Below are 57,671 nucleotides of genomic sequence, written 5' to 3' on the forward strand. Positions count from 1 at the left end.
CCCGGCGCCACCTTGAACGACACGCCCGACAGCGCGTGCCGGTCCACATCCGGGTAGCTGAAGGAGACCTCGTCGAACTCGATGCCGCCGCGCGCTCGTCCGAACGGCCGTGGCGTGCGGGTCTCCACCACCTGGGGGTGCTGGTGGAGCAGTTCGATGATCCGGTCGGCGGCTGCGGAGGCCGAGTAGAACGTGTTGCCGAGGCCGGACATGCCGCGGATCGGGCCGTAGAGCCTGCTCAGCAGCGCCAGGAAGACCATCAGTCCGCCCAGCGAGAGTCGGCCGTTGGCCAGCTCCCAGGCGCCCAGGCCCATCACCACCAGGCCGCCGATCAGTTCGACGAAGTCGACGGCCGGTCCGTACAGCGCTCCGATCCGGGTGGAGGCCATCACCGCGTGGTACCGGCCGAGGCTCTCGCGCTGGAAGCGGGCGTGCTCCCAGTCCTGGCGGTTGTACGCCTGGACCAGCGCGATGTTGCCGAGCGTCTCCTCGGTGACCGCGCTGATCGAACCGCTGCGCCGGCGGCGCTCCCGCGCCGCCGCCCTGATCAGCCGGGCGAAGCGCCGGGCGGTGAACCAGAACATCGGCGCGATGACCAGCGCGGCCAGCGTGAGGTCCCAGCGCAGCACGACGAGCAGGCCGATGTAGATGCCCAGCCGTGCGACCTGCCCGATCGCGCCGACGATCCCGGAGAGCATGAAGGTCTCGACGGCATCGACGTCGCCGGTGACCCGGGACAGCACGTCACCGAGCCGTCGCCGTTCGAAGAAGCCCAGCGACAGGTCCTCGAGGTGCCGGAAGACGTCCGAGCGCAGGGACAGCAGGAAGCGCTCGCTCACCCACGTGGACGTCACCCGGTTGACGAAGGAGAGCACTCCGGAGAACAGGGTCAGCACGGCGTAGGCCACGGCGATCGGTAGGAACAGGCTCAGGTCGCGCGGGACGAGCATGTCGTCGATCACGATCTTGAACAGCCAGATCTCCGCGGCGCCGACGGCCGGACCGAGCACCACCAGGACCAGCAGCACCGCCATCCAGCGGCGACCACCGCGGGTGTAGGGCCAAAACCGCCGGAAGACCTGCCGCAGCGGAACCGGCGGCGCGGCGGCGACCAGCCCACCCGGACCCTCGGCAACGCTGAGGAGCCGGTTCAGAGCCGAGCGTACGGTGCGTTCTCTCGTCATCTCACGGTCTCGTCCCTGAACGCTGATCACCCCCGATGGAACGAAGCGGGCCGGGTACGAGGCCCGGGCCCGCTCTCACAACATGGACGCGTTCAGGTCTGTCGATCGCCTTGGTCACCACCATTCGCCGCGGTCGCGGAAGTCGTCGCGGTCGCGGAAGTCGTCGCGGTCGCGGAAGTCGTCGAAGTCGCGGAAGTCGTCGCGGTCGCGGAAGTCGCCGAAGTCGCCGAAGTCGTCGCGGTCCCCGTGGCCGCCGTGATCACCGAAGGAAAGCCAACGCCCGAGGAATGCCATGATCAAACCTACTTCCGAGTTCCCTTGTACGCTCCGCCGCATCCTGGACAGCGGTCGGCGCGGAGGTCGCCACAGCCGTCAACGCAGGGCGCGCGGCGACGGTCATCGCAACCGACCGTCGACACCATCGTTTGACTGCCGGCGTCGACAGCACCCGGCGTCCGAGGCCACGGCTCGCTAATAGGGATACGTATGCGCGCGCCTGTCGGATTCCTCGGCGCGGATTCCTTTGGGCGCAGATCTGATGCGGGTGCTGTCGCCGATCTGCGTGAAGCGAGACCCATGGGCCCGCTCCAACTGCTGACGATGCCGTGCTCGGCCCGGCGTGCGGCCTTCCACGCACCGGGGCTACCGTGAGTTTGCCGTCGGCTGGACACTCCCCCGGCGTCAGCCGTCCGCGACGGCCTTCGCCCAGCCGACCGCAACCGTCTCCTTCGCCTTCTCGGTCTGCGCATCCGTCGGGAACGCGGGCGTTCCCTCAACCGTCGGCAGTCTTGCGAAGGCCGCCTCGTCAAGGGTGCCGTCCTTCTTCATGGTGTCGAGCAGCACCGGGCGGGCGTAGCCGTGGAGCCGGAGGTTCTGACCCTCGGCGCTGAAGAGGTACTCCTGCCACAGGCGGGCGGCCGCCGGGTGCGAGGCGTGCTTGTTGATCGCCAGCGCGTAGTACTGGGCGAAGCTGCTGTCGAAGGGGATCGAGACCTGCCAGTTGACGCCTTTGCTGCGGAGTTCGTCGGTGTAGTTGAGGTTGACGAAGTCCCAGTTGATGCTGATGGGCGTCTGGCCGCTCGCGACCGTGGCCGAGGTGGCAGCGACCGGGTTGAGGTTGCCCGCCTGCTTGAGCTTGGCGAAGAAGTCGAGGCCGGGCTGGATGTTGTCGAACGATCCGCCGTTCGCCAGGGCCGCCGCGTACACGCTGGCGAATCCGGTCCCGGATCGGGTGGGGTCGCCCTCAAGCGCGACCTTGGCCCGGTAAGCGGGTTTCAGCAGATCGGCGAAGGTCTGGGGACAGACCTCGACGCGGTTCGCGTCGCAGCCGATGGAGATGTAGCCCCCGTAGTTGTTGGACCAACGGGCCTGCGGGTCCTTCTGGTTGCCCGGGATCGAGCCGTACGCGGCGACCTTGTACGGCGCGAGCAGGTTCTGTCTGCCTGCTGCCCGGGCGAACGTGTCCCCTACGTCGATGACGTCGGGGGCACTCTGCTGTGTCCCGTTCCTCTTGATGGCGTCGATCTCGTCCTGGCTGTGGCCCAGAGGATTGTCGACCGTGACCGTGATCCCGTACTTCCTCTCGAAGCCGTCGATCAGGCCGCCGTAGTCGGCCCAGTCACGGGGGATCGCGATCGCTCTGAGCGTGCCCTCCTTCTTCGCCGCGGCGGTCAGTGCGTCCATGCCGCCCACGTCCTTCGCGGAGGTGGCCACCGACGGGTCCTTGGGTGTGGCAGGCGGTGTGTGGCCGCACGCGCCCAGACCCATGGCCAGGAGGACCAGGCAGCCGGAGACGGTTGCCGTTCGGGCACGAGATGCGGTCACGATGACTCCAGACGTCCTTCGGTGGCCACGAGCGGGATCCCGCCGGGACCTTCCGCTGCTGGGGTGGCACTCTCGTGGAGGCGCTGTTCGGCCCAGATGACTTTGCCGTTGGGGGTGTAGCGGGTGCCCCAGCGCTCGGAGAGCTGGGCGACCAGGAACAGCCCACGCCCGCCCTCGTCGGTGCTGACCGCGTACTGCAGGTGCGGGGAGGTGCTGCTGCCGTCGGAGACCTCGCAGATGAGTGCGCGGTCACGGATCAGCCGGAGCCGGATCGGACCGGTGGCGTACCGGATGGCATTGGTGACCAGCTCGCTGACGATCAGTTCGGTGGCGAAGGCCATCTCGTCCAGGCCCCACTCGGTGAGCCGTTCCGCGACGCCGGCCCGGACCCGGGCGACGGCGGCCGGGTCGGCCGGGACGTGCCAGACGGCGACCCGGTCGGCGGGCAGCGCCCTGGTCCGGGCGACCAGCAGGGCGATGTCGTCGGTCGGGTTGGCCGGCAGCAGGGCGTTCAGCACCGCCTCGCAGGTGTCGTCGGGGCTGCGGTCGCCCTGGCCGAGGGTGGTGCGCAGCAGTTCGAGGCCGACGTCGATGTCCCGGGAGCGGTCCTCGACCAGGCCGTCGGTGTAGAGCACCAGCCGGGTACCCTCCCGCAGCTGTAGTTCGGCGTTCTCGAACGGCAGGCCGACCAGGCCGAGCGGCGGCCCCGCGGGCAACTCGGGGAACTCCACCGAGCCGTCCGGGTGGACGAGGGCCGGCAGCAGGTGCCCGGCCCGGGCCATGGCGCAGCGCAGGGTGACCGGGTCGTAGACGGCGTACAGGCAGGTCGCGCCGGTGATGGCGTCGGCGTCCTTGGCCGCCCGGTCCTGGTCGATCTGGTTGACCAGGTCGTCCAGGTGGCTGAGCAGTTCGTCCGGGGGCAGGTCGAGGGAGGAGAAGTTGTGCACGGCGGTGCGCAGCTGGCCCATGGTGGCGGCGGCGTGCAGGCCGTGGCCGACCACGTCGCCCACCACCAGGGCGACCCGGGCGCCGGGCAGCGGGATCACGTCGAACCAGTCGCCGCCCACGCCGGCCTCGGCGGGCAGGTAACGGTAGGCGACGTCCAGGGCGCTCTGCTCGGGCAGTCCGCCGGGTAGCAGGCTGTGCTGGAGGGTGACGGCCATCCGGTGCTCGCGGGTGTAGCGGCGGGCGTTGTCGATGCAGACGGCGGCCCGGGCGACCAGCTCCTCGGCCAGCGAGAGGTCGTCCTCGTCGAAGGGCTTCGGTGAGGTCGCACGCCAGAAGACGGCCACGCCGAGCACCTGGCCCCGGGCGAGCAGCGGCACGCTCAGCAGCGAGTGGATGCCGTGCTCGACCGCGCGCCGGGCCCGGTCCGGGACGTCGTCGTGCCAGACGGCGGCGCTGGTCAGATCCGCCTCGAGCACGGACTGGCCGTGCTGCAGGCTGCGGCCGAGCAGGGCGGTGGGAACGATCGGAATGGTCGCACCGACGGGATGGAACGGCGTGTCCGGGTGGACGCCGCTCAGCCCGGCCCGCCGCAGGTGGAGGATCTGCGCGCCGGTGGGTTCGTCGCCGTGCAGGACGGGCTCCGCGAGGTCGACGGTGGCGTAGTCGGCGAAGCTCGGGACGGCCGCCTCGGCGAGTTCCTGGGCGGAGCGCACCACGTCGAGTGTGGTGCCGATCGTCTTGCCGGCTTCGTACAGCACCCTGAGGCGCTCGTGGGCCGCCTCGGCCTTGTCGGACAGGGCGCGCAGCTCGGTGGAGTCGCGCAGGGTCGCGACCCGCCCGGGCGGTCCCCCGTTGCGGTCGGTGGCCCGGGTGTTCACCGAGAGTAGGCGGTCGCCGGAGCCGACCACGGCGTCGGTGACCACTCGCCCCGAGGCCAGCAGCTCGGCGACCGGGTGGCCCAGGCCCAGCTCGGTGATCGGACGGCCTTCGCAGTCGGCGGGCAGACCGAGCAACCGCGAGGCCTCGTCGTTGGCCAGCAGCACGCGGCCGTCCTCGCCGAGGATCAGCACGCCCTCCCGGACGGCGTGCAGCACGGCGTCGTGGTGCTCGTACATCCCGGTCATCTCGGCCGGACCCAGGCCATGGGTCTGCCGCTGCAGCCGGCGGCTCACCAGGCTCGTCCCGCACGCGCCGATGGCAAGAGCCACCGTGGCACCGCCGAACAGGACCGGCAGCTGCTGGTTCACCTTGTGCCGCACCTTCTCGACCGTGACCGGGGAGGAGACGATGGCGACGACGGAGCCGTCGGCGGCCTTGACGGGTACCGCCGAGATCACGGAGAGGCCCAGCGATCCGTGGAAGGTCATGGTGAAGGGCTTGCCGGTCGCCGCCTGCGCGTAGGGACCGATGACGTGCTTCCCGATCTGGTTCGGGTCGCTGTGGGTGAGCGTGACCCCGTCCAACCGGTAGACGATGATGGCATCCACGCCGGCGGCCTTCCGGGCCGCCTCGGCGGACGGCTGCAGGGCTGCGGTCGGGTCGGGGCCGCTCAGTGCCGTCAGGATCCCCGGAGAGTGCGCGAACGCCTGCGCCGCGGCGAGCGTCCGGCTCTGGGCAGCCGCCGTGGCGTCGCGCCGGGCCCCGACCACGAGAGCCACCAGCGCGGCGACGACGATCAGCAGCATCACCGCCAGCTGCAGCAGGAACACCGGGCCGGCGAGGCTGCGCGGGCTCAGCAGGCTTTTGAACAGCCGCCTCGGCCTTCCCGCATGCGGCCGACCGTGTTCTTGGCGTCCTCGCCCTCTGCGCCTCGGACGAGGAAGCCGCCCGGGCACATCAGGACTTGTCTGCAAGTCGACCAAGCCAGGCCCAGCCTTGCTCCGGAACAATAGGGACAAATCCCATTGTCAGCGCCAAACGGACCGATCTCGACCGTTGGTCTGCGTTCCAAGCGGATCAGCGGCGGGTCGGCGCTGGCGAGAGGGGCGGATTGTGAAGGTGAGAGGCGGAGTGCCGACCCACGGGGCGCCCCATGGCCCCACGCGCTCCCGCACCGGCACCCGTCCGAGCCGACCACCGACGGAACGCACGGACGTCGGGCGACCGAACGGGGGTTGTCCTGGTCGTCGTGTGCCGGCTCCGGTCGTCAGGCGACACCCGAACCCGATGGACGAGGATCCTCGCGGTCCGGGTGTTCGCGCAGGCGTACGGCGAGGACCGCGATGTCGTCGTCGAGTCCCCCGTTGCTGTGGTCGCTGAGGTCCTGGTGAAGCCTGTCGAGAAGCTCGCGGAGCGTGGCCGGGGCCTGCCGCCGCATCCAGTCCGGCAGCGGGAAGAACTCTCCGGTGCGGTTGCGGGTCTCGATCACACCGTCTGTGTAGAGAAGCAGCAGGTCACCAGGGGTGAAACGGACGGATTCGACGCTGTAGTTCTCGCCGATCAGCTCCGCGAGGTTGAGAAGCGGCGAGGGAGCCGCGGGCTGCAGGATGCCCAGCTGCCCGGCGTGCAGGAGCAGCGGCGGGGGATGCCCGCAGTTGAGAAGTCTGATGTGGCCGCCGCTGTTCGGGATCTCGGCGAGAATGGCGGTGGCGAAGCTCTCCGACGAGTCCTGGGTGGCGAACGCAAGGCTGTGTCGGGTACTGCTGGTCTCCAGGCGCCGGGCGACGTCGCGCAGGTCCGGCTCGTCGTAGGCAGCCTCCCTGAAGGAGTTGACCACCGCCGCCGCCGCCCCCACCGCCGCCAGGCCCTTGCCTCGCACATCGCCGATGAGCAGTCGAACCCCGTACGGTGTGTCGACGGCTTCGTAGAAGTCGCCGCCGATACGGGCCTGCGCCGCCGCCGCGAGATACAGCGACTCGATCTCGATGCACCCGACGAAGCGCGGCAAGGGGCGCATGACCACTTCCTGCGCCGCGTCGGCGACGAGTCTGACGTGGCTGAGGGTCTTCTCCCGCTGGAGCCGGATATGGCTCGCGTACGCGGCCGCAACGGTGACAGCAAAGATCGCCGCCACCGTGTACCACGTCCCCAGGTCCGGATAGACGAGGCTGAGGCCGATCATGATCAGGAGGCAGAGCATCCCCAGCAGGACGGTGGGGAGCACGGGCCACATGGACGCGGCTAGGGCCGGCGCGGCGGTCAGGATGCGGCTGAGGGCGACCTCCCTGGGCGTGGCGAACGCCAAGCCACCGACGACGATGGTCAGGATCAGCGGCGCCAGCAGAGCTGGCTCCCACCGGCCCTTGGGAGGACGGCGACGCCGCAGCCGATCACTGATGATCACAATTCATATTTTATCGAGACCAATCACCACAACCAGTCGCCGACACTGCCGGAGCGGAGCGGAGCGGAGCAGACCTTCGGTCTTCGGGCCCGCCGGCAGCCCGGGTGGCCATCCGGCCGGCGTGGCCCACGGACCGTCGCCCACGGCCGCCGTACACACCGCACATCGCCGACCACCGCAGCGGCCTGCGGATCGCGCTCACCGAGCCCCCACGAGCCCTGGCGCCCGCCGCAAGGCTCGGGTGGGGCCTTCAGATCGGCTGCTCCGCCCAGATGATCTTGGAAGTGGGGGTGTAGCGGGTACCCCAGCGCTCGGCGAACTGGGCGACGAGGAACAGCCCACGCCCGCCTTCGTCCGTGGCCGCGGCATAGTGCAGATGCGGGGAGGTGCTGCTGGTGTCCGAAACCTCGCAGATCAGCGTGCGATCCCGGAGAAGGCGGACGCCGATCGGTTCACCGCCGTAGCGGATCGCGTTGGTGATGAGCTCGCTGAGGATCAGCTCCGTGGTGAACACCATCTCCGCCAGCCCCCACTCGGCCAGCTGCCGGCTGGCCGAGGCCCGGATGCCGGCCACGGCGGCCGGATCCATCGGGACGTCCCACTGGGCGATTCGACCGGCCGACAACGCACGGATGCGCGCCACGAGTAGGACGACGTCGTCCGTCGTGCTCACGGGCAGCAACGCCTCGAGCACCGCATCGCAGGTCTCCTCCGGCGTCCGGTCGGCGTCGGCCAAGGTGCTGCGCAGGAGTTCGAGTCCATGGTCGATGTCCTGGCGGCGGTCCTCGACGAGGCCGTTGGTGTACAGGACCAGCCGGCCGCCCTCGGGCACCTGCAGTTGCACGGTCTCGAAGGGCAGGCCGCCCACACCGAGCGGCGGTCCGGCCGGCAGGGCGAGGTATTCCACCGTGCCGTCGGGCGCTATGAGCGCGGGCGGGAGATGGCCGGCCCGGGCCAGCTCGCAGCACCTCGACACCGGGTCGTAGATCGCGTACAGGCAGGTGGCTCCGGTGATCCCGGGATGGCCACGCATGGTGGTCTCGTCCTTGTCGATCCGGTTGACCAGTTCGTCGAGGTGCGCAAGGAGATCGTCGGGGGGCAGGTCCAGCATGGAGAAGTTGTGCACGGCCGTCCTGAGACGGCCCATGGTGGCGGCCGCGTGCACACCGTGCCCGACGATGTCTCCGACGACCAGCGCGACACGCATGCCGGACAAGGGGATGACATCGAACCAGTCTCCGCCTACACCCGACTTCGCAGGCAGGTAGCGGTAGGCGACATCGAGAGCCTCCTGCTCGGGCAGCCCGCGGGGCAGCAAGCTGTGCTGCAGGGTCACGGCCGTGCTGTCGTCGCCCGTGACGGCCGAGATGATCTGCTCGTGAGTGGCGAACCTCGTGTCAAAGGAGCCACCGTTACGGCCGAGGCGCAGCACCACCACCCGGTCGGCGACCGCCCGCACGTTCTCCAGGTCGTGGCTGACTATCAGCACGCCGAGCCGGTGCGCCCGCAGGCGCTCCACCAGTTCCATCACCAGCGCAGTCTGTCCGACCCCGAGGGCCGCGGTGGGCTCGTCCAGGATCACGATCCGGGGCTCGCCGATCATCGCGCGCGCGATCGCGACGGTCTGACGCTGACCGCCGGAGAGCGAGCCGACCGGGACGCGCAGACTGGGGATCCGGATGGACAGGGTGCTCAGCAGCTCGCGGCAGCGTCTCTCCATCTCGACCTCGTCGAGGATGCCGAATCTGCGCAGCTCGCGACCGAGGAAGAGATTGGCGACCGTATCGAGGTTGTCGCACAGCGACAGGTCCTGGTGGACGGTGGCGATGCCGAGGCTCTGGGCGTCGATCGGCCTGCGGAGGTCGACTCGTCGGCCCTCCCACTCGATCACTCCGCTGTCCGGCGGGGACACCCCGGAGACGATCTTGACCAGCGTGGACTTGCCGGCACCGTTGTCCCCGACCAGCGCGACGACCTCCCCCTCGTCGATGTCGAGGCCGACATCGCTCAGCGCCTGTACGGCGCCGAACCGCTTGGAAATGCCGCGTACGGCCAACAGGGGGGTGCGTGCCACGGAAACGATCTCCTTCCCGTCGCAGTTCACCGGGGAACGGACCCGACCAGCAGCAGTGCGACGTCGTCGGTGTGGCGCTCCGCATGCCCGGCCTGACCGATGAGCGCATCGGTCGGCCGGTCGAGTGGTTGGTACTCGGCGGTGGGGTCGACGCTCAGCACCATGCCGATGACCATCCGGGCGGTGACTGTCATGGCCAGTTCGAGCAGTTGCCGGTCCTCCGACAACAGGCAGCGGCCGCCGAAATGCGCGTCGAACCGGTCCGGCCCCGACCGCAGGATCTGCGCCACCCCCGCAAGACCGCGCTCGTCCATCGCGCCGGCGCCCTTGCGCCCGGGCCGCGATGACACATTCCATGACATGCCCATCACGAGAACCTCACTTGAGCTGACCAGTGAATCCGCAGCCCCCATCCCAATACTGGCCCGACCAGGCACCGTACGTCCCGTCGCCCGATTCGCGGCCCGCGGCGACAGCTTCTCGGCTTCCCCGGGAGACCTTGGTCGGCCTCGGTGCCGTACCCGCGCGACCTCCGCGGGCGCGGCCTGGCCGGCTTCCGCGCCCACGCCGGCGACCGCGGCACGGAGTCTCGGCGGTCGCGTCGCCGTCCGCGGCCGTGGACGTCCGCCGCCGATCACGGCGGCCGGACACCCCGGTGACGCTACGTCCGCCCCGACCGCCGGTCCGGGCCGCGCCGGGGGCGCGGCCCGAACTCGCCGTGTTGACAGGCGCTTCGGCGGCGAACGGGTTTGGGAGGGGGATGGCCAGCCCGAACGGTGAGGCGGCGGGCAACAACGCGGTGCCGCTGGTCATCCTGCCGTTCATCTCCAGCGCGTTCGTGCCGGTCGACGCGATGCCGGGCTGGTTCCAGCCGATCGCCGAGTACCAGCCGTTCACTCCGGCGATCGAGACGCTGCGCGGTCTGCTGCGCGGCGGCGAGATCGGGCACAGCGGGTGGCTCTCGCTCGCCTGGTGCCTGGGCTTGGCCGTGCTCGGCTACTTCTGGTCGCAGTCCCTGTTCACCCGCGAATCGCGGTAGAAGCGCGGTCTGTCCCCCGCAGCCCGTAGCGCCCCGGGACGTGCCACATCCTGAACACCGCGATGTACACCATCATCGTCCTACTGGCCGTGGCCACCTCCGTGGTGGCACCGCCCTTCCTGCGCTGCGCGACGCGCCGGATCCCGAGGACGGTCACGGAGACCCGGAACGGGAACGGGAGTTCGCCGGGCCCTGAGCCCGCGCTCCGCCCGGTCAGGCGTTGATGGCGAGAAGCGGGCTGTTCGTGGACCATGGGCGAATGGCGATAAAATTACCCAAACCGGCGGTCTGGCTTCCGGGCAGGCTGCCGCTCGACCTGTGTGACGCCGGGGAGCGGCACGGTGGCGAGGTCTCCTGAGGAACGCGGTGAGAAACGCGGAGTCCCTCACAGCGCTGGTGCGCGGGCCAGGTTGCTGCCCGTGCTGCCCGCCCTGCTGCTGTTCATCGGCCTGATCGTCGGCCTCTTCACGCCCCGCGCGGTCAGGCCGGATGCCCTCCTCGCCACCGCCACGGTTGCCGCCGCCGCGCTGCTACCCCTGTGGGGGACCGTGCTCACCGGAGTGGGCGCGTGCGCCATTTTCATCGGCCTCATGGTGGACTTCGACGCGCTGCAAGATGCGACCGCCTACTCCGAGCTGGTTACCCTCGCGGTGATCGCGGTATTCGCCGTCTTCCTCAACCGCCTGCTGGGCCGACGCGCCCATCAGCTGACTCAGGTCCGCTCGGTGGCCGAGGCCGCCCAGCTGGCGGTGCTGCATCCGGTGCCACGCCACCTCGGGCACGTCACGCTCGAGAGCCTCTACCTGGCCGCCGCGGCGGAGGCCCGGATCGGCGGCGACCTGTACGAGGCGATACGCACCCCGCGCGGCGTACGGCTGCTCATCGGCGACGTACGCGGCAAGGGCCTGCTCGCGGTGCAGACCGCCGCGGCGCTGCTCAGCGCCTTCCGCGAAGCCGCCCACGACGCGCCGGACCTGCCCCACCTCGCGCACCGCCTGGAGACGAGCATGAGCCGCCACGCCTCCCAGTACCCGGGAGTCCCGGGCTCGGAGATCGCTGAACGTTTCATCACCGTGCTCCTCGCCGAGATCCCGGACGACGAACCCGTCGTCCGGACCGTCACCTGCGGCCACCCGCCCGCGCTGCTGCTGCACTGCGGCGGGGTCCGGACGCTGCAGCCCTCCGCTCCCTCGCCGCCGCTCAACCTGGGCATGCTGGTGAGCGACGGCTACCACGTCGACCTCGCCCCCTTTCACCCCGGGGACCAGCTCGTGCTCTACACCGACGGGGTCACCGAGACCCGCGACCGCTCCGGCGCCTTCTACCCCCTCGCCGAACGCATCCGCTCGTGGAGCGGCGAGGCGCCCCACCATCTCCTCGACCACCTCCATCGCGACCTGATCGCCTACAGCGGAGGCGAGCTCAACGACGACATCGCCGCCCTCGTCGCCCGGCGGCGACCGGGCCGCTGGGCCTGAGATGCCGGTACGGACGAGGCCGAGGACGGCGTCGGCGACGTGGTCGGCGCTGGCGGTCACGCCGCGACTGCCTCCTGCCGGACGGCTCGCAGGTCGAGCGCGTACTGGACGGCCAGGCAGCCGAGTATCCACACGGCGAGCAGGACGAGGCCGCCGGTCAGGTGCGCGGAGTGGTAGTAGCCGGCGCCGCGCAGGGCCCGTACGGCGGCAGCCGGAGGCATGATCTGCGCCAGCGGGGCCAGCCATGGCGGCAGGAAGGACGGCGGCAGGATGCCCCCGGAGGTGGCGTTGCCGAGGATCAGCAGCACCACCGACGCCACCGGCATGCCGATCGGGCCGAAGAGCCGCAGCAGCACTCCGGCCGCGGTGGCGGTGGCCATCGCCAACAGCGCGGCGATCACGGCCACTGTGGTGAACGCGGCAGGCAGGGCGTGCAGGGCCTGGTGGCCGATGAGCGCGACCATGGTGCCGCTCGCGGCGGCGAAGACCACGGTGGACGCCACTCGGGCGGCCAGGGGCAGGCGCGGGGCGATCTGGTAGGAGGCCACCGAGAACAGGAAGCCGGCCAGGACCACACCGAAGGAGGCGTAGAACACCGACAGTCCACGGGTGTCACCGGAGGCCAGCGGGACCACGTCCTGGACCGCTACCGGGTGGCCGGCCGCCGAGCTGGCGGCGGCCTGCAGGCCTGCGACGGTGGACGGGCCCTGGGCGCCCGCCGCAAGGAGCACCGTGCTGTTGCCCTCGGTGACCAGGGCGGCGGGCACCTGGTCGTGCGCGACGGCGTCGCGGGCGGCGGCAGCGCTGGGGTAGCGGTGGAAGCTGTAGGCGTCGGGCGCCGTGTCGTTCAGGGCGAGTTCGGCGCGTGCGGCCTGCTGGTCGGAGGCTGCGATGCCCAGCGGCTGGTGGTGGGCCGTGGGTGCGTGGAAGGCCGCCAGGTACACGGCGACGAACGCGGTCCCGATCGCCAGCGCCGTCACCACCGGGACGAGCACGGCCTTGAGCAGTCCGGCGCCAGCGGCGAGCACGGGAGTGGGGATGCCGGGCTCGGTGTCGAGCAGCGCGTGCCGGCCGTGTCGCTCCGCGGCCTGCGGGTGGGGAACGGTCGGCTCGGCGGTCTCGGGATTCGGGTGCGGGGGCAGAGGCGTGGTGTGGTTCATGGGTCTGTCTGCCGCTTACGCGCGGCGTGCGGTGGGGGACTTTGTGGTCGGCGCCAACTGGGCCTCGACTGTGTGGACTTGCCCGCGTAACACTCGTCGCCTCCGACGACGCCGCCTACATGACCGGCCGCACGCTGCCGGTGGACGGCGGCCGTCGCCCGCGAGCGCGGCGACCAGCTCCTCCGCCGCCTGCCGGTTGCCGCGGTAGCCGATGACGACCGCCGCCCCCTCCGCGGCCAACCGCGTGGCGACCGCCGCACCGATCCCCCGGCTACCGCCGGTCACCACCGCGACCTTGCCCGCGAAGCGGCTGCTGTCCACTGCTGCCATGGGTTCGTTCCTTCCTGCCGCCACCGGTGCGCGAGCGCGAGAGCGGCAAAGGCTCTGGATCCAGCCGTCGTGTTCCTCGGGCCGGCACGACGAGATTAACACTAACCGCAGGAAATCCTTCACTTATCCTGATTGTCGTACGCTCGGCACACACGCACTCAGGGCAGGACGACAGGCGACAGCAGAGGTGGACCACGGTGACCGGCAGTACTCCAGGGCGAGGCGGGACCCCGCGGCTACGCGCCGACGCCGCGCGCAACCGCGCCCAGATCCTGGCCGCGGCGCGCACCGCCTTCCGTGAGTCGGGCACCGCCGCCCCCCTCGACGAGATCGCCCGCCGGGCCGGCGTCAACATCGCCACCCTCTACCGGCGCTTCCCCGACCGCGACGCCCTGATCACCCAGGTCCTCCTCGACGGGTTCACCCTCGTGCTCCACACCGCCCGCACGGCGGCCAGGACCGCGCAGACCGACCCGCTCGCGGCCGTGGAGACCTTCCTTCAGGAACTCGTCGAGCACCGCGACCTGCTGGCACTGCCCCTGATCGGGGGCGCCAGGACGAACGACCCCCAGGCCCGTGAACTGCAACGGGAGATCGCCGCCGCACTGGAGGAGATCCTCACCGCAGGACGCGCCCGCAAGGCCCTCCGGCCCGACGTCACCGCCGTCGACCTCATCACCACCGCCGCGCTGATCTGCCGCCCCCTGCCCCACCTCCCACCCCAGCAAGCCACCGCGCTGGCCGCGCGACACCTCGGCGTCTTCCTCGACGGGCTGCGCCCGGAACCCACCCGCACCCTGCCGCCGGCCCCCACCCACGAGGAGATGGCGGCGCACCTCGCCCTGGAGGACGGGCCGGCCGAAACCCCGACCGAGCCCTGACCCGCAGTCATACCCGCTGTGGGGCCTCATGCTTGCGGGCGGCTCGTCGGCGCGGCCAGAATCAGCAGCATGATCAAGGGTGTGATGTTCGACTTCTCCGGAACCCTCTTTCGGATCGAATCGACCACGCAGTGGCTTCGCGCGGTGGTGGCGAAGGCCGGCCTGGCCATGTCCGAGGACGAACTCGACGCGTGTGCCGGACGGCTGGAAGCGGCCGGGGCGCTGGCCGGAGGCGCTCCCCCTCGACGAGTGCCGCCCCATCTGGAGGCGCTGTGGCGGGAACGCGATCTGAGCACCGAGCGGCACCGGGCCGCCTATACGGCCCTCACCCGGGAAGCGTCGCTGCCGTCAGCTGACCTGGTCGAGGCCCTCTACGACCGTTCCCGGCTGCCCGAGGCATGGCGGCCGTACCCCGACACCGGGGAAACCCTCCGCGCCCTGCGCACGCGAGGCATCCCGGTCGCTGTCGTCAGCAACATCGGCTGGGACTTGCGCCCTATCTTCCGAGGCCACGGCCTCGACGATCTTGTGGACGCCTACCTCCTCTCCTTCGAGCTCGGAATCAAGAAGCCCGATCCACGGATCTTCCAGGCCGCCTGCGACGAACTCGAAGTGGCGCCCGGCGAGGCACTCATGGTCGGCGACCACCGCGTTGCGGACGCAGGTGCTGTTGCCCTCGGGTGCCAGGTCCACCTGGTCGATCACCTGCCCGTGGACCAGCGTCCCGACGCACTGGCCACGGTGCTCCGACTCCTCTGACAAGAGCCGGAGCGATCGGGATGCGCGTCGCGTCAGGCTCGGTGGATGCGCACGCCGCAGTCGGCGACGGCGCTCTCCTGGGCGTCGGTGAGCTCGTCGTCCGTCACCAGGTCGTGGACGTCGGACAGCGGGCAGATCGAGGCGAAGGTGACCCGGCCCACCTTGGTGCTGTCCGCCAGCACCACTGCGCGCGCACTGCTGCGCAGGAAGGCGCGGTCGGTCTGCGCCTCCATCTCGTCGTGTGTGGTGCAGCCCTCCTGCGCCGTCAGGCCGTCCACCCCGATGAACGCGACGTCGAAGTGGTACTGCGTGAGCATCCGGTCCGCGGCCGGCCCGACCAGCTCGTAGCTCGCCGACCGGGCCAGCCCGCCGATCACCACCAGACGGACCTCAGGGCGCACGATCAGCTCCGCGGCGATGTTCACCGCGTTGGTCACCACCGTGAGACCGCCCCGCTCGCCCAGCACACGGGCCAGCTCCGTCGCGGTCGTGCCACCGGTCAGCCCCACCACCGCGCCGTCCGGCACCAACTCGGCCGCCACCCGGGCGATCCGCCGCTTCTCCTCCTGCCGCGTCCCACTGCGGTGCCGCAACGGCAGTTCCAGGTTCACCGCGCCCGTCACCGCACCACCCCGCGTGCGGTGCAACAGCCCCTGCTCGTGCAACTCCTGCAGGTCCCGCCGCACTGTCGCACCCGACACGCCCAGCAACTCGGAGAGTGCGTGCACATCCGCACTCCCCGCCTCACCGATGTGGGACAGGATCAGGGCCGCGCGATCAGCTTTGAGCATGACGCGAGTCTAGCGCCACCACCGGGATGACGGCCCGACCTGGATGTATTCCTGGCCTCGAGCACGATTCGACTCAAGCCCCCGCCTGTTCAGAGATGAGTACAATCACCGAACTTCAATCATCATTACACGGCCTTGCGCAACGCGATCGCGCGGCCGTGCAACGAAGGGTGATCGCATGACCACCGAGGACCGTACTGCCCTGGCCGGCGCCCGACTGGTCCTGCCCGGCGGCGTCGTCGAGGGCGACCGGATCGCCGTCCAGGGCGAGCGCATCGCCGGCTTCGGTGGTGTGCCCGAGCCCGGCGACCTGGACCTGACCGGCCACACCGTCGTCCCGGGCTTCGTCGACCTGCACGTCCACGGCGGCGGCGGCGCCTCCTACGCCTCCGGCATCACCGAGGAGGCCCTGCTCGCCGCCCGCACCCACCTCGAACACGGCACCACCACCACCGTCGCCTCCACCGTCACCGGCGAGATCGACGACCTCGCCCGCCAGGCCCACGTCCTCTCCGAACTCGTCGAGGACGGCGTCCTGGCCGGCATCCACTTCGAGGGCCCCTTCATCTCCCCGGGCCGCTGCGGCGCCCACCGCCCCGACCTGCTGCGCGACCCCGACCCGGCCCTCGTCCGCAAGCTCGTCGACGCCGCCCGCGGCCACGCCAAGATGGTCACCCTCGCCCCCGAACTCCCCGGCGGCCTCGACTCGGTACGCATGCTCGCCGACCTCGGCGTCATCGCCGCCGTCGGCCACACCGACTCCGACTACGCCACCACCCTGGAGGCGATCGACGCCGGCGCCACCGTCGCCACCCACCTCTTCAACGCCATGCCCGGCATCGCCCACCGCGCCCCCGGCCCCATCGTCGCCCTCCTCGAAGACGAGCGGGTCACCGTCGAGCTGATCAACGACGGCGTGCACCTGCACCCCTCCGTCCTCGACCTCGCCTACGGCACCGCCGGCGCCCACCGCGTCGCCCTGATCACCGACGCCATGGGCGCCGCCGGCATGGGCGACGGCCTCTACCCCCTCGGCCCCCTCCAGGTCGAGGTCACCGACGGCGTCGCGATGCTGTCCGACGGCAGCTCCATCGCCGGCTCGACGCTCACGCTCGACCGGGCGTTCCAACGAGCTGTGGTCGTCCACAAGTTGACGCTCAACCAAGCAGTGGAGTCGCTGTCCGCCACCCCGGCCCGCCTGCTGGGCCTCGGCGACTCCATCGGCTCCCTGGAGACCGGCAAGCTCGCCGACCTGGTCGTGCTCGACTCCGCCACCTACGACCTGGTGGCCGTGATGCGCCGCGGCCAGTGGGTCCGCGGCGGCGGCCGGTTCACGGCGGTGCGGCGCGGCCGGTGAAGCCCGGACTGGCCAATTCTGCTCAGATTTGCAATCTTTGCCAGCTGTCTTGACATAAATACACAGCGACAGTGCACTTGGTGCGCACTTCTCGTCAGCATCCCCGACGCAAGGAGCTCACCCGTGCACCTCTTCCGCACGTCCCGGCGCCGACTCGCGGCCGGCGCGCTGTCAGCCGCGTTACTCGCCCTGTCGCTGACGTCCACGACCGCACACGCCTCCCCCACCGCGACCTCGGGTGACGGCAAGCCGCTCGCCGTGACCCCGCCGATGGGCTGGAACGACTGGGCCCACTACCAGTGCGGCATCGACGAACAGACCATCACCGGCAACGCCGACGCCCTGGTCTCCACCGGCCTCGCCGCCAAGGGCTACACCACCGTCACCGTGGACGACTGCTGGATGTCCACCACCCGGGACGCGAGCGGCAACCTGACCGCCGATCCGGCCAAGTTCCCCCACGGCATGGCCTGGCTCGGCTCCTACCTGCACACCCGCGGGCTGAAGTTCGGCATCTACGAGGACGCCGGCTCCACCACCTGCGGCGGCTACCCCGGCAGCGGCCTCGGCACCAACGGCGAGCCCGACCACTTCGCGCAGGACGCCACCACCTTCGCCTCCTGGGGCGTCGACTACCTCAAGCTGGACGGCTGCAACCTCTACACCGCCCCCGGCCGGACCCAGGAGCAGGCTTACCGCCAGGCGTACGACGCACAGGCCGCCGCGCTCCGTGCCTCCGGCCGCGACATCGTGTTCTCCGAGTCCGCACCCGCCTACTTCCAGAACGGCGAGTGGGGCAGCCAGAGCTGGTACGACGTGCTGTCCTGGGTCGGCCAGGACGGCCAACTCTGGCGCGAAGGCTACGACATCGCGACCTACGACACCGCCCACCCGACCGCGAGCCGCTGGTCCAGCGTGCTCGGCAACTACGGCTACAACCGCTGGATCGGCTCCTTCGCCTCCCCCGGCAGCTGGAACGACCCCGACTTCCTGATCGCCGGCGACGGCGGCCTGACCGACGACGAGGCCCGCAGCCAGGTCGCCCTGTGGTCGATGATGGCCGCCCCCATGATCCTCTCCTCCGACGTCTCCCAGCTCACCCCCGCCGGGCTGGGCGCGCTCGGCAACACCGATCTGATCGCCCTCGACCAGGACCCGCAGGGCCGACAGGCCGGCGTCGTGTCCAGCACGTCCGCCGCCGACGTCCTGGCCCGGCCGCTCGCGAACGGGGACCGCGCGGTCGCGGTGCTGAACCGCACGAACAGCGCGCAGACCCTCAGCGTCCCGCTGGCCACCGTCGGCCTGCCCGGCTGCACCGTCACGGCCAAGGACCTCTGGACCGGGAAGACCTCAACCACCTCCACGACGCTGAGCCAGACCGTCCCGGCCCACGGCACCGCCGTCTGGCGGCTCACCCCCGGCACCGGCTGCGGTGCGGCCGTCCCGACCGGCCAGTTCACCGGCAACGGCGCCAGGTGCATGGACGACAGCGCCAGCGGCACCGCGGACGGCAACCCGGTGATCCTCTACGACTGCACCGGCAACGCCAACCAGCGCTGGACCAGGAACGCCGACGGCACCGTCCGCACCCTCGGCAAGTGCCTGACCGCCAACGGGACTTCCGCCGGAAGCGCCGTGGTGCTCAGCACCTGCACCGGCAGCGGCCCCCAGCAGTGGACCGCCACCCCGGACGGCACGCTGACCAGCTCCGGCCTCTGCCTGGACGCGACGGGCGGCAGCACCGCCAACGGCACCAGGTTGGAACTCTGGGCCTGCGGCAGCCACCAGGCCAACCAGTACTGGTCACTTCCGGTCTGACGCGGCCACGGCGTCGAAGGGCGGGACCGAGACGGTCCCGCCCTTCCTGCGACGAGGGTGTCCGACCGGGCGACTGCCGGGCCGGTACGGCTACTTGACGGAGCCTGCGGTGAGTCCGGAGACGACGTGCCGTTCGATCACCGCGAAGAGCACGACCACCGGCACGATGGCCACCAGCGAGGCGGCGAACACGTAGTTCCACTGCACGCTGTAGGCGCCGATCATGTTGTTGATGCCGACGGTGAGCGGTTGCCGGTCGGGCGAGTTGGTCAGGGTCAGGCCCATGATGAACTCGTTCCAGGCCGAGATGAAGGTGAAGATCACGGCGGTGACCACGCCGGGCAGCGCGAGCGGCAGGGTGACCCGGAACAGCGCGCCGATCCTGCTGTTGCCGTCGATCATCGCGGCCTCCTCCAGCTCCATCGGGATGGAGCCGATGTAGGCGCTGAGGATCCAGATCGCGAAGGCCAGGTTGAAGGCGGCGTTCGCGAGCACCAGGACGATCGGGGTGTCCAGCAGGTCCAGCGCGTAGAACTCGCGGTACAGACCGACCTGCAGGGCGGTGGGCTGGAACATCTGGGTGACCAGCACCAGCAGCAGGAACGCCTTGCGGCCGCGGAAGCGCACCCGGGCGGTGTAGTACGCGGCGGGCAGGGCGACCAACAGCACCAGAAGCGTCGAGCCGCCGGCCACCAGCAGCGTGATCTGCAGGTTCTGGCCGAGCGTGGTGTCCGTCCAGACCTTGGTGAACGAGGACCAGTCGAAGTGCGTCGGCAGGTAGGAGTTGTCGCGCAGCTGGTCGGCCGGGCGTCCGGCGGTGATCAGCATCTCGACGTACGGCAGCAGGAAGAGCGCCGCGAGCGCCCAGGCCAGTGCGGTGAGCAGGACGGTCCGGGCGCGTGGCCGGCGCGCCACCGGCAATGCCTGAAGGGTGGTCATCGGTTCTCCTCCCCGTTCCAGCGGCTGACCTTGAGGAAGACGATCACCATGAGGATCACGACGGCGAAGTTGACCACGGACATGGCGGCGGACTCCGCGACGTCGTACCCGCGCAACATGTACATGAACACGGTGGTGGTGGCGGTGTCGGCGTTCGGGCCGCCCTGGGTCATGCCCCAGATGACCGGGAACGAGTTGAAGACGTTGATCAGGTTGATCACCAGGCCGACCAGGAAGGCCGGGCGCAGCAGCGGCAGGGTGACCTTGCGGTAGGTCTGCCAGGGCGTGGCGCCGTCGACCCGGGCGGCCTCGTAGACCTCGGCGGGGATGGTCTGCAGGCCGGCGAGCAGGGTGTAGGTGGTGAACGGCAGTGAGACGAAGACGGCGACGAAGACCAGCCAGGGCTTGGCGTGGGCGGCGTCGCCGAGCCATGCCTGCGGATGGTCGATCAGGCCGAGGTCGAGGAGCAGCCGGTTGGACACTCCCGCGACCTGGTCGAGCATCCAGCGGAAGCCGATCGCGGTCATCAGCACGGAGGCGGCCCAGGGGGCGATCAGCGCCCACCGGGTGACGCGGCGGCCGGGGAAGTTCTGGTTGAACAACTGGGCCAGCGCGAGTGAGATCAGCATGGTCAGGCCCACGACGGCGACCGTCCACACGGCGGTCCAGGCGAGGACTGCGGACAGCCGGGGATCGCTGAAGAGCTTGTGGTACTTGACCAGGCCGGCCGGGCCGTGGTCGGTGCCGGTGGTGTCGATCCTGCGCAGCGAGGTGCTGACCATCTCGACGACCGGCCACACGACCACGCCCAGGATGAGCAGGACGGCCGGGGCCAGCCAGGGCAGCGGCCCGAGCCGTGCGAACAGGGAACGGTGCCTGACCGCCGGGCCCGCAGGCGGAGTCGACGGACCCGTCGTCGACGCCTCCGGCCGGGAGCCGTCGTCCGGCCGGACGTCCGAGGTACTGGTGGAGGACACGGTGTGCGTTCCTCGTACGGTCGCCCGGGTCACTCGCCGGCCTGCTGGGCGGCCTGCTGGAGCGCGTCGAGGGACTTCTTCGGGTCGCCGAGCGCACTGCCGATCTGGGTCTTGATCTGTGCGGAGACGGCCGGCCAGGTCGGGTCGCTGAGCGGGTAGAAGGTGGCGCCGGGCAGGACCTGCAGGAACGGCTGGAGGCCCTTCTCGTCCGGGTCGGCCTGGAGCTCGGTGAGGGCGGACTGGGTGACCGGCATCAGGCTGTACTGCTTGTCGAACTTCACCGTGTTGTCCTTGCTGTAGGCGAAGTCGAGGAAGGCCTTGATCTGGTCCTTGTGGCCGCCCTTCTTGAAGGCCATCACCCAGTCGGCGACGCCGAGGGTGGCCTTGCCGGTGCCGTCCTTGCTGGGCATGGCGGTCCAGGTGACGTCCATGGTCTTGACGTCGTTCAGCTGGGTGGGGATGCCGTTGAGCATGCCGACCTTGCCCGACGCGAAGTCCTTCGCGAGGTCCGTGCGGTTGACGGAGGCGGGGCTCTGCTCGGTCAGGCCCGCGTCCGCCCAGCTCTTGAGCTGGGTGAAGGTGTCGATGTTGGCCTGCGAGTTGATGGTGTACTTGCCCTTGGCGTCCTGGTACCCGCCGTGGTTCTCCAGCATCCAGATGAACGACTCCCCCTGGGCCTCCTCCTTGCCCAGCGGCACGCCGAGCGGGATCTCCACGCCGGCGTTCTTCAGCGCGGTGGCGGCGGTGGTGAGGTCGGCCCAGGTCTTCGGCGGGTTGGCCGGGTCGAGGCCGGCCTTCTTGAAGAGCGCGTTGTTGATCAGGAACATCCGGGCACTGGAGACGAACGGGATCCCGTACTGGGTGCCGCCCTGTTCGCCGGCGTGCGCCATCGCGGGCAGGAAGTCGGCGGCGGTGCTGTCGGAGAGGACGTCCCGGGCGGGGTAGAGCTGGCCGTTCTTGGCGAAGTCGGCGTAGCCGCCGGTCTGCAGGATGTCCGGCTGGTTGCCGTTCTGCACCATCGTCTTGACCTGGGTGTCGAGGTCGTTCCAGTTGATGACCTGCAGGTCGACCTTGATCTTCGGGTTCTGCTGCTCGAAGGCGGAGATGACGCCCTGCCAGTAAGCCTGACTCGGGTTCTGTCCGTTGGAGCCGTAGTCGGCGGCGACGAACTTGATCGTCGTGACGCCGTCGGCGGAGGTCGAACCGGAAGCCGAGCCCTTGCTGCACCCCGACAGTGCGAGCGTTCCGGCCACGGTGACCGCCGACAGGGCGAGAAGACGCCGCTTCATCTCTGATACCGCCTTTGCAGCTGGGGCCGACCCAGTGGCGGCCCGGGTGGGGGATGGTGCGACGTGCACAAAAGTGCGCCATGCGATCGACGTTTGCGCAATATCGAGCACTCGCGTCGAACAGAGTGTGCACTGCCACCATCTCGGCAGACCAGCCGCGTTACCGAAGCGTTGCAGTCGGTTCACCGGGGGAACGTGAGGTGCTCCGTCTACGGCGGCACTGCTCCGTCTACGGCGACGCCACGACGAAGGCCGGCGGGCCCGCCCGCCCGCACGGCCGGCTTGGCGATTCAGCACTCATCAACGTCTCAGGATTACTCATTGCTCATAGATGACCATTTGAGCTATGAATAGCTCAGTTTCACGCAGAAGCTTGCAGCATGCAGCGCACCGCCGGGCCGGATCGACGCCCGAGCCAAACCGAGGAGAGCCCTGATGAGCCACGTCGAGCGGGAGATCGCCAGCCAGCCGGAGTGCTGGCGCAAGGCCCTGGAGCTGAAGCCCGTCGGACTGCCGGAGCGCGGCGAGCGGGTGGCCGTGATCGGCTGCGGCACCTCGCTCTACATCGCGCAGGCGTACGCGGGCCTGCGCGAAGGCGCCGGGCTCGGAGAGACCGACGCCTTCGCGGCCTCCGAGTTCCCGGCCGCCCGCGAGTACGACCGCGTCGTCGCCATCAGCCGCTCGGGTACCACGACCGAGGTGCTGGCCGCGCTGGAGCGGTGCGGCACGACACCGACCGTCGCGCTCACCGGCGACCTCGCCACCCCGATCAGCACGGCCGCCCGGCACGTGATCGACCTGGAGTTCGCCGACGAGAAGTCGGTCGTCCAGACCCGCTTCGCCACCACCGCGCTGGCCCTGCTGCGCGGCCACCTCGGCCTCGCCCCCGCCGACCTGGCCTCGCACGCCGAGCGGGCACTGGCCGCCACGCTGCCCGAACGGTCCACCGAGGCAACCCAGTTCACCTTCCTCGGGACGGGTTGGACGGTCGGCCTGGCGAACGAGGCGGCGCTCAAGCTCCGCGAGGCGTCCGGGTCGTGGACCGAGTCGTACCCGGCGATGGAGTACCGGCACGGCCCGATCAGCGTCACCGGCCCGAACAGCGTCCTCTGGTTCTTCGGCGAGCCGCCGACCGGACTGGTCGACCAGGTCAAGCCGACCGGCGCAGCGCTGTCGGTCAGCGCCCTGGACCCGATGGCCGACCTGATCCGCGCACAGCGGCTCGCCGTCGAGCTGGCCAAGGGCCGCGGCCTGGACCCCGACCAGCCGCAGGGCCTCACCCGCTCCATCGTGCTGCCCCGGCCATGAGCACCACCGCGATCGCCCTCGACGTCGGCGGCACCTACATCAAGGGCGCTGCGGTGGCCGAGGACGGCAGCCTGCGCCACACGCAGCGCTGGTTCACCCGCGCCGAGCGCGGACCCGAGGCCGTGCTCGAAACCGTCCTCGACTGCGCCGCCGAACTCGCCGAGCGCTTCCGCCCGGCCGCCGCGGGCGTCGCGGTGCCGGGCATCGTCGACGAAAGGGCCGGCATCGCGGTGCTTTCCGCCAACCTCGGCTGGCGCGATGTGCCCGTCCGGCACTGGATGTCCGAACACCTGGGCATCCCGGTCGCGTTCGGGCACGACGTGCGGGCCGGCGGGATCGCCGAGGCCAGGGCCGGTGCCGGCCGCGGCAGCCGCAACTTCCTCTTCGTCCCCGTCGGCACCGGCATCGCCGCCGCCGTGATGGTCGACGGACGCCCGCTCACCGGCAGCCACACCCGCGCCGGCGAGCTCGGCCACCTGGTGGTCCGTCCCGGTGGCGAGCCCTGTGCGTGCGGTGCCCGCGGCTGCGTGGAGAATCTCGCCTCGGCCGCCGCCATCGCCCGCCGCTACGCCGCCGCCACCGGCGAGCCGGACGTCACCGCCCAGCAGGTCGCCGAGCGCGCCGCAGCCGGGGACCGGACAGCCACCGCCGTCTGGCAGGAGGCCGTCGACGCGCTCGCCGACGGCCTGGCGGGCGCGGTCACGCTGCTCGACCCCGAGCGCGTCGTGATCGGCGGCGGCCTAGCCCGGGCCGGCGAGCCGTACTTCGCTGCGCTGCGCGAAGCGCTGGCCGACCGGCTCACCTTCCAGGCGGTGCCCGAGGTCGTACCCGCCGAACTCGGCCAAGAGGCAGGCTGTTTCGGAGCCGGGCTGCTCGCCCAGGACCTGCTGGGCGCGGGAGCGGCGGCGTGATCCTCACCGTCACGCTCAACGCGGCGTTGGACATCACCCACCACCTGGACCGGTTGCGCCCGCACGGCAGCAACCGCGTCCGGGCGGTGGCCGAACGCGCGGGCGGCAAGGGCGTCAACGTCGCCCGGGTCCTGCACGCCCTCGGCCACCCGACCGCCGTCACCGGCCTGGCCGGCGGCCTCACCGGCCGGGCGATCCGCGCCGAACTCGCCGCCGCCGGACTGGCCGACCGGATGCTGCCGATCCCGGGTGAGTCCCGGCGGACGGTGGCCGTGGTCGAGGAGAGCGTCGGGGACACCACGATCCTGCTCGAACCCGGACCGGTGGTGGGCGTCGAGGAATGGGAGCACTTCGTCAACCACCTCGACACGCTGCTACCGGACGCCGCCGCGGTGGTCCTCTCCGGCAGCCTGCCGCGCGGTGTCCCCCAGGACGCCTACGCCCAGTTGCTCCGGCAGGCGCACGCGCACGGCGTCCCGCCCGTGCTCGACGCCGACGGGGCGGCCCTGCGCGCGGCGCTTCCGGCGGGCCCGGCCGTGATCAAGCCGAACGCCGACGAACTCGCCGCCGTCACCGGCCTCACCGACCCGGTGGCCGCCGCCCGGGCGCTGCACGCCGCCGGAGCGGGCGCGGTGGTCGCCTCGCTCGGCGCCGACGGCCTCATCGCCGTCACGCCGCACGGGAGTTGGCGCGCCCGCGGACCCGAGCGGCTGGCCGGCAACCCCACCGGCGCCGGCGACGCCGCGGTCGCCGCGCTCACCCTCGGCCTGGTCACCGGCACCCCCTGGCCCGACCGGCTGGCCGAGGCCGTGGCACTCTCCGCCGCCGCCGTCGCCGCACCACTCGCGGGTGACTTCGACCCGGCCGTCCACCGGGCCCTGCGGTCCCGCGTGGACGTCCAACCCTTCGCACCCTTCGCACCCTTCGCAGCTGAGGAGCCCGACCCGTGCCCCTGACCGGAACCGGCGCGATCACCGCCGCAGCCGACGCAGATGCCGATACCGATGCCGATGCCCATGCCGTGCGCGGCGTCGGCGCGTTCAACGTCATCCAGCTCGAACACGCCCAGGCCATCGTCGCCGGTGCCGAGGCCGCCGGCGCCCCGGTCATCCTGCAGATCAGCGAGAACGCCGTCCGCTACCACGGCGCCCTCGCCCCGATCGCCGCCGCCACGCTCGCCGTCGCCCGTGCCGCGCAGGTGCCGGTCGCGGTCCAACTGGACCACGCCACGTCCGTCGAACTCGTCCACGAAGCAGTGCAGTTGGGCTTCACCTCGGTCATGTTCGACGCCTCCGTGCTCGCCTATGAGGACAACGTGCGCACCACGGCCGAGGTGGTCGGGCACTGCCACGCCGCCGGCGTCTGGGTCGAGGCCGAACTCGGCGAGGTCGGCGGCAAGGACGGCGTCCACGCACCCGGCGTGCGCACCGACCCCGCCGAGGCCACGGCGTTCGTCGCCGCCACCGGCGTGGACGCGCTCGCGGTGGCCGTCGGCACCTCCCACGCCATGCTCACCCGCGACGCAGCCCTCGACTTCGAGCTCATCCGAAGGCTGCGCGCAGCCGTCCCGGTCCCGCTCGTGCTGCACGGTTCCTCCGGCGTGGCGGACGAGGACCTCGCCGCCGCCGTGGACGCCGGCATGACCAAGGTCAACATAGCCACCCACCTCAACCAGGTGTTCACCACCGCCGTCCGCGAGGCCCTGGCCGACAACGCGCGGCTGGTCGACACCCGCCGCTACCTCGGCCCCGCCCGCACCGCCGTCGCCACCGAGGTCGCCCGCCTGCTCGGCGTGCTGAAGGCGACACTCCCCACCGGCGGCCCCGGCCACGACCGCCACCCACAGCCGAACTGAGAGAGGCAGCCCCGGTGGGTGGGTCCACCCACCGGGGATGCCTCTCAGCAGCAGGCCGAACGGAGCGCCGGAACACAGACCGGCCGCATCCGGACCGCAGCCGACCTCCGCGTCAGCGGCCTTCGCGCGGTGCAGCCCGACGGCGTAACTGTGCGCGGATCAGGGCGTGTTCGCCTCCGTCACGGCCCACTCCTCCCGGCCGCTGTCCGCTCCTACGGCGTAGGGGTCGGCGATCCGCTTGCGGTGCTGGAGCAGCGCGCGTGGGCTGTTCCAGCCGAGGGCACCCACCACGCGGCCGTCCGAGCGGTAGAGGGCCACGAATCTGCCCTCCTGCGGGTCGCCGTCGACCAGCTCGACCTGGGAGTCGGCGGGGGCCCAGCCATGGATCTGGATCTTGGTGTCGTACTGGTCGGTCCATCCGAAGGGGGTGGGTGTGAAGCGGGTGGCGCCATCCGGTCCGGCGAGAAGGTTCTTGGCGGCGGTGACGGCCTGCTGGGTGGCGTTGGTGCGTTGTTCGAGGCGGACCCGGCCGCCTGCCGCGGGATGCGGCCAGTTGGCGACGTCTCCTGCCGCGTAGACGCCGGGCGCGGCTCGGCAGGTGCGGTCGCAGAGGACCCCGTCGCCCAGCGGGATCCCGGAGCCGGTCAGCCAGTCGGTGGCGGGCACCGAACCGATGGCGACGACGACCACGTCGGCCGGCAGGCGGGTGCCGTCGTCGAGCACCACCGCGGTGACCCGGCCGCGCTCGCCGGTCAGGCTGGTGACGCGGCGCCGCAGGTGCAGGCGGACACCGCGTCCGCGGTGCAGTTCGGCCACCAACTCTCCTACCCGTGTTCCGACCTGCCTGGCCAGCGGGGTGGGTTCGACATCGACCAGCGCGACGTCGAGGCCGAGACCGCGCGCGGTGGCGGCGATCTCGCTGCCGAGGAATCCGGCACCGATCACCACGAGCCTCGGCCCGGCGAGGAGCTCCGCTCGCAGGGCCAGCGCGTCGTCCACGGTGCGCAGCACGTGCACACCGGCCAGATCGTGGCCGAAGGGCAGGCGGCGGGGACGCAGCCCGGTGGCGATGATCAGTCCGTCGTAGCCGAGCCGCTCGTCATCGGCCAGGGTGACGGTGCGGGCGATCGGGTCCAGTCCGACCGCCCGCCAGCCCAGCCGCAGGTCCATCTGGAGCCGTCGGAGGTCGGTCGCCGGGCGCAGGGTGGTTCGGTGCGGTTGCCGGTCACCGGCCAGCACCTGCTTGGACAGCGGTGGCCGGTCGTATGGCAGGTGCGGCTCCTCGCCGACCATGGTCAGCGTGCCGGTGAAGCCCTCGCGTCGCAGGGTGTCGGCCGCCGTCAGCCCCGCGGCGGAAGCGCCCACCACGACGATGCGGTCCATGGCAGGCACTACTCGGCCACCGTGATGGCCATGGCGGGGCAGCTGGCGGCGGCATCCCGCAGCCGGGTTGCCAGCTCATCCGAGGGGTTGGCATCGAGCAGGACCACGATGCCGTCCTCCTCTCGCTGGTCGAAGACCTCGGCCGCGGCGAGCACGCACTGGCCGGCTCCTACGCACCTGTCCTCTTCTACGGTTATCTTCATCGGTCTTGGCTCCGTGTCGGTGTGGTCGGTTCGGGATGCGGTGATCCACCGCCGTGGTGGTGTCGCCTACCACGTCACGGGCAGCTCGTGGACGCCGTAGACGACCATGTCGTCGCGCATCGGCACCTCTTCCACGGGCACTGCCAGCCGCAAGGTCGGGAACCGGTCGAACAGGGCGGAGTAAGCGGCCTTCATCTCGACCCGGGCCAGCTGCTGTCCGAGGCACTGGTGGATTCCGTGGCCGAACGCCACATGCGGGCTGTACGGGCGTGCGACGTCCAACTCGTCGGCGCCGTCGGGGAACTGGTCCGCATCACGGTTCCCCGACGCGACCGCGGCGACCACCGTCGTGCCGGCCTTGATCCGGTGGCCGTTCAGTTCCAGGTCCTCCCGCGCGGTGCGGCGGATGCCGAACTGAATGACGCTGAGGTAGCGCAGCAGTTCCTCGACGGCACCGTCCAGCAACGACGGGTCGGCCCGCAGGGCCTCCAACTGTTCGGGGTTGCGCAGCAGGCACATGGTGCCCAGCGCGATCATGTTGGCGGTCGTCTCGTGCCCGGCGACCAGCAACAGAACGCCGACACCGACCAGTTCCTCGTCCGAGAGCTCACCGGAACGCACCAGACCGCTCAGGATGTCGTCGCCGGGCTCGGCCCGCTTGGCGAGCACCAGGCGGTGCATGAACTCCCGCATCTCCAGCTGCGCCCGCCGGGACTCCTCCGGGTCGCCGTCGACCTTGAGCATCATGGCCGAACCCCGCTGGAACTCCTCCCGATCGGCGTAGGGCACACCGAGCAGCTCGCAGATCACCAGCGAGGGAATCGGCAGCGCGAACGCGTCGACCAGGTCGACCGGGCCCGTGGCACCGGCCATCGCGTCCAGATGCTCGGCCACGATCCGTTCCACCGCCGGGGCCAGCTGCTGCATCCGGCGCACGGTGAACTGGCCGGTGAGCAGCCGCCGGAACCGGGTGTGCTCCGGCGCGTCCAGCATGATGAACATTCCCGGGGCGGGCGGCGGCACCGGTACGTTCTGCGGCTCGGCTGCGCCGATCCGTACCGTCCGGCGCTGCGAGCTGAACCGCGGGTCGGACAGCACGGTCCGGATGTCCGCGTACCGGGTGACCAGCACGCCGGGGAGGCCGTCGGGCAGGGTCACGTCCGCGATCGGGTTCTGCTCCCGCAGCGTCCGGTACTCCGACGGCGGGTCGAAGGGGCAGCTCCGCGCCAGGGGCTGCGTCCCGCTGATGGGCTCGGTTCCGGTCATGAGTGCGTCCTTTTCTCCTCGACGTCCCCCGTGCTTCGAGCCAACCCGACGCTGCTGACCCCGCCCGGTCGACAACCTGACCGTTGCCTGACAGCGGGCGATCCGGGCGCGTGGAACCCGGGAGCGCCGCGGCGCGTTGTCGCCGTGGACAACGCGATCTTGTGATGGGTACCTGCTATGCACTCCGCTTCGTCGGCACACGGTTTGCCGCTGCTCCGAGGGGCCGGGCAGCGGCTGTTGGTGGTGGACGACGACCCGATGCTCTCGGAGCTGCTGGAGACCACCCTGGGCCTTGCCGGGTACCAGGTGGTGACGGCGGACAGCGGCGCCGCCGCCCTGCGGGCCTACCGGGCGACGCCGGTGGACCTGCTCGTGCTGGACGTGATGCTGCCCGACCTGGACGGCTTCGCCGTCTGCCGGAGGCTGATCGAGAGCGGGGCACAGCTGCCCGTGCTGTTCCTCACGGCACGGGACTCGGTCGAGGACCGGGTGGCGGGCCTCGCCATGGGTGCCGACGACTACCTCACCAAGCCGTTCAGCGTTCCCGAACTGCTCGCCCGGGTGCACGCCCTGCTGCGCAGAGCCGGTACGACGGCGGGGCCCGCTCCGGTCCTGCGTTTCGCCGATCTCACCATGGACGAGCGCAGCCGGCGGGTCCACCGCGGAGACCGCCTGGTCGGCCTGTCGCCGACCGAGTACCGGCTCCTGCGGTACCTCCTGGTCAACGCCGACCACGTGGTGTCGAAGGACCAGATCGCGCACCACGTCTGGCAGCACCGTTTCAGCGAGGGTGTCGTCGAGAAACTCGTGTCCCGGCTGCGGGCGAAGGTGGATCTCCAACCGCCGGCCCTGATCCACACGGTGCGCGGCTTCGGCTACAGCCTTCGACTGCCCGAAGGCGACTGACGTGGCCCGGGCATGGCGCGGCTCACTGCGGGCGCGGCTGATCGCGGGGGTCATCCTGCTCGCGGCCCTGGGCATGGTCGCCGTCAACGCCGCTTCGCTGATAGGCCTGCGCCTGTACCTCATAGAGGCCGCGGACGCCCAGCTCGACCGGGCCCGTACCGCGATCCAGCAGAACCTCGCGAGCCGGACCACCCCGATCAGCGCGGCCGGCCTCAACTCGCTGCTGCCCGGCGGTTCCTACCTCGCGCTGCTCGACCAGAACGGCGCAGTGGTCGCACAGACGGCGGCAGGAGACCTCGACGGCCGCCCCATACCGCGCCCCGACCTGCCCGCGCCGGTCCCCGCCGGGTTCGCCCGGCACGCCGTCACGGTCTCGGGCCGTGACGCACCCACGGTCAGGTACCGCACCCTGGGCTTCCCTGCCGGTGCACCGACGGAGGTCCGGACGGCACTCGACGCACCCCCCGCGACGTTCAGCACCGTCGTGGCGGCCACGAGCCTCGGGCCCAGCGAGGACATCCTGTACTGGCTGATCGGCGCCGATGCGATCGCGACCCTCGCCGTGCTGATGGGGATCGCCCTCCTCAGCCGCGGCGTGCTGCGGGTGAGCCTGCACCCGCTTCGGGACATGGCCGCGACCGCCACCGCGATCGCCGACGGTGATCCCGGCCAACGCATCCAGGTCGCCCGGCCCGACTCCGAGCTCGGCGAGGTCGGTACCGCCCTCAACCGGGCGTTCGACGAGCGGCAGCGCTCCGAGGAACGGCTCCGGCAGTTCGTGGCCGATGCCTCGCACGAACTGCGCACCCCGCTGACATCGATCAGCGGATGGGCCCAGCTGCACCTGCACGGACTGGCCCGCGACCCCGTGCTGCTCGAACGAGCCATGGTGCGGATCGAGAGCGAGGCCGCCCGGATGCACGCCATGGTGGAGGAACTGCTGCTGCTCGCCAGGCTCGACCAGGGCCGCCCGCTCGCGAGATCTCCGTTCGATCTGGGCCGCCTGATCACGGACGCCGTCGCCGACACCCGCCTCCTCGCCCCCGACCGGCCGATCGCCCTGAACGTCCGGGGCCGGATCACGGCCTGCGGCGACGAGGAACGGCTGAGGCAGGTGCTGCGCAACCTGCTGAACAACGTTCTGCGGCACACCCCTTCGGGAACGCCGGCGGCCGTGATGGCCCGTTCGCTCCCCGACGGCGCCGTAGAGCTGGCGGTCACCGACGAAGGTCCCGGCATGGACCGTGAGACCGCGAGCCGCGTGTTCGAGCGCTTCTACCGTGGCGACGAGGCCCGCGGTCCCGGCGGCGCCGGACTCGGCCTCGGCATCGTCAAGTCGATCGCCGAAGCGCACGGCGGTACCGTCTCGGTCCGCACGGCACCAGGACAGGGCACCACCTTCACCGTGACCCTGCCCGCCGCACGGTGAGCCGCCCGCACCGACCGGTCAGCCACTCGGTCCCGGGATTCATCCGGGATTCATACGGCGGGCCTACGGTTGACGAGCGGATGACCCGGAGCGAATCATGGCCCCACCGCCCGGAGTTCACGCTCCACCCTGGAGCGGGCAGCCCGGCCGTCGAGTCGGCCGGGCTGCCCTACCCGGGATCGCGCGCTCAGCCGAGCGGGCGGCAGAGCAGGACGTCCGGGACGCCGTAGTGGAGCCAGCGCCAGGTGTAGGCGACGCCCGCGACGTACTCGTCGGAGGCGCACTGGCCCTTGTAGTAGCCCGGCGCCCAGTCGCTCGCCGCGGAGTCGGAGCCGGTGGAGGCCGACGGGCGGTTGTCGGCGTGGTCGAACCAGACGTCGCGGCCGGTCAGCGGCAGCTTCGCGGCGGACGGGGCGCACAGCAGGGCGGACATGGCATTGCCGTGCACGGCGTATCCGACGGCGAAGGTGTTGTCCGGGCACTGCAGCTTGTTGTAGCCGGACGCCCAGTCGCCCTCGGTGACGTACCGCTCGTCGCTGACGGTCACCCAGTCCCCGGCGCCCGTGGCCGGCTCGCCGGCGTCGGTGCACAGGCCCCGGCTGTCGCTGCGGCCGAGGCCGATCAGGCGCTCACCGTCGGGGCAGTTGCCCTTGCGGTTGCCGCCGCTCCAGTCGGGCAGTGCCGTCATGCGGGCCGACACGTTGTAGTCGCCGTGGTCCAGGTTGAGCTGGTTCCAGTGCGCGGACGTCGCGACCTGCCCGGTGTACGAGGGCGCGTTCACCAGCTTGTTCCAGTCGGCGGCCCGCCAGTCGCCCTGGTCCTCCAACGACAGCTGCCCGCCGTTCGCGTCGTACGAGAGCAGGGCCCAACTGTCCTGCGGTACACCGCCGTTCTGCCAGCCGACCAGCGGCCAGACGGCGAAGTCGGTGTCGTTGGCGACCAGGATGTCGGTGAACTCGCGGAACCAGGCCTGTTCCTTGGCGTCGGTCGAGCCGCGCCCGCCCGCGCCGAACTCGCTCACCCACACCGGCGCCGTGAAGTGCTGGCCGGCCTGCGTGACGAACAGCGCCTCCTGGTTGACCACCGAGGCCAGCTGGTCCGGCGTGAAGTCCTCGTAGCGCGGGTCGCTGGTCGAGCCCGGGCCGCTGCCGGCACCCGTGTTGGCCGGTCCCGTGTAGGCGTAGAAGTGGGCGGCGTAGACCAGCTTGCCGGAGTTGATCAGGGTGTTGGAGAGCGTGGCGACCGGGGTGAGCATCGGGCGGCCGTGGGAGAAGAGGGCCGACGGGATGCCGTACCAGTTGATGCCCTCCATGATGATCAGCATGTCGGGGTCGGCCTGGAGGATCCTGTTGCCGGCCTCCTCGAAGGCGGCGTTCTCGTCATGGCTGTCGCCCATGCCCCAGTTGGGGTCGTCCCAGGTGTCGCGGCGGACCTCGTTGCGCAGGTCGGCACCGACGACACGCTTGTCGGCCTTGTACCGGTTGGCCATGAACACCCAGTCGTCCTCCCACTGCTGGGTGCTCTGACCGCTGTTCCAGCGCTCGTTGCCGTCCAGGCCGCAGCAGAACCGGTAGCTGGTGGTGTGGTTGTTGAGGATCACCGCGAAGCCGTCGGCGGTGAGCGCCGCCACCACGGCGTCGAAGACCTGCAGCGGGGTCTTGCCCTTGAGCTGCGGATTGGCCGTCACCGCCATGTCCGGCACCGTCGAGGTGTCGTGGATCAGCGCGTTCGCGAACGGCAGCCGGATGCTGTTGATCCCCAGCCGGTGGAACCCGTTGAGGATCTCACCCATCGGCGCGCGGTCCAGCCCGAGCGGGAGGTTGTACGAGACCTGACCGGCCTGGTTGTTCGCGGGGTCGGTGGTCGAGCCGCTGCCCTCCCAGGTCCCCTGCGCTCCCGCCCAGTTGCCCGACTTCAGCTTGAAGCGGTTGCCGGAGGCGTCGACGATGTACCGGCCGCGGGTGCTGAGCGGGCCGTCCCAGGAGGCCGCCAGCTGGGCGCCGGTCAGGACAGTGGGCGCGGCGGCGGTGGCCGTGGTGTCAGCCGATGCCGTCGCGGCACCCCCGACGGTTGTCGTGGCGAACGCGAACAGGGCTGTTCCCGCCGCCAGGGCGCGGATCAGAGGTCGTCTCATGGTCATTCCCGGACGTGGTGGTGAGGGTGGGGTGCGCGCATGCGCGGGCCTGTCGTCGGACTACCGAGGACGCGGTCCGACAACAGGCCTGAGGTGTTCATGGTAGGGGCGGAGCATGCGCCCTGTCAGGAAGGCGGCTGCCGACGCCGGTTGGCGCTCGCGGTGCAGCCCCGGACGATCGGCTGGGGGCTGCCGCGGCTGGTGCCCGGGTCGTCCAGGCACCGGCCGGACCGCGTGTTCATCGGGGTGCCGTCGAGGCGGCGAGCTGCGCCCCGGCCCGGTGGAGCCAGTGGGCGGCGTTGCCCCGGGCCTCGGCCTGGCCGCCGGCCAGGCCCGTGAGGGTGACCGCCCGGGGGTCGGCCGATTCTCCGGCGACCACCTCGCACCGGACACCCGCCCGGTCGGCGCAGGCCGGTGCCGCCGTCGGTGGAGGCGGAGCCGCCGAGCGCGATCAGCAGCCGGTCGGCTCCCTGGTCGAGGGCGGCGGTGGTCGGTCGCCTCGTCGAGGTCCCGCGAGCCCCAGTAGCCAGCCGGCGCCGGGTCGAACATCTCCCCCAGCCAGTGCAGGATGACGGGCTGACGAGCCTCAGACCCGCAGGGGCCTGCCGACGTTCCCCCTGGTGGTACCGGTCTTCTTCAGAACGTGGGCGACGTGCTTCCCAACCGTCCGCGGGGCGCGCATCCGCCTGTGACGCGGGCCTCAGCCAGGGAAGATCGCCTGCACCCAGAGCACGGACGGCGAGTCGGCCAGTAACGGACAAAACGGGCAAACACTGACATAAACCGTGATCCCGCTCACACCCGAAACCCTCGACGACCGGCGATAGTAGCCGCCCCCGAGGCCCCAGATCGCGACATCCGCCCAGCTCAGAGCAGTCACCGACCGTGCAACCGCCCCGCGAACCGACCCCGCGAACCCCCGGAGTACGACAGCCGATCGTAACAAGAGGGTCTTGTCGGAAACCGATCCCACCTGGCAACAATTGCTGCACCAAGCCCCACCGGCTCCTGTCCCTCCGGTGAACGGCTCACCGCCACCTCGCACCCCACGACCGTTCGGCCCCTGTCCGGCCACGGTCCACCACGGGGCGCGACACGGCCCAACCCGATTGAGGTCCAGGTCTATGCCCGCTATCAAGATGCGAATGCGCACCTCCGCCGCGATCTTCGCCGGCGCCGCCGGTCTGACCGCCCTGGGTGCCGCCGTGGCCCCCACCGTCGCCTCCGCCGCCGACGCCTCCCCCCAGGCCATCGCCGCCCAGATGGTCCCGGCCAACCAGCTCGCCTCCTTCAGCCAGATCATCTCCCACGAGTCCGGCTGGAACGTCACCGCCACCAACCCCAGCTCCGGCTCCTACGGCCTCGGCCAGGCCCTGCCCGCCTCCAAGATGGCCTCCGCCGGCGCCGACTGGAAGACCAACCCGCGCACCCAGATCAAGTGGGCACTGGACTACATGAACACCCGCTACGGCAGCCCCAACGCCGCCTGGGCCTTCTGGCAGAACCACCACTGGTACTAAGCCGCCCCCTCGGCCCACCCCAGCACCACACCGCGACCTTGACCCCCCGCACCCTGGGGGCCGGACAGGGACCACCAGGATGACCCCGACAGGGCCCGTGCCCGCGCAACCCGCGTGGCACGGGCCCTCTCGCGCTCACTCCGAAACCCCCGACTCCACCAGGCCACCACTGTCACGCCCGCCGCCATCACCCTCCGCGCCGAGCGCGTCACCACCAACACCGCGACCACCACGGACCTCCGGGCGCAAGGAGGGTGGAGCCCAGGCGCAGGCCAGCGAGCCGCCGATGAGCCCGGGCAGCACGCCCAGGAAGAAGCCGCCGAAGTTGGCGACCGGCACGGAGAGCAGTGAGAGCAGGATCGCGGCGACCCCGGCGAAGATCCGCAGCTGCTCCTGGAGCCAGAGCGTGACACCCAGCGTGATCAGCAGGCTCCCGATGAGGAGTGAGCCCGCGCCCGCAGTGGTGGAGAGCGCCAGGCCGAGACCGCCCAGGCTGAAGTGGGCGTAGGGGAAGGGGAAATAGAGGATCGGCAGGCCGCCACCGAACGTCAGCAGACCGGCCCAGAAGGGGCGGGTGCCGCGCCAGACCCGGAACTCCCACCGGGCCGTGGCGATCGCCTCGCCCGGCCGGGACCACGGGACCGTGGCTTTCTTCCACACGTGGCGACTCCCTGTGCTGTCAGTGCGATTGAGGCGGATCACCGGGGCATCGGGTCAGTGGGCCGACGGATCAGAAGCACTCGTCAAGACCGCGCACCAGCGACACGCCCAGTCCGGGAACCTCGAAGCTGCCGGCCGCCACCGCGACCGCGGTCACCCGCACGTCGGTCAACTTGATCGAACTTGCCTGCTGAGCCGGGCTGTTGGGGTTGAAGAAGCGCGAGTCCCGATCGCCCCTGCTGACTTCGCCCTTGGTGAGCGCTCCGGCGGCGACCCCGATGTCGAGGCGATGGGCGCTCGACTGGTCGGCCGCCAGGTGCTTCGCGTCGATGAAGAACTCCTTCGCGGTGGCCGGCCGCTTGTCGCCGGTGAGCCGCAGCGTGAAGGTGCCGAGCACCGGGATCGGGAAGACGGCGGACTGGCAGAGCCCGCGGATCGTGGCGGACTCGAACCCCGTGACCATGACCGGCACCGGGTCGTGCTCGCGGGTGAGGTCCACCGTGCCGTACAGGCTGAAGCCTTCACCCTGGAGTTCGTCGGCGAAGAGCTTGAACTCCTCCCCGGAGATGAGGAACGACGCGGCGAGCGCGTTCTGGGCCACTCCGACCACGAGGGCCGCGGTGGCCGCGAGGCACGGCAGCAGGATGACGGCGAAGCGCTTCCAGCGGGTCCTGCCGAAGCGTTGCGACATGCCGTCCCTCTCTGAGGTGGACCATGGCTCCCGGGCGCCCGTGCGACCGGCGGGGAGCAGGCGCACGGGACACCGCACCGACTGCCCGGGATCGAAAAAAGACCAGACACGGCCGATCATGCGATGCAGGAAATGGCTCCGCAAACCATTCACGCCCACACTGACGACCATGTCGCCGCAGATCACTCCAGCGGCCCATCGGCCACGGCACCGGGGCTCACCGATCAGCACCGGTGGAACCAATTGGATCATCCGATTGGCGGAGTCGAGAGCGCCGAGGCGATGCCCTGGTGACCGATGGGAAGGCGACGAACCCCGCGGTCCCAGCCGGCACAACAGCCCCGAACACGGGGTCCACGCGGCGGCCGGCCACCCCGCTTCGACCGGCCCGCCCACCGGCTCCCCGACGTCGGCGAACACTGCTTCAACCGGCTCGGACAATGGTGCGGCCCGACCACCTTCCACGACAAGACCACAAGTCCTACGGCCCGCCGACAACGGCGGGACGCCTCGGGACCCCGGTGCCGGCAGCCCGGAGAACTCTCGTCATCACAGGTCACAAGGCACGTCTTCGCCTTCGAGGCACCCGCCGGCAGTGACCGTCCGGTAGGTCCGACTCCAGATCTCGAGCACGTGTTTCACACATCCCCCACTTTGGACGGCCCCGATGCTCTACATTGATTTTCGCTTCGCACAGTTGGACGCGAGGCGACAGATGATGATCTACAGGTCCGGCGCTGCGGACAGCCGGTAGTCGCACCCCCGCGGCAGACGTGGGGGTGGTCAAATCCTTGGCGCCCGAGACGGGCCTCGAGTGTGGAGAGCAACCGTCGACGGTTTCCCGCGCACCTCGGGACTCCGGCAGGGCATGCGAGTCCGCCGGCGCCCGGGTGGGATGTTCAAGTACTGCTGCAATGAACCGGTTTGCCATTCGCAAGGGGGGGCGGGGCCTCCCGGAGACAGGAACAGCGCGGCACGGGAGGCGGGGCCTCCCTAGGGGAGGAACAGGTGCGGGAGGCGCGAGCCTCCCGGGGGGAGGAACCGTGTGGAGCGAACACGTCGAACCCACTGGTGACCTGGAGGGGGCTGTGGAGCAGGGGGAAGGAGAATTAGTCAGCCCGTTTCTACCGGCGCGGGGGCGTCCGAGGAACGGGACAATCAGCCGGTCCGAGCTCGACTGGGAGCAGCAGTACCGCCGTACTGTGATCATCAGCGATACCGTGGCCACCGCCTTCGTGGTAGCGGCGATAGGCGGCTTCTTCGGGGTTCGGGACGCGGCCAACTGGCACGAGAAATGGGGAATCCTCGCCTTCGGCACCGAGCTGCTGGTGCTGGGCGCGCTTGCGATGACCCGGTCGTGGGCTCAGGCCGTGCTCGGCCAGGGCGCCGAGGAGTTCCGCCGGCTCGGGCGCGCACTGTTCACGGCGGCCGTCGTACTGGCGCTCGGCGGGATCGCCCTCACCTCGCACAACATCAAGCTCTGGATCTTCGTCGCGATCCCGGCGATCACGGTCGTCGCCATGACCGAGCGGTATCTGCTGCGCCTCTGGCTGCACAAACAGCGCAACGTCGGACGGTGCCTGCGCCCGGTGCTCGCTGCCGGGAGCCCGGCCACCGTGCGCGACCTGATCGCCCGGACCCGCAAGTTCCCGCACCTGGGCTGGCGGGTGGAGGCGGTGTGCACGCCGTACGATCTCGGGCCGGGCGGTGACCGACTGGACGGAGTGCCGGTCGTCGGCCGACTGACGGACGTCGCCAACCACGTCCGCCGCGACGGCTACCGCGTCGTCGCGGTCACACCGGACCCGCACTGGACACCGGACCGGCTGCAGCGGCTGGCCTGGAACCTCGAAGGCGGCGACGCCGAGATGGTCGTGGCGCCGGTGCTGATGGAGGTGGCCGGCCCGCGGCTGCACGTCGACGCGGTGCTCGGGATCCCGATGCTGCGGGTCAGCATGCCGACCTTCACCGGGGGCCCCCGGGCGGTCAAGGAGGTCGTCGATCGGCTGGGCGCCGCGGTCCTGCTGATCCTGTTCGCGCCGCTGATGGTGCTCGTCGGGCTGCTCGTGCGGGTGGACAGCCGGGGCGGGGCGTTCTACCGGCAGCACCGGGTCGGCAAGGACGGCCGCGAGTTCACCCTGGTCAAGTTCCGCACCATGGTCGTCGGGGCCGACCGCGCACGCGCCGAACTGGCCGACCGCAACGAGGGCGCCGGCCTGCTGTTCAAGCTCCGCCGGGATCCGCGGGTGACCCGGGTGGGAGGAGTGCTGCGCCGGTACTCGATCGACGAGCTCCCGCAACTCCTCAACGTGCTCACCGGCTCGATGTCGCTCGTCGGTCCGCGGCCTCCGCTGCCGGAGGAGTCCGCCGCGTACGGACCGGACATCCGGCGGCGGCTGCTCGTCAAGCCCGGGCTCACCGGCCTGTGGCAGATCAGCGGGCGCAGCGACCTGCCGTGGGAGGAGGCGGTCCGGCTGGACCTGCGGTACGTGGAGGACTGGTCGCTCGCCCTTGACGCGGTGATTCTCTGGAAGACGCTGCGTGCGGTGCTTCAGGGGCAGGGGGCCTACTGATGGGTGGGGGGCGTCGTCAGATCGGCGCGCGGATGGCCGGCCAACAGGGCCTGCCCGAGGGGAGGAACGGGTCATGAGGATCAGCGTCCTGGGGCTCGGCTACGTGGGCTGTGTGTCGGCCGCGTGCCTGGCCAGCCTGGGGCACGAGGTCATCGGGGTGGACGTGAACCAGGTGAAGGTCGACCTGGTCAACGACGGCAGGGCCCCGGTGGTCGAGGAGCGGATCGGCGAGCTCATCGCCGAGGTCGTACGGACCGGAGCGCTGCGCGCCACCGGCGACGTCCGCGAGGCGATCATGGGCAGCGACGTGTCGCTGGTCTGCGTGGGCACGCCGTCGGAGCCCAACGGCAGCCTGTGCACCACGTACCTGGAGCGGGTCGCCGAGCAGATCGGTGCCGCGGTGGCCGAGCGGGGCGGGCGGCACACCGTGGTGTTCCGCAGCACCATGCTCCCGGGCACCTGCCTGAACCTGCTGGTGCCGATCCTGGAGAAGCACGCCGGCGGCACCGCCGGGGTGGACTTCGGGGTCGCGGTCAACCCGGAGTTCCTGCGCGAGGGCACCAGCGTGCGGGACTTCTTCGACCCGCCCAAGACCGTCATCGGCGAGCTCGACCCGGCGAGCGGCGACGTGGTCGCGGCGCTGTACGACGGGTTACCCGGCGAGGTGTTCCGGGTGCCGGTCCCGACGGCCGAGGCGATCAAGTACGCGGACAACGCCTTCCACGGCCTCAAGATCGGCTTCGCGAACGAGCTGGGCGCGGTGTGCCACGCGCTCGGGGTGGACTCGCACCAGGTGATGGACGTGTTCCTGGCCGACCGCAAGCTCAACATCAGCTCCGCCTACCTGCGGCCCGGCTTCGCCTTCGGCGGCTCCTGCCTGCCCAAGGACCTGCGCAGCCTGGTCCACGCGGCGCGGCAGGCCGACGTCTCGGTGCCCATCCTCTCCCACGTGCTGCCCTCCAACTCCGACCACCTGCAGCGCGCGGTGGAGCTGGTCGAGCGCACCGGCAAGCGCCGGGTGGGCCTGTTCGGTCTGTCCTTCAAGCCCGGCACCGACGACCTGCGCGAGAGCCCGCTCGTCGAGCTGGCGGAGCGGCTCTTCGGCAAGGGCTACGACCTGCGGATCTACGACCCCAATGTGAGCCTCTCCCGGCTCCTCGGCGCGAACCGCGAGTACATCGAGACCCGGCTGCCGCACCTCGCGCAGCTGCTCGCGGAGTCCGTCGACGAGGTGCTCGACCACGCCGAGGTGTGCGTGGTCGGGACCAGGGAGCCGGACGTCCTGGCCGCGCTGCCGCACGGTGACGGCCCGGTGATCGTCGACCTCATCCGCCTTCCCGACGCCGAGACGCGCCGGACCGAACCGGGGTACATGGGCCTTGCTTGGTGACACAACCAGCCGCGGCGGGCGGGCCCGTCGCGCGCTGATCCTGGTGGAGAACCTGTCGGTGCCCTTCGACCGGCGTGTGTGGCAGGAGTGCACGACGCTGCGCGACGCGGGCTGGGAGGTCCACGTCATCTGCCCCCGCGGCAGCAAGCGGGACACGGAAGCGGAGACGGAGATCGACGGGGTGCGGATCCACCGCTACCCGCTGCAGGCGGCCACCGGAGGACCGGCCGGCTACCTGCGCGAGTACGGAGCGGCGCTGTGGCACACCGTCCGGCTGGCCCGCAAGGTCGGCCCGGTCCACGTGGTCCACGCCTGCAACCCGCCCGACCTGCTGTTCCTGCCGGCCCTGCTGATGAAGCGGCGCGGCGCGCGGTTCGTGTTCGACCAGCACGACCTGGTGCCCGAGTTGTACCTCTCCCGGTTCGACCGCGGGAAGGACCTGCTCTACCGCGCCGTGTGCGCGCTGGAACGGTGGACGTACCGGGCCGCGGACGTCGTGCTCGCCACCAACGAGAGCTACCGGGACGTCGCGCTGCGCCGCGGCGGTCGGCGGCCGGAGGACGTCTTCGTGGTGCGCAGCGCGCCCGACACCGACCGGTTCCAGCCGGTACCACCCGAGCCCGAGCTCAAGCGCGGCAAGCCCCATCTGCTGTGCTACCTCGGCGTCATGGGCCCGCAGGACGGCGTCGACTACGCCTTGCGGGCCCTCGCGAAGCTGCGCGACGAGCTCGGGCGGACCGACTGGCACGCGGTGTTCGTCGGCGGCGGCGACACCTTCGACGCGATGGTGGAGCTGTCCCGGCAGCTCGGGCTCTCGGAGCAGGTGCAGTTCACCGGGCGCGTCCCGGACGCCGACCTGGTGCGCTACCTGTCCACGGCGGACGTGTGCCTCTCCCCCGACCCGCGCAATCCGCTCAACGACGTGTCGACCATGAACAAGGTCCTGGAGTACATGGTGATGGGCCGGCCGATCGTCTCGTTCGACCTCCGGGAGGCGCGGGTCTCCGCCGGTGACGCCGCCGTCTACGCGCCCGCCAACGACGAGTCCGAGTTCGCCCGGCTCATCGCGCAGTTGCTGGACGATCCGGAGAAGCGCACCCTGATGGGCAAGATCGGCCAGGAGCGGATCAACGGGCCGCTGTCCTGGCGCAACTCCCAGCGGTCGCTGCTCGACGCCTACGCCGCCGCCTGCCGCGACCCGAGGTCGTCGGGCTCCCCGGACCAGCCCGGGAGAAGGCCGCGCCGTTGAGCGACGAAACGATACGCCTGGTCACGATCGGTCGGATCCTCCGTCGGCGCTGGCGGCTTCTCGCCGTCCTCGCCGTGGTGGGTGCGCTCGTCGGTTACGGCACCTCCTTGCTGTTTCCGCCGAGTTACACGACGTCGGCCTCGGTACTGCTGCCGGGAGTGTGGCAGGACCGCGAGCTGCTGACCCAGGCGGAGATCGCGACCAGCTCGGTGGTGGTCGACCGCGCGGCCGCCACACTCAACTGGCCCGGGGTCAGCGGCAGCAAGCTGCAGGACCGGGTGAGTGCCAGCGCCGCCGACGGGAACATCATCAAGATCTCCGGTACGGCCGACACCCCGGAGCACGCCCAGCAACTCGCCGATCAGGTGGCCCAGCAGTTCGTCACCTTCGCCGCGCGGGTCGCGGGCGACAGCACCGACCCCGAAGCGGCGCAGCCCGAGGCACTGCGGCAGCTGGTGGTGCAGGCCAGCCGACGCATCACCGACCTGGCCGCCGCGGCCGATCCGGGGCAGACCGTGGACAGCGTGCAGACCCGCACCGATCTGGAGCAGCTGCGCAACACGCTGCAGGACGCCATCAAGAAGCTGGACCAGGTCGACCCGGCCGCCAACAAGGCCAACATGGTCGTCATGGGGTCGGCGGCCCGACCGTCCGCCGAGGCACCGCCGACGAGGACGCAACTCGTCGTCGCCGGGGCGCTGTTGTTCGTCCTGCTCGCGGTCATCGGCCATCTCACCGCCGCACGGATGAGTCGACGGCTGCGCACCGAACCGGAGATCGCCGCGGCGCTGGGCTCGGCGCTCCTCGGCACCGTCGACGTACCCGGAGAACGGCCCGTGCACCGGCCGGAGGGCCGTGGCCCGCGGGCCCGGGTCCGCCGGCTGCTGGGCATCGACGTCCGGTGGGACCTGCCGACCCCGCACGCCTCCGGCGACGAGGCCGGCAGGCAGCTCCGCTACCGGCGGGTGTGCGCCCGTCTCCGAGAGCAACTGCCGGGCCCCCGGCGGCTGCTGGTCGTGGTACCGGAGGGCGACGAGACCGCCCGCCTCGCCGCCGGGCAGCTCGTCACCGAGGCGGGGGACGACCCGCCGCTGCGGGTGGTGGGGGTTTCGGTGTCCCGGCCGCTGCTGCCGGACCTCGACGACGCGTCCGGTGCCCTGGTCGTGCTCAGCGCGGGCGGCTGGACCGCGGGGGAACTCGCCGGCCTCGCCGGGGCGTGCGCGGACGCCGGGCACGAGGTCGTCGGCATCGTACTCGCCGGTCCGGTCCGGGCCCGTCCGGCGCAGTCCGACGGCCGGCCTCCGGAGGGCGCCACGCCGGCGCTCGCGGTCGGCGACGACGCGGGGAGACGTTCGGAGTGACGACGAGTACGACGTCGGAGTCGTCGACCGCCGCTCCGCTGCTGGACCTCCAGGCGCTGGTGGTCGCGGTGCGCAGGCGGCGTCGCCTCTGGTGTTCCCTGGCGCTGATCGGGCTGCTGCTCGGCGCGGTGGTGGCGGTCCTGCGGCCGGCGCCGCCGACCGCGGTGACCAAGGTGCTGGTCGCGCACGAGGCGGACCAGCCGAACGACCCCGGAACGCTGATCCGCACCGACGTCGCCCTGCTGCAAACCACGGAGATCGCCGGTAAGGCTCTGAAGTCCCTCGGGTCCGCGAAGAAGCCGGAGGACTTCATGCCGGACTACGGGGGAATCGGCTTGACCAACAACCTGCTCCAGATCACCGTGACGGGTCACAGCGACGCGGAAGCGGTGGCCCGGGCCAAGGCGCTGGCCGAGGCGTTCGTCGCGGACCACGTCCGGCGGCTCCAGGACGCCGCGGACGCCGCGGCCAAGGCGCTGCTCGACCAGCGTGACCGGCTGCAGGAGGAACTCGCCCAGGTCGACAAGGCGATCGGGGACGCATCCTCGCAGACCGGGCCGAAGGCGGCGGCAACCCTGAATTCGCTCTACGCCAGCCGGACCGAACTCGCTTCGCGGATCACCGACTTCAACCAGCGCGCCGCCGAGGCGAAGGTCGGCACGCCCCGGCTCGTCGCCGGCACCCAGATCGTGGACGCCCCGCGCGCGGTGCGGCAGTCCCTGCCCAAGACGGCGGCCACCGACGCCGCGATCGGGCTCGTGCTCGGGCTCGTCCTCGGGCTCGCGGTGGCCGCGATCGGCGCGGTGGTGGCGGACCGCCCCGTGCTGCGCCGGGAGATCGCGGCGAACCTCGGTGCCTCGGTCATCGCGGAGCTGCCCCGCCTGCCCCGCCGACCGGCCGGGCGGTGGCAGCGCCGACGGACCCGAGAGGCACGGACCAGGCTCACCACGACGCTGGCCCGCACCGTGCGCGGCTCCGCGGAGGCGGTGTCGCTGCTGGAACTGGGCTGTGCGCGCAGCGCCGGCGCGATCGCCCTGGACCTGGCCGGGGAACTGGCCGCGGAGGGCCCGGTGGTCGTCGTCGACGGTCTGCCCGGCCCGCAACTCACCAAGCGCCGCCCGAAGCCGGGCGACCCGACCGTGGTCAGCGGCGAGCAGGCGGCGGCCGGGCCGGATCAGGAGCGCCGGCTCGGCGTCGGCTCGGTGGCGCCCGGCACGGCGTGGACCGACCTGCAGTACCTCGGCACCAGGACCGTGCTCGTCGTACGCGCCGGGCACGGCAGCGCCGCGTGGCTGCACACCGTGGCGCGGCAGCTCGCGGACCAGCGCATTCCGGTGATCGGCGTGGTGCTGATCGATCCTGATCCACGGGACCGGACCGACGGCACGCTGTGGGACGGGCCGCCCGGCCCGCGGCGCGGCCGGAAGCGGCGGGCGGCCCGGCGGAACGGGACGGGCCGGCGGCGGACGGAGCGGCAATCGATGTGGACCGCACCGGTCCCGGACAGCGACCAGGAGGCGCGGTAACACATGTGCGGCATCGCAGGAACGTTCTTATGGCCGGACGGGAAGGTCGTGACCGACCGGCTCACCGACACCCTCGCCCACCGCGGTCCGGACGGGTCGGGCCGGTACAGCCACCCCGTCGGTGACGGCGAAGTGCACCTGGGGCACCGCCGGCTGGCCATCATCGACCTGTCCGAGACCGGCGCCCAGCCGATGGTCTCGGACGGCCTCGTCCTGACGTACAACGGCGAGCTGTACAACGCGCCCGAGCTGCGGGCCGAACTGGCAGCCACCGGGGTGCGCTTCCGCGGCACCTCCGACACCGAGGTGCTGCTGGAGGCCTGGCGGCGCTGGGGCACGGACTGCCTGCCGCGGCTGCGCGGCATGTTCGCGTTCGGGATCTTCGACGAGCGCACCGGTGAACTGGTGCTCGCCCGCGACCAGCTCGGCATCAAGCCGCTCTTCCTGGTCCGGCGGGGCGAGGGCCTGGTGTTCGCCTCCGAGCTCAAGGCGCTGGCCGCCGCCACCGGCGGTTCCCTGGAGGTGGACCACGCCGCGCTGGTGGCCTCGCTGCTGTACTACTGGGTGCCGGACTCGCGGTGCGCGTTCCGTGAGGCGGAGAAGCTGCCGCCGGGGAGCTGGCTGCGGTGCCGGCCCGACGGCCGGGTGGAGCGCGGCCGGTTCTGGCACCTGCGGGACGTCGCCGCCGAGGGCCGGGAGCGGGCCCGGGCCGGCGAACTGCCGGACCTCGCCGCCATCGTCGAGGAGTCGACGAGGCGTCACCTGCTCTCCGACGTCCCCGTGGCGACGTTCCTCTCCGGCGGGCTGGACTCCAGCTACCTGACCGCGCTGGCGGCCCGCGACCACCCCGGGATCTCCGCCTACACGATCGGGTTCCGCGCCGAGGACGCCAGGTTCGAGGCGATGCCGGACGACCTCCGCTACGCCCGGCAGGTGGCCGAGCGGTTCGGCGTCGACCTGCACGAGATCGAGATCGCCCCGGACGTGCTCGACCTGCTGCCGCGGATGACGTACCACCTGGACGAGCCGATCGGCGACCCCGCCGCGATCAACACCTTCCTGATCTGCTCGGCCGCCCGGGAGGCCGGGGTCAAGGTGCTGCTCTCGGGGATGGGTGCCGACGAGCTGTTCGCCGGCTACCGCAAGCACCTGGCCAACCAGCTCGCGCTGCGCTACCAGCGCATCCCGCGGCCGCTGCGGCGCGGCCTGTCCGCGGCCGTGGACCGGCTGCCGGTCGCCACGGCCAGCCGGGGGTTCCGGTCGGTGCGGTTCGCGAAGCGGTTCCTCTCCTTCGCCGATCTCCCGGAGGAGACGGCGTTCCGGCGCAGCTACACCATGTACGACCAGGAGGAACTGCTCGCCCTGGTGAATCCGGACCTGGCCGGGACGGTCCAGGACGTGCTGACCGAGCACGCGGACGTTTACCAGGACAACGACCTCGACGACTTCGTCAACCGGATGTGCCTGGGCGACGCCCGGATGTTCCTGCCGGGCCTGAACCTCGCGTACACGGACCGCTCCAGCATGGCCGCGTCGACCGAGGTGCGGGTGCCGTACGTGGACGTCGAGGTGGTCAAGGCGGCGTTCACCGTGCCCGGCGACCGCAAGATCGTCGGACGCCAGGGCAAGGCCGTCCTCAAGGAGGCGGCCACCTCGATCCTGCCCCGGGAGATCGTGTACCGGCCCAAGGGTCTGTTCAGCGCCCCGCTGCGCGCCTGGATGAGCCGGGACCTGGCCCCGCTGGTGCGCGAGGTGATCAACGACGGCGTGCTCGTGCGGTCCGGGTTCCTACGCCGCGACGCGCTGGCGCGGCTCGTCGCCGAGGACGCCACCGGGCAGCAGGACTTCTCCAAGCACCTGTGGCACGTGCTGACCCTCGAGTACTGGTACCGCGGCGCGACCTCCGGCTCCGCCCACAGCGCTCATTTGACGGCGTAGGGCTCACAAGACGGTTTAGAAGCAAGGGGACTTCCGGTGAAACAGGTTGTGCAGAACTACAAGAGCGGCGAGCTGTCGGTGCTCGACGTGCCGGTGCCGGGGTGCAAGCCGGGCGGGGTGCTGGTCCGCAGCGCCTTCTCGCTGATCTCCACCGGGACCGAGATGATGAAGGTCTCCGAGGCCGGCATGTCGATGGTGGGCAAGGCCCGCTCGCGTCCGGACCAGGTGGCCAAGGTCATGCAGAGCGTGGCCACCAACGGGCTGCCCGCGACCTACCGCAAGGTGATGGGCAAGCTGGACTCCTACACGCCGCTGGGCTACTCGCTGTGCGGGGTGGTCGAGCAGGTCGGCGCCGGGATCGACGATGTGAAGGTCGGCGACCTGGTGGCCTGCGCCGGCAATGAGCACGCGTTGCACGCCGAGCTGAACTGGGTGCCGAAGAACCTCTACACCCCGGTACCGGACGGCCTCGCGCCGCAGCACGCTGCCTTCGGTACCGTCGGGTCCATCGCCTTGCAGGGCGTGCGCCAGGGCGAGCCGCAGCTCGGCGAGGTGGCGCTGGTCATCGGCCTCGGGCTGATCGGGCAGCTGGTGGTGCAACTCCTCGCCGCCTCGGGGGTGCGCGTCGTCGGGGCCGACCCCGACCCGGCGCGCTGCGAACTCGCCGAGCGCCTGGGCGCCGTGGCCTGCGGCGATCCCGGGTCCGCGGCCGTGGAGACGGCCGTCGCCGAGCTGACCGACGGTCACGGCGCGGACCAGGTGTACCTGGCCGCCGGCGGCGGCAGCAACCAGCCCGTCGAGCTGGCCGCCCACCTGGCCCGGGACCGCGGCCGGGTCGTCGACATCGGCAAGTGCCGCCTGGACCTGCCGTGGAACGCTTACTACGAGAAGGAGTTGGACGTCCGGTTCTCCCGCTCGTACGGCCCCGGGCGCTACGACCCGTCGTACGAGCTGGAGGGGCGGGACTACCCGATCGGCTACGTGCGCTGGACCGAGCGCCGCAACCTGGCGTGCTTCCTCGACCTCATGGCCCGCGGCCGTGTGGACGTCGGCCCGCTGGTCTCCCACGTCGCCGACTTCGAGGACGCCGTGGAGACGTACCGGCGCCTGAAGGACGGCGAGTTGAAGGCCGTCACCGCGCTGTTCCGCTACCCCTCGGCGGAGGTGGCGGCGCCGGCCCCGAAGCTGGAGGTGCCCGCCGTACGGCGCCCCGCCGCGCAGGCCGCCCCGGCCCGTAGTTCCAAGTCCCCGGTGCGGCTGGCGTTCATCGGCGCGGGCAACTACGCGACCTCGATGCTGCTGCCGCACCTCGCGCAGCGCGAGGGCGTCGCGCTGTCCACCGTCGTCACCACCACGGCGCTGTCCGCCGCCAACGCCCAGCGCAAGTTCGGCTTCGCCCAGGCCACCACCGACCTCGACGCCGTCCTCGGGGACAGCTCGATCGACGCGGTCTTCGTGGTCACCCGGCACAGCTCGCACGCCGACCTGACCCGCAGGGCGCTGCTCGCCGGCAAGACGGTCTTCGTGGAGAAGCCGCTCGCCCTGAGCGAGGAGGAACTCGCCTCCGTGCTGGCCACGGTGGAGGAGTCCGGCAACGACCGGCTGCAGGTGGGCTTCAACCGCCGGTTCGCGCCGCTGCTGCGCGAGGCCAAGAACCGCCTGGGCGCCCGGACCGGACCGGCGAGCCTGCGCTACCTGGTCAACGCGGGCCGCCTCCAGCACGGCAGCTGGTACCTCCGGCAGGACACCGAGGGCTCGCGGTTCGAGGGCGAGGGCGGGCACTTCGTCGACACGGCGAGCTGGCTGCTGGGCGCCGACCCGGTCTCGGTGTACGCCGTCGCCCCGTCCGGCAACGAGGACCTCCAGGTCGTCCTGCGCTACCCGGACGGCTCCACCGCCACCATCAGCTACGTCACCTCCGGCGCGCCCGCCTTCCCCAAGGAGACGCTGGACCTCCTCGCGGACGGCAAGGTGCTCAAGCTCGACGACTTCGTCCGCGCCTCGGTGTATTTCGAAAGCACAGCCGGCCGCAAGCGCTGGGTCAGCTCCCGGCTGCCCAAGGCCCGGGACAAGGGCCAGTCCAACGAGCTGGCCTCGTTCATCAAGGCGGTGCGCACCGGCGGGCCGATGCCGGTGCCACTGGAGTCGCTGGTCGCCACCACGGCGGCCACCCTGGCCGTGCAGGCGAGCCTGGCCGGCGGCGCACCGGTGACCCTGGCGAGGTCGCTGTGACCATGAGCGCGGGCTGGTACCTGCGGCGCCTGTCGGCGATGGGGCCGCAGGAGGTCGCCGGCCGGGTGGGCGATGCGCTGCGCCGGCGGCGGTGGCGGTCGCTGACGCCGCCGCCGGGCCCGGCGGTGGCCGGCGCCCGGTTCACCGCCGTCCTGCCCGCCGGGGCGATCGACGCGGTGCCCGCGGACGCCGCCAAGCGGCTGGTCGCCCAGGCGGACCGGCTGATGGACGGCCACGCCGAGTTCTTCGGCGTGGAGCGCGAGGACATGGCGGCCCCGGACTGGTGGCTCGACCCGAAGACCGGGCGCCGGGCGCCGGCCGGCTACGCCTTCGCCGTGCCGTACCGGGACGAGGACGCGGTCGGGGACATCAAGCAGATCTGGGAGCCCTCCCGGCACCAGTACCTGACGGTGCTCGCCGCCGCCTACGCGATCACCGGCAACGAGCGCTACGCCGAACGCGCGGCCGCTCACCTGCGCTCCTGGTGGCAGGCCAACCCGCCGTTGGAGGGCGTGCACTGGGTCAGCGGAATCGAGCTGGGCATCCGGCTGCTGTCCTGGGTGTGGGTGCGCCGGCTGCTGGAGGGCTGGTCGGGCGCGGCCGCCCTGTTCGAGGACAACCCGACGGCGCTGCACCAGATCTGGCACCACCAGCGCTGGCTGGCTGCCTTCCCCAGCCGGGGCTCCTCGGCGAACAACCACGTCATCGCCGAGGCGGCCGGGCAGTTCGCCGCGGCCTGCGCGTTCGACTGGTTCCCCTCCTCGCAGCGGTGGCGCTCCGACGCGCTGCGCTCGCTGGACCGGCACCTGCGCGCCAACACCTTCCTCTCCGGCCTCAACCGGGAGCTGGCCACCGAGTACCACGGGCTCGTCCTGGAGCTCGGCCTGGCCGCGGTGGCCGAGGCGGACGCCGCCGTCGTGCCCGTCCCCGCCACCGTCCGGCTGGTGCTGCTGCGGATGACCGACGCGCTCGCGGCCGTGGTGGACAACCGGCTGCGGCCCCCGCGCCAGGGGGACGCGGACGACGGGCACGGCCTGGTCCTGGACGGCGCGGGCACCGACCGCTGGGCCTCGCTGCTGGCCACCGGCGGCGCCGTGTTCGGCCGCCTGCCCTGGTGGCCGGAGGTGACCGCCGCCAACGCGCGCACCCCGCTGCTGGCCGCGCTGATCCGCCCGTACGGAAACGACGGTTCGGTGACCCGCCCGGCGAGCCGGCCGGTGCACTTCCCCGACGCGGGGATGACCGTCCTGCGCGCCGGGGAGGAGATCTGGTGCCGCTGCGACGGCGGCCCGCACGGGTTCCTGTCCATCGCCGCGCACGGCCACGCCGACGCCCTGTCCGTGGAGGTCCGGCACGACGGCGTCGAGGTGCTCGCCGACCCGGGGACGTTCTGCTACCACGGGCAACCCGAGTGGCGGCGCTACTTCCGCTCGACCCTGGGCCACAACACCATGGAGCTGCACGGCCGGGACCAGTCCGTCTCCGGCGGCCCGTTCCTGTGGACCAGGCACGCCCGGACGAAGGTGCTGGTCGCGGACACCTCCGACCCGACAGTGGCCCGCTGGTGCGCCGAGCACGACGGCTACCAGCCCTCGGTGCACCGCCGCCGGGTGGAACTTGACTACACCCGCCGGGAGTTGCGGATCACCGACGAGGTGATCGGCCAGGGCGGCGCCGTCCGGCTGGCCTTCCACCTCGGCCCGGCGATCACCGCGGACCTGACGGGGAACCGGGCCGTGCTGACCTGGACCCGGGGCGGCGAGGACCGCTCCGCGGTGCTCGACCTGCCCGGGCGGCTGACCTGGCGGGCACACCGCGGGGAGACCGACCCTCCGCTGGGCTGGTACTCCGCCGGCTTCGGACGGAAGGTTCCCGCCACCACGCTGGTCGGCACCGGCTTCGCCGACGGCTCGCAGGGGTTCACCACCGTGCTCGGGTTCCGGGGCTAGGGGTGCGGGTGGGGATCAAGAGGCGGCACTGGGGGGCGCTGGCGTCGGTCCTGCTGCTGGCGACCGGCTGCACGAGCGGTTCGGACGCCCGGCCGGAGCCGACCGCCACGCCGTCCGGGGCCGTGGCCGCGGCCCGGGTGTGCGCCAACCCCGAGGCCGGGCCGGCGAACGCGCCGGCGGGCGCGGTGACGGTCGACCCGGCAGTGGTCGGTGACCTGGCGGCGAAGACCAAGAGCAGCCCCCCGAACACCACCTTCTGGCTCCAACCGGGGACGCACAGGCTCGACTCGGACCGGTACGCCCAGGTCGTCCCCAAGGAAGGGGACAGCTACCTCGGCGCGCCGGGCGCGGTGCTCGACGGCGGGAAGACCAACGAGTACGCGTTCAGCGGTGGCGCCGCCGACGTCACCATCCGCTACCTGACCGTGCAGGATTTCGTCGCGCCGCAGAACGAGGGCGTGGTCAACCACGACTCGGCCGACGGGTGGGTGATCGAGCACGCGACGATCCAGAACAACTCCGGCGCCGGGCTGATGGCCGGTGCCCGTCAGCGGGTCCGCGCCAACTGCCTGCGCGGCAACGGGCAGTACGGCATGAACGCGTACAAGGCCGGTGCCCCCGTCAGCGATCTGGCGGTCGAGGGCAACGAGATCACGGCCAACGACACCGACCAGTGGGAGCAGCGGCAGCCGGGCTGCGGCTGCACCGGCGGCGTCAAGTTCTGGGCCGTCAACGGCGCCGACGTACGCGGCAACTGGGTGCACGACAACCGTGGACCCGGGTTGTGGGCGGACACCAACAACAACGACTTCCGCATCGAGGACAACGTGCTGGAGGCCAACGACGGTGCCGCGCTGATCTACGAGACCAGCTACAACGCCGTCATCCGGAACAACACGATCCGGCGGAACGACTGGGTCGAGGGCCGCAACGCCGCCGACCGCGGCGACAACTTCCCGTACGCGACCGTCTACCTGTCCGAGTCCGGCGGCGAACCGCGGATCCCGGCCCGCACGAACAAGATCGAGATCTACCGGAACGTGCTGGAGGACAACTGGTCCGGGATCACCTTGTGGGAGAACGCCGACCGGTTCTGCAACAGCCCGGCCAACACCTCGTCGGGTGACTGCACGTTGCTGGTGAAGAAGACCGACCGCTGCGCCCAGCCGACGATCGCCACCCCACCGCTCTACGCCGACTGCCGGTGGAAGACCCAGTGGGTGGACATCCACGACAACCGCTTCACGCTGGACCCGTCCGTCGTCGGGTGCACGGTCAAGTGCGGCCGCATGGCGCTCCTGGCCAACTACGGCACCTATCCGGACTGGTCGCCGTACAAGGGCGAACCGGTGGCCGAGGCGATCACCGGCAAGCAGCAGAACCACTGGCACGACAACACCTATCTCGGACCGTGGAGCTTCGTCGCCCACGACCCGAGCCGGACGCTCGACTTCGGGCAGTGGCGCAGCACGCCGTACCAGCAGGACGCGGGCAGCACCTTCCAGCCACAGGCCGGTGGTTGAGATGGGCCGGGACCTGACGCACGACGGGCTGCCGGGCGGACCGGACGGGGCGGCGGTGCCGAGCGAGTCGGAGGTGTCCGCGGGCACGCGGCCCGGCGCCCGACCGCGCCCCGCCGGCACCCCGAAGACCGTCGAGCTGGTCTGGGGGCTGCTGATCCTCAACACGCTCGGCTCCGCCGGGGCGCGGACCATCATCCCGCTGCCCCGCTCCCTCATCCAGATGGCCACCATGGGCGCGCTGGTCTCCGCGTTCGTGCTGGCGCTCGTCCTCAATCTCCGGCTGCGCGTCCGGGCCAGCGCCTTCCTGTTCCTGCTCACCCTGATGCTGGTGCTGAGCGTGATCTCCAGCGCGAACCTGGAGTCCGGGTTCGGCGCGCTGTTCCGCTGCTTCCGACTGGCGCTCTTCGTCGGCACGCTGTGGCTGCTCAGCCGCTGGTGGGACGGCAACCAGACGTTCGTCCGGTACCACATCCGGATGTACCTCGCGGTGCTCGCGACGGTGGCCGCCGGCCTGGTCGTCTCACCGGGCGCGGCCATGCCCGAGCTCTACGGCGGTCGGCTGGTCGGCGCGTTGTGGCCGCTCACCCCACCGCAGATCGGACAGTACGCCGCGGTGATCATCGGGCTCACCGTGCTGCTCCTCCTGGACCGCCGGACGACCAGCGCCGGTGCGGCGGCAGTCATCGTGCCGTCACTCGTCCTGCTCGCGTTGACCCACACCCGGACGGCCACGCTCGGCCTGATCATCGGCCTGGCGTTGGCGATCGGCTCGCTCATCCTGACCAGCGCCGCCGCCCGCCGGTTCTTCGCCTGGGCGGTGCTGTGCGCCACCGCGGCCGCGGTGGGGTTGAGCTCGCTGCTGGAGGCGTGGTTCCTGCGCGGACAGAGCCAGGAGAACTTCTCCAACCTCACCGGTCGGGCCAAGGTCTGGGACGCCCTGCTGGCAGCGCCCCGAACGACCACGGAGCAGTTGTTCGGCATGGGCCTGGGCGACAAGTCGTTCGGCGGGCTGCCGATCGACAACAGCTGGCTGGCCGTCTACAACGAACAGGGTCTGGCCGGCGTCGCCATCGTGGCGGCGGTCTTCATCGTGCTGGGCGGCGTCGCCCTGCTGCGGCCACCGTCGCTGTCGAGGGCCTGCGCGATCTTCCTGATCAGCTACTGCGCGATCGCCTCGTACACCGAGGCCGGGCTGGGCGACGCCTCGCCGTACCTGCTCCATCTGACCGTGGCCGCCTCGCTGCTGGCGGCACCCGCCGCGGCCGCTCCTCTCTCGACGCCCGAGGTCCCTCGAGGCCGCCTACCGCATTGGGCCCATAGATCGGAGGGAACGTGAGCATGCGCATCCTCGTGGTGCACAACCGCTACAACTCGGCGCAGCCGAGCGGGGAGAACAAGGTCGTCGACCAGGAGGTGGGGCTGCTGCGCGAGGCCGGCCACCGCGTCGAGGTGTTCGAGCGGCGCAGCGACGACATCGCCGCCCGGTCCCTGCTGGGCAAGGCCGCGGTGCCGCTGCTCGTGCCGTGGAACCCGGCTGTCCGCGCGGAGCTCGCCGCCCGGCTGCGCACCGAGCGGCCGGACGTCGTGCACGTCCACAACGTCTTCCCGCTCCTGTCGCCCGCGGTGCTGGCCGCCTGCGCCGACGCCGACGTGCCCGCCGTCGCCACGCTGCACAACTACACCCAGGTCTGCCCGCCGGGCACGCTGCAGCGGGACGGCCGGCCGTGCACCGAGTGCGTCGGGGGGTCACCACTGCCCGCCGTCCGGCACGGCTGCTACCGCAACTCCCGGCTGGCGACGGTGCCGCTCGCGGTCAGCCTGTCGGTCAACCGGCGGCGGTGGTGGTCCGGCGTGGAGCGGTTCTTCTGCATCTCCGCCGCGCAGCGCGACGTCCTGTCGCGGGCCGGCCTGCCGGCCGAACGGCTGGCGGTGAAGCACAATTTCGTGCCCGACCCGGGCGCCTGCCGGACGGGCGCCGGCGAGCATCTGCTCTATCTCGGCCGACTCGCGGAGGCCAAGGGTGTGCGGCTGCTCATGGCCGCGTGGGACGAGATCGCCGCGGACGGCGGTGTGGGCGTGCCGCTCGTGGTCGCCGGCACGGGGCCACTGGAGCGGGAGGTGACCGCCTGGGCGGCGGGCCGGGACGACGTGCGGTACGTCGGCCTGTACGACCAGGCCCAGTGCCGGCAGGCAGTCGCGCGGTCGGTCGCCGTGGTGGCTCCCTCGACATGGCTGGAGGCGTTCGGCCTGGTGGTCGTGGAGGCGATGGCGGCGGGGGTCCCGGCCGTCGCCGCCGGTCACGGCGCCTTCGTCGAGCTCGTCGAGGACGGGGTCACCGGGCTGCTGCACCGGCCGGGCCAGGTGGACTCGCTCGCGTCCTGCCTGCGCCGGATCACGGCCGATCCGGCCGGCAACCGGGAGATGGGCCGGACGGCCCGGCGCCGTTACGAGCAGGGGTTCAGCCCGGCCGTCGGGCTGGAGCGCCTGGTGGAGGGGTACCGAACCGCGATCGCGGGTCGGTCCGGCGGCGCGGAAAGCGCGCCGCCGGTTGGCAATGGAAACGCTGGCTCGCCGCGGGGCACCCGCGCGAGCAGGATTGGGGGCAGTAAATGACACGATGCCGACTCTGCGGCTCGACGGCGATGGGGAGCGTCGTCGACCTGGGGGCGACCCCGCCGTGCGAGAGTTTCCTCGCCGCTGACGAACTGGACCGGCCGGAACCGGCGTACCCGCTGCACCTGCGGGTGTGCACCGACTGCTGGCTGGCGCAGATCCCTCCGCTGATCACGCCGGAGGAGACGTTCACCCAGTACGCGTACTTCTCCTCCTACTCGACGTCCTGGGTGGAGCACGCGCGCACCTTCGTCGCCGGGGCCGTGGAGCGGCTGGGACTCGGCTCCGACGCCTTCGTGGTCGAGGTCGCGAGCAACGACGGCTACCTGCTCAAGCACGTGGTGGACCGGGGGATCCGCTGCCTGGGCATCGAGCCCTCCGTGAACGTCGGCGGCGCGGCGCGGGAGGCGGGTGTGCCCACGCTCACGGCGTTCCTGGACCCGGCCACCGGCTCGGCCGTCCGTGCCGAGCACGGCCCGGCGGACCTGGTCGTGGCCAACAACGTGTACGCGCACATCCCCGACGTGGTCGGGTTCACCCGGGGGCTGCGCGCCCTGGTGTCCGACGACGGCTGGGTCTCCGTCGAGGTGCAGCACCTGCTGACCCTGATCGAGGAGAACCAGTACGACACGATCTACCACGAGCACTTCCAGTACTACACGGTCGCGTCCGCGGTCCGGGCGCTGGCGAGCGGCGGACTCACGCTGGTGGACGTCGAGCTGCTGCCCACCCACGGCGGCTCCATCCGGCTGTGGGCCCGGCCGGCCGAGGCGGCCGGCGAGCCGAGCCGGCGGGTGGCCGACGTACTGGACCGGGAGAAGGCCGCCGGGCTCCAGGAGCTGTCCGGGTACACCGAGTTCTCCGCCCGGGTGGCCAAGGTGCGCCGGGACCTCCTGCGCTTCCTCATCGACGCGGCCGAGCGCGGCGAGACCGTCGTCGGCTACGGCGCCCCGGGCAAGGGGAACACCCTGCTCAACCACTGCGGCATCCGGCCCGACCTGCTGCCGTACACGGTCGACCGCAACCCCTACAAGCACGGCCGGTTCACCCCGGGCACCCGCATCCCGATCCTGGCGCCCGAGCAGATCGGCATCGACAAGCCGGACTACGTCCTCGTCCTCCCGTGGAACCTGCGGGCCGAGCTCGTCGAGCAGTTGTCCTTCGTGCACGAGTGGGGTGGCCGACTGGTCTTCCCCATCCCGGAACTGAGCATTGTCGAGGTCAAGGCATGAAGGTCGTCCTGTTCTGCGGCGGTTACGGGCTGCGGATGCGCAGCGGATCCTCCGACGACGTGCCCAAGCCGATGGCGATGGTCGGCCCGCGGCCGCTGATCTGGCACGTCATGCGCTACTACGCGTACTTCGGGCACACGGAGTTCATCCTGTGCCTCGGGTACGGGGCCCGGCACATCAAGGACTTCTTCCTCAACTACGAGGAGACGACGTCCAACGACTTCATCCTGCGGGGCGGCCAGACCGAGCTGCTGTCCACCGACATATCCTCCTGGACGATCACGTTCGCGCAGACCGGCATCGAGTCGCCGATCGGCGAGCGGCTGCGCCGGGTGCGCCACCACCTCGACGGCGACGAGATGTTCCTCGCCAACTACGCCGACGTGCTCACCGACGCCCCGCTGCCGGAGATGATCGAGCGGTTCTCCCAGCGCGACGCCGGGGCGTCGATGATGGTGGTGCCACCTCAGTCCTCCTTCCACTGCGTGGAGTTGGGCGAGGACAACCTGGTGGGGGGCATCACCGCGGTGAGCGACATGCCGCTGTGGGAGAACGGCGGCTACTTCGTGCTCCGCCAGGAGGTGTTCGACCACATCCCGGAGAACGGGGACCTGGTCGCCGACGGATGTGCGGGGCTGGCCAAGCAGGGCCGGCTGGTGGCCCACCAGCACCGCGGCTTCTGGAAGCCGACCGACACCGTGAAGGAGCGGGCCGCGCTCGACGTCGCCTACGCGCGGGGCGACCGCCCGTGGGCCGTGTGGGAGCGGGACGGCGCCGGGGCGGGCGCGACCGGCAGCGGGGCCGGCGTCGGGGTGAGGACCGCGTGATCCGGCTCGGGGCCGGGCCCCTGGAGCGGATCGTCGCGGTGGGGGCGCACTGCGACGACATCGCCATCGGCGCCGGCGGCACGCTGCTGACGATGTGCCTGGCGCGGCCGGGTCTGCGGGTCGACGCGCTGGTGCTCTCCGGCGGCGGCGGCGAGCGGGAGCAGGAGGAACAGGCCGCGCTCGCCGCCTTCTGCCCGGGCGCCGACCTGCGCCTGACCGTCCTCAAGTTGCCGGACGGCCGGGTGCCCGCGCACTGGGAGGAGGCCAAGGCCGCGGTGGAGGAGTTGCGCGCTCGGACCGAGCCGGATCTGGTCCTCGCCCCGCGCACGGAGGACGCCCACCAGGACCACCGCGGCCTGGCGAAGCTGATGACCACCGCGTTCCGCGACCACCTCGTGCTCGGCTACGAGATCGTCAAGTGGGACGCCGACCTCGGCCGTCCGACGGCCTACCAGCCGCTGACGGACGAGATCGCCGAACGGAAGGTACGGCTCCTGCAGGAGCACTACGCCTCGCAACGGCACCGGCCCTGGTACGACCGGGAGGCCTTCCTCGGGCTGGCGCGCATCCGCGGCATCGAATGCCACGCGCGCTACGCCGAGGCGTTCGACGCCACCAAAGTCACTCTCAATCTGGGCACTCTCAATCTGGGGGGATGAACCATGCGCGTACTGCTGACCGGACACCAGGGCTACCTGGGCACCGTGATGGCCCCGCTCCTCGCGGACGCCGGGCACGAAGTCGTCGGCCTTGACGCCGGCCTGTTCGCGGACTGCGTCCTCGGCCCGACGCCCGCGGACCCGCCGGGGCACCGGGTGGACCTGCGCGACGTCACGGCCGAGCACGTGGCCGGGGTGGACG

The 57,671-nt window shown here is 71.4% G+C and carries 46 protein-coding genes and 4 pseudogenes (2 of these 50 running past the window's edge); 28 read left to right on the forward strand and 22 right to left on the reverse strand.

The window, feature by feature from the left end:
- The 8 genes and pseudogenes from ACFQ87_RS10445 to ACFQ87_RS10480 form a co-directional block, all read right to left on the reverse strand.
- Window positions 1–1,184, reverse strand: partial view of an ABC transporter ATP-binding protein gene (locus tag ACFQ87_RS10445; protein ID WP_380610229.1) — the 5' portion only. The gene continues 664 nt to the left of window position 1, outside the view; 1,184 of the gene's 1,848 nt are visible here — the first part of the coding sequence; it begins with the start codon at window positions 1,182–1,184; its stop codon lies off the left edge, out of view.
- Window positions 1,185–1,298: 114 nt separating this feature from the next.
- The gene (locus tag ACFQ87_RS10450) at window positions 1,299–1,478 is read right to left on the reverse strand and encodes a hypothetical protein (RefSeq protein WP_380610230.1); all 180 of its coding nucleotides are present in this window, start codon (window positions 1,476–1,478) and stop codon (window positions 1,299–1,301) included.
- A gap of 387 nt (window positions 1,479–1,865) precedes the next feature.
- Window positions 1,866–3,008 carry an ABC transporter substrate-binding protein gene (locus ACFQ87_RS10455; RefSeq protein ID WP_380610231.1) on the reverse strand — a complete coding sequence of 381 codons (1,143 nt, stop codon included), beginning with the start codon at window positions 3,006–3,008 and terminating at the stop codon, window positions 1,866–1,868.
- Window positions 3,005–5,641 (reverse strand): SpoIIE family protein phosphatase, encoded by a 2,637-nt coding sequence (locus ACFQ87_RS10460; protein ID WP_380610278.1) that lies wholly within the window; start codon window positions 5,639–5,641, stop codon window positions 3,005–3,007. The genes ACFQ87_RS10455 and ACFQ87_RS10460 overlap by 4 nt, the downstream gene beginning before the upstream one ends.
- A gap of 461 nt (window positions 5,642–6,102) precedes the next feature.
- On the reverse strand, window positions 6,103–7,239 hold the full coding sequence (locus ACFQ87_RS10465) for a PP2C family protein-serine/threonine phosphatase (protein WP_380610232.1): 1,137 nt from the start codon (window positions 7,237–7,239) through the stop codon (window positions 6,103–6,105).
- A 250-nt stretch (window positions 7,240–7,489) separates the two neighbouring features.
- Window positions 7,490–8,581, reverse strand: a pseudogene (locus tag ACFQ87_RS10470) (SpoIIE family protein phosphatase); the annotation flags it as partial.
- Window positions 8,582–8,809: 228 nt separating this feature from the next.
- Window positions 8,810–9,343: pseudogene (locus ACFQ87_RS10475) on the reverse strand (ATP-binding cassette domain-containing protein); the annotation flags it as partial.
- Window positions 9,340–9,627 (reverse strand): hypothetical protein, encoded by a 288-nt coding sequence (locus ACFQ87_RS10480; RefSeq protein ID WP_380610233.1) that lies wholly within the window; start codon window positions 9,625–9,627, stop codon window positions 9,340–9,342. The gene ACFQ87_RS10480 and the pseudogene ACFQ87_RS10475, both read right to left, overlap by 4 nt.
- A gap of 383 nt (window positions 9,628–10,010) precedes the next feature.
- Between ACFQ87_RS10480 and ACFQ87_RS10485 the strand changes: the two are divergent.
- Both ACFQ87_RS10485 and ACFQ87_RS10490 read left to right on the forward strand, forming a co-directional pair.
- Window positions 10,011–10,352, forward strand: a pseudogene (locus tag ACFQ87_RS10485) (ABC transporter permease); the annotation flags it as partial.
- A gap of 419 nt (window positions 10,353–10,771) precedes the next feature.
- Window positions 10,772–11,830 (forward strand): PP2C family protein-serine/threonine phosphatase, encoded by a 1,059-nt coding sequence (locus ACFQ87_RS10490; protein ID WP_380610234.1) that lies wholly within the window; start codon window positions 10,772–10,774, stop codon window positions 11,828–11,830.
- A 56-nt stretch (window positions 11,831–11,886) separates the two neighbouring features.
- On the opposite strand, the gene ACFQ87_RS10495 is transcribed toward ACFQ87_RS10490, so the two are convergent.
- Together ACFQ87_RS10495 and ACFQ87_RS10500 are read right to left on the reverse strand one after the other, a co-directional pair.
- A complete protein-coding gene (locus tag ACFQ87_RS10495; protein ID WP_380610235.1) occupies window positions 11,887–12,990 on the reverse strand; it encodes an ABC transporter permease in 1,104 nt (367 codons plus the stop codon).
- Window positions 12,991–13,005: 15 nt separating this feature from the next.
- Window positions 13,006–13,320 (reverse strand): SDR family NAD(P)-dependent oxidoreductase, encoded by a 315-nt coding sequence (locus ACFQ87_RS10500; protein WP_380610236.1) that lies wholly within the window; start codon window positions 13,318–13,320, stop codon window positions 13,006–13,008.
- 197 nt (window positions 13,321–13,517) lie between these two features.
- Here ACFQ87_RS10500 and ACFQ87_RS10505 point away from each other — a divergent pair, with 197 nt between their 5' ends.
- Window positions 13,518–14,201, forward strand: a complete 684-nt coding sequence (locus ACFQ87_RS10505; RefSeq protein WP_380610237.1) for a TetR/AcrR family transcriptional regulator — start codon at window positions 13,518–13,520, stop codon at window positions 14,199–14,201.
- Between the two features lie 69 nt (window positions 14,202–14,270).
- Entirely contained in the window at window positions 14,271–14,960 is a 690-nt protein-coding gene (locus ACFQ87_RS10510) for an HAD family hydrolase (protein ID WP_380610238.1), read from the forward strand.
- Between the two features lie 32 nt (window positions 14,961–14,992).
- Here ACFQ87_RS10510 and ACFQ87_RS10515 read toward each other — a convergent pair whose 3' ends face one another.
- The gene (locus tag ACFQ87_RS10515) at window positions 14,993–15,751 is read right to left on the reverse strand and encodes a DeoR/GlpR family DNA-binding transcription regulator (protein ID WP_380610239.1); all 759 of its coding nucleotides are present in this window, start codon (window positions 15,749–15,751) and stop codon (window positions 14,993–14,995) included.
- 178 nt (window positions 15,752–15,929) lie between these two features.
- On the opposite strand from ACFQ87_RS10515, the gene nagA reads away from it, so the two are divergent.
- Together nagA and ACFQ87_RS10525 are read left to right on the forward strand one after the other, a co-directional pair.
- On the forward strand, window positions 15,930–17,108 hold the full coding sequence (nagA, locus tag ACFQ87_RS10520; RefSeq protein WP_380610240.1) for an N-acetylglucosamine-6-phosphate deacetylase: 1,179 nt from the start codon (window positions 15,930–15,932) through the stop codon (window positions 17,106–17,108).
- A gap of 123 nt (window positions 17,109–17,231) precedes the next feature.
- Window positions 17,232–18,926: a ricin-type beta-trefoil lectin domain protein gene (locus ACFQ87_RS10525; RefSeq protein ID WP_380610241.1), complete on the forward strand. Its 1,695-nt coding sequence runs from the start codon at window positions 17,232–17,234 to the stop codon at window positions 18,924–18,926.
- Between the two features lie 90 nt (window positions 18,927–19,016).
- Here ACFQ87_RS10525 and ACFQ87_RS10530 read toward each other — a convergent pair whose 3' ends face one another.
- From ACFQ87_RS10530 to ACFQ87_RS10540, 3 genes are all read right to left on the reverse strand, one after another.
- Window positions 19,017–19,865, reverse strand: coding sequence for a carbohydrate ABC transporter permease (locus tag ACFQ87_RS10530; RefSeq protein WP_380610242.1), 849 nt, complete (start codon window positions 19,863–19,865; stop codon window positions 19,017–19,019).
- Complete coding sequence (locus ACFQ87_RS10535) at window positions 19,862–20,731, reverse strand: carbohydrate ABC transporter permease (RefSeq protein ID WP_380610279.1); 870 nt, start codon at window positions 20,729–20,731, stop codon at window positions 19,862–19,864. Before ACFQ87_RS10535 ends, ACFQ87_RS10530 begins: the two co-directional genes overlap by 4 nt.
- Before the next feature lie 140 nt (window positions 20,732–20,871).
- Window positions 20,872–22,131, reverse strand: coding sequence for an ABC transporter substrate-binding protein (locus ACFQ87_RS10540; protein ID WP_380610243.1), 1,260 nt, complete (start codon window positions 22,129–22,131; stop codon window positions 20,872–20,874).
- A 435-nt stretch (window positions 22,132–22,566) separates the two neighbouring features.
- Between ACFQ87_RS10540 and ACFQ87_RS10545 the strand changes: the two genes are divergently transcribed.
- The 4 genes from ACFQ87_RS10545 to ACFQ87_RS10560 are packed head-to-tail and all read left to right on the forward strand — an operon-like array spanning window position 22,567 to window position 26,205.
- Window positions 22,567–23,439: an SIS domain-containing protein gene (locus tag ACFQ87_RS10545; protein WP_380610244.1), complete on the forward strand. Its 873-nt coding sequence runs from the start codon at window positions 22,567–22,569 to the stop codon at window positions 23,437–23,439.
- Entirely contained in the window at window positions 23,436–24,350 is a 915-nt protein-coding gene (locus tag ACFQ87_RS10550) for an ROK family protein (RefSeq protein WP_380610245.1), read from the forward strand. The genes ACFQ87_RS10545 and ACFQ87_RS10550 overlap by 4 nt, the downstream gene beginning before the upstream one ends.
- Window positions 24,347–25,306, forward strand: a complete 960-nt coding sequence (locus ACFQ87_RS10555) for a 1-phosphofructokinase family hexose kinase (RefSeq protein ID WP_380610246.1) — start codon at window positions 24,347–24,349, stop codon at window positions 25,304–25,306. Before ACFQ87_RS10550 ends, ACFQ87_RS10555 begins: the two co-directional genes overlap by 4 nt.
- Window positions 25,297–26,205 (forward strand): ketose-bisphosphate aldolase, encoded by a 909-nt coding sequence (locus tag ACFQ87_RS10560; protein WP_380610247.1) that lies wholly within the window; start codon window positions 25,297–25,299, stop codon window positions 26,203–26,205. Before ACFQ87_RS10555 ends, ACFQ87_RS10560 begins: the two co-directional genes overlap by 10 nt.
- 159 nt (window positions 26,206–26,364) lie before the next feature.
- Here ACFQ87_RS10560 and ACFQ87_RS10565 read toward each other — a convergent pair whose 3' ends face one another.
- The 3 genes from ACFQ87_RS10565 to ACFQ87_RS10575 all read right to left on the reverse strand — a co-directional run bounded on the left by ACFQ87_RS10565 (window position 26,365) and on the right by ACFQ87_RS10575 (window position 29,057).
- Entirely contained in the window at window positions 26,365–27,588 is a 1,224-nt protein-coding gene (locus ACFQ87_RS10565) for an NAD(P)/FAD-dependent oxidoreductase (RefSeq protein WP_380610248.1), read from the reverse strand.
- 8 nt (window positions 27,589–27,596) lie between these two features.
- Window positions 27,597–27,791, reverse strand: coding sequence for a ferredoxin (locus ACFQ87_RS10570; RefSeq protein WP_380610249.1), 195 nt, complete (start codon window positions 27,789–27,791; stop codon window positions 27,597–27,599).
- A 66-nt stretch (window positions 27,792–27,857) separates the two neighbouring features.
- Window positions 27,858–29,057, reverse strand: coding sequence for a cytochrome P450 (locus ACFQ87_RS10575; RefSeq protein ID WP_380610250.1), 1,200 nt, complete (start codon window positions 29,055–29,057; stop codon window positions 27,858–27,860).
- A gap of 204 nt (window positions 29,058–29,261) precedes the next feature.
- Between ACFQ87_RS10575 and ACFQ87_RS10580 the strand changes: the two genes are divergently transcribed.
- Window positions 29,262–29,963 (forward strand): response regulator transcription factor, encoded by a 702-nt coding sequence (locus ACFQ87_RS10580; protein WP_380610251.1) that lies wholly within the window; start codon window positions 29,262–29,264, stop codon window positions 29,961–29,963.
- A 1-nt stretch (window position 29,964) separates the two neighbouring features.
- Window positions 29,965–31,392, forward strand: coding sequence for a sensor histidine kinase (locus ACFQ87_RS10585; protein WP_380610252.1), 1,428 nt, complete (start codon window positions 29,965–29,967; stop codon window positions 31,390–31,392).
- Between the two features lie 187 nt (window positions 31,393–31,579).
- On the opposite strand, the gene ACFQ87_RS10590 is transcribed toward ACFQ87_RS10585, so the two are convergent.
- From ACFQ87_RS10590 to ACFQ87_RS10600, 3 genes and pseudogenes are all read right to left on the reverse strand, one after another.
- Window positions 31,580–33,526: a glycoside hydrolase family 5 protein gene (locus ACFQ87_RS10590; protein WP_380610253.1), complete on the reverse strand. Its 1,947-nt coding sequence runs from the start codon at window positions 33,524–33,526 to the stop codon at window positions 31,580–31,582.
- A 238-nt stretch (window positions 33,527–33,764) separates the two neighbouring features.
- Window positions 33,765–33,905, reverse strand: coding sequence for a hypothetical protein (locus ACFQ87_RS10595; RefSeq protein ID WP_380610286.1), 141 nt, complete (start codon window positions 33,903–33,905; stop codon window positions 33,765–33,767).
- A 110-nt stretch (window positions 33,906–34,015) separates the two neighbouring features.
- Window positions 34,016–34,114, reverse strand: a pseudogene (locus tag ACFQ87_RS10600) (DUF993 family protein); the annotation flags it as partial.
- 551 nt (window positions 34,115–34,665) lie between these two features.
- On the opposite strand from ACFQ87_RS10600, the gene ACFQ87_RS10605 reads away from it, so the two are divergent.
- Complete coding sequence (locus ACFQ87_RS10605) at window positions 34,666–35,046, forward strand: transglycosylase SLT domain-containing protein (protein WP_380610281.1); 381 nt, start codon at window positions 34,666–34,668, stop codon at window positions 35,044–35,046.
- A 135-nt stretch (window positions 35,047–35,181) separates the two neighbouring features.
- Here the strand turns inward: ACFQ87_RS10605 and ACFQ87_RS10610 are convergent, their stop codons facing one another.
- Both ACFQ87_RS10610 and ACFQ87_RS10615 read right to left on the reverse strand, forming a co-directional pair.
- A complete protein-coding gene (locus ACFQ87_RS10610) occupies window positions 35,182–35,706 on the reverse strand; it encodes a DUF6114 domain-containing protein (protein WP_380610254.1) in 525 nt (174 codons plus the stop codon).
- A 70-nt stretch (window positions 35,707–35,776) separates the two neighbouring features.
- Window positions 35,777–36,568 (reverse strand): DUF6230 family protein, encoded by a 792-nt coding sequence (locus ACFQ87_RS10615; RefSeq protein WP_380610255.1) that lies wholly within the window; start codon window positions 36,566–36,568, stop codon window positions 35,777–35,779.
- A 917-nt stretch (window positions 36,569–37,485) separates the two neighbouring features.
- On the opposite strand from ACFQ87_RS10615, the gene ACFQ87_RS10620 reads away from it, so the two are divergent.
- The 15 genes from ACFQ87_RS10620 to ACFQ87_RS10690 form a co-directional block, all read left to right on the forward strand.
- Window positions 37,486–38,970 carry a sugar transferase gene (locus ACFQ87_RS10620; RefSeq protein ID WP_380610282.1) on the forward strand — a complete coding sequence of 495 codons (1,485 nt, stop codon included), beginning with the start codon at window positions 37,486–37,488 and terminating at the stop codon, window positions 38,968–38,970.
- Window positions 38,971–39,043: 73 nt separating this feature from the next.
- Window positions 39,044–40,360, forward strand: a complete 1,317-nt coding sequence (locus tag ACFQ87_RS10625; protein ID WP_380610256.1) for a nucleotide sugar dehydrogenase — start codon at window positions 39,044–39,046, stop codon at window positions 40,358–40,360.
- On the forward strand, window positions 40,350–41,609 hold the full coding sequence (locus ACFQ87_RS10630) for a glycosyltransferase family 4 protein (RefSeq protein ID WP_380610257.1): 1,260 nt from the start codon (window positions 40,350–40,352) through the stop codon (window positions 41,607–41,609). Before ACFQ87_RS10625 ends, ACFQ87_RS10630 begins: the two co-directional genes overlap by 11 nt.
- Window positions 41,606–42,970 carry a Wzz/FepE/Etk N-terminal domain-containing protein gene (locus ACFQ87_RS10635; protein ID WP_380610258.1) on the forward strand — a complete coding sequence of 455 codons (1,365 nt, stop codon included), beginning with the start codon at window positions 41,606–41,608 and terminating at the stop codon, window positions 42,968–42,970. The genes ACFQ87_RS10630 and ACFQ87_RS10635 overlap by 4 nt, the downstream gene beginning before the upstream one ends.
- Window positions 42,967–44,496 (forward strand): Wzz/FepE/Etk N-terminal domain-containing protein, encoded by a 1,530-nt coding sequence (locus tag ACFQ87_RS10640; protein WP_380610259.1) that lies wholly within the window; start codon window positions 42,967–42,969, stop codon window positions 44,494–44,496. The genes ACFQ87_RS10635 and ACFQ87_RS10640 overlap by 4 nt, the downstream gene beginning before the upstream one ends.
- A 3-nt stretch (window positions 44,497–44,499) precedes the next feature.
- Window positions 44,500–46,434 (forward strand): asparagine synthase (glutamine-hydrolyzing), encoded by a 1,935-nt coding sequence (gene asnB, locus ACFQ87_RS10645; protein ID WP_380610260.1) that lies wholly within the window; start codon window positions 44,500–44,502, stop codon window positions 46,432–46,434.
- Window positions 46,435–46,470: 36 nt separating this feature from the next.
- Window positions 46,471–48,666 (forward strand): bi-domain-containing oxidoreductase, encoded by a 2,196-nt coding sequence (locus ACFQ87_RS10650; RefSeq protein ID WP_380610261.1) that lies wholly within the window; start codon window positions 46,471–46,473, stop codon window positions 48,664–48,666.
- Between the two features lie 2 nt (window positions 48,667–48,668).
- Entirely contained in the window at window positions 48,669–50,615 is a 1,947-nt protein-coding gene (locus ACFQ87_RS10655) for an alginate lyase family protein (protein ID WP_380610263.1), read from the forward strand.
- Window positions 50,616–50,623: 8 nt separating this feature from the next.
- Window positions 50,624–52,138 (forward strand): right-handed parallel beta-helix repeat-containing protein, encoded by a 1,515-nt coding sequence (locus ACFQ87_RS10660; RefSeq protein ID WP_380610264.1) that lies wholly within the window; start codon window positions 50,624–50,626, stop codon window positions 52,136–52,138.
- Between the two features lies 1 nt (window position 52,139).
- A complete protein-coding gene (locus tag ACFQ87_RS10665) occupies window positions 52,140–53,474 on the forward strand; it encodes an O-antigen ligase domain-containing protein (protein WP_380610283.1) in 1,335 nt (444 codons plus the stop codon).
- Between the two features lie 2 nt (window positions 53,475–53,476).
- Window positions 53,477–54,751, forward strand: coding sequence for a glycosyltransferase (locus ACFQ87_RS10670; RefSeq protein WP_380610265.1), 1,275 nt, complete (start codon window positions 53,477–53,479; stop codon window positions 54,749–54,751).
- A complete protein-coding gene (locus ACFQ87_RS10675) occupies window positions 54,748–55,983 on the forward strand; it encodes a class I SAM-dependent methyltransferase (protein ID WP_380610266.1) in 1,236 nt (411 codons plus the stop codon). The genes ACFQ87_RS10670 and ACFQ87_RS10675 overlap by 4 nt, the downstream gene beginning before the upstream one ends.
- Window positions 55,980–56,810 carry a glucose-1-phosphate cytidylyltransferase gene (locus ACFQ87_RS10680; RefSeq protein ID WP_380610268.1) on the forward strand — a complete coding sequence of 277 codons (831 nt, stop codon included), beginning with the start codon at window positions 55,980–55,982 and terminating at the stop codon, window positions 56,808–56,810. The genes ACFQ87_RS10675 and ACFQ87_RS10680 overlap by 4 nt, the downstream gene beginning before the upstream one ends.
- Window positions 56,807–57,469 (forward strand): PIG-L deacetylase family protein, encoded by a 663-nt coding sequence (locus tag ACFQ87_RS10685; protein ID WP_380610269.1) that lies wholly within the window; start codon window positions 56,807–56,809, stop codon window positions 57,467–57,469. The genes ACFQ87_RS10680 and ACFQ87_RS10685 overlap by 4 nt, the downstream gene beginning before the upstream one ends.
- Window positions 57,470–57,472: 3 nt before the next feature.
- Window positions 57,473–57,671, forward strand: partial view of an NAD-dependent epimerase/dehydratase family protein gene (locus ACFQ87_RS10690; RefSeq protein WP_380610270.1) — the 5' end (the start) only. Its footprint extends 827 nt past the window's final position; 199 of the gene's 1,026 nt are visible here — the first part of the coding sequence; the start codon lies at window positions 57,473–57,475; its stop codon lies beyond the right edge, outside the window.

Origin of the sequence: Kitasatospora sp. NPDC056531, assembly GCF_042794375.1 — a bacterium.
Classification (GTDB): Bacteria; Actinomycetota; Actinomycetes; order Streptomycetales; family Streptomycetaceae; genus Kitasatospora.

Bases quoted from the DNA above. Each gene is read 5' to 3' on its own strand.
- ACFQ87_RS10450 (WP_380610230.1), bottom strand. From the start codon at position 1,478: ATGGCATTCCTCGGGCGTTGGCTTTCCTTCGGTGATCACGGCGGCCAC.
- ACFQ87_RS10460 (WP_380610278.1), bottom strand. From the start codon at position 5,641: ATGCTGCTGATCGTCGTCGCCGCGCTGGTGGCTCTCGTGGTCGGGGCC.
- ACFQ87_RS10480 (WP_380610233.1), bottom strand. From the start codon at position 9,627: ATGGACGAGCGCGGTCTTGCGGGGGTGGCGCAGATCCTGCGGTCGGGG.
- ACFQ87_RS10495 (WP_380610235.1), bottom strand. From the start codon at position 12,990: ATGAACCACACCACGCCTCTGCCCCCGCACCCGAATCCCGAGACCGCC.
- ACFQ87_RS10500 (WP_380610236.1), bottom strand. From the start codon at position 13,320: ATGGCAGCAGTGGACAGCAGCCGCTTCGCGGGCAAGGTCGCGGTGGTG.
- ACFQ87_RS10510 (WP_380610238.1), top strand. From the start codon at position 14,271: ATGATCAAGGGTGTGATGTTCGACTTCTCCGGAACCCTCTTTCGGATC.
- ACFQ87_RS10515 (WP_380610239.1), bottom strand. From the start codon at position 15,751: ATGCTCAAAGCTGATCGCGCGGCCCTGATCCTGTCCCACATCGGTGAG.
- nagA (WP_380610240.1), top strand. From the start codon at position 15,930: ATGACCACCGAGGACCGTACTGCCCTGGCCGGCGCCCGACTGGTCCTG.
- ACFQ87_RS10530 (WP_380610242.1), bottom strand. From the start codon at position 19,865: ATGACCACCCTTCAGGCATTGCCGGTGGCGCGCCGGCCACGCGCCCGG.
- ACFQ87_RS10540 (WP_380610243.1), bottom strand. From the start codon at position 22,131: ATGAAGCGGCGTCTTCTCGCCCTGTCGGCGGTCACCGTGGCCGGAACG.
- ACFQ87_RS10545 (WP_380610244.1), top strand. From the start codon at position 22,567: ATGAGCCACGTCGAGCGGGAGATCGCCAGCCAGCCGGAGTGCTGGCGC.
- ACFQ87_RS10550 (WP_380610245.1), top strand. From the start codon at position 23,436: ATGAGCACCACCGCGATCGCCCTCGACGTCGGCGGCACCTACATCAAG.
- ACFQ87_RS10565 (WP_380610248.1), bottom strand. From the start codon at position 27,588: ATGGACCGCATCGTCGTGGTGGGCGCTTCCGCCGCGGGGCTGACGGCG.
- ACFQ87_RS10570 (WP_380610249.1), bottom strand. From the start codon at position 27,791: ATGAAGATAACCGTAGAAGAGGACAGGTGCGTAGGAGCCGGCCAGTGC.
- ACFQ87_RS10575 (WP_380610250.1), bottom strand. From the start codon at position 29,057: ATGACCGGAACCGAGCCCATCAGCGGGACGCAGCCCCTGGCGCGGAGC.
- ACFQ87_RS10590 (WP_380610253.1), bottom strand. From the start codon at position 33,526: ATGAGACGACCTCTGATCCGCGCCCTGGCGGCGGGAACAGCCCTGTTC.
- ACFQ87_RS10605 (WP_380610281.1), top strand. From the start codon at position 34,666: ATGCGAATGCGCACCTCCGCCGCGATCTTCGCCGGCGCCGCCGGTCTG.
- ACFQ87_RS10615 (WP_380610255.1), bottom strand. From the start codon at position 36,568: ATGGTCGTCAGTGTGGGCGTGAATGGTTTGCGGAGCCATTTCCTGCAT.
- ACFQ87_RS10625 (WP_380610256.1), top strand. From the start codon at position 39,044: ATGAGGATCAGCGTCCTGGGGCTCGGCTACGTGGGCTGTGTGTCGGCC.
- asnB (WP_380610260.1), top strand. From the start codon at position 44,500: ATGTGCGGCATCGCAGGAACGTTCTTATGGCCGGACGGGAAGGTCGTG.
- ACFQ87_RS10655 (WP_380610263.1), top strand. From the start codon at position 48,669: ATGAGCGCGGGCTGGTACCTGCGGCGCCTGTCGGCGATGGGGCCGCAG.
- ACFQ87_RS10665 (WP_380610283.1), top strand. From the start codon at position 52,140: ATGGGCCGGGACCTGACGCACGACGGGCTGCCGGGCGGACCGGACGGG.
- ACFQ87_RS10670 (WP_380610265.1), top strand. From the start codon at position 53,477: ATGCGCATCCTCGTGGTGCACAACCGCTACAACTCGGCGCAGCCGAGC.
- ACFQ87_RS10675 (WP_380610266.1), top strand. From the start codon at position 54,748: ATGACACGATGCCGACTCTGCGGCTCGACGGCGATGGGGAGCGTCGTC.
- ACFQ87_RS10680 (WP_380610268.1), top strand. From the start codon at position 55,980: ATGAAGGTCGTCCTGTTCTGCGGCGGTTACGGGCTGCGGATGCGCAGC.